Below are 57,671 nucleotides of genomic sequence, written 5' to 3'. Positions count from 1 at the left end.
CTGGCCGCAAAGTTTTTTTCGCGGATAATGCGCGGCAACTCGTGGACGAGGCAGATCGAATCGATGCCGTGATTCCGCAGATGGGGCAGGATCAGCCCGGCCGCAACGGTATTGACGATCGCGTGCGCGAAGCCGCGCATCTTGAAGCCTTCGACCTTGGCCGCAAGCGTCCCTCCGTCGGCCTTGGTCACTGGTGCCACGTCGCGGTAGGTTTCCTCCAGCGTGCCGCCATCCAGCAGCAGAAACTCGACCTGCACACCGCAGTCGCTCTGCAGCCGACGCGCGATATTGACGAGCAGATGTTGCGCGCCGTGGGGCCAGGCATCATGACCGACCAGCAGAAGCTTGTAGTCGCCCGACACGGCGCCGACGACAGCACGACCGGTGGCGTTCAGGTACGCCGAGCCATAATAAAGGTCCGGCTCCAAGTACGCCGCCTCGCACCACTCGTTCCAGGCATTGACGCAGACGAAGTGTTCGCCGAAGAACGGCTTCTCGCATGCCTTTTCGATGAGCTGGCCGAGCCAAGCCTGATACTTCGCGGGCGTCGAGCCCTGGAGAACAAGCCCGTCGCCTTGCCGGCGCGCGTCGTTGTCCCAACTCGGCACAGCCGTCTTTATCAGCGGGAACGAAGGCATTGGTTCGTCAACCGAACGGGCAACGACGTCGTCGTAATTAAATATTTGGCCTGTGAACTCGATGTCGATGAGTTCAAGCTGTTCGTACATCGGCGGGTCGTACATCGGCGGCAGGTCAGCTGCCAGCTTGTGTGGCGGGAACTCGACAGCGCCGTCAAAGCCGAACTCGTCCGGATTAGTCGCATAGAACTGCGCCATTATCAAAATGGGATCCTCATCGAACCTTTCCTTGAACAGGGCGCGCCAGCGTATCAGCGACTTCTTCGGCTCCGGGATGGTGTCCGCGCGATAGATCATCAGCAGCGGACGGCCGTTGATGCGGATGTAACGCTTGTCTTTGAAGTGGTGGACGAAGCCTTCGAGCACGTGCTCGTCGTCGTCGGGTTCGTAGTCTTGGGAAATCAGTACATCGCTCTCAGCGCCGTCCCAGCGGCGCGTCCAGTTCTCATTTGCCCACAGGAGGCAGAACGGCATGTCGATGGACGGATCGTCGAGGAACTGCTCCAGCGGCTTTTCCATCAGCCGCTTGCCGTTGAAGTAGTAATAGTAGTAAACAAAACCGTAAATGCCGGCGCCCTTGGCCATCGCCACCTGGCGCTTGAGCGTGTCAATGGAATCCAGCGAGTAGAAGCCGAGATCGCGCGGAATGCGCGGCTGGTAGTGCCCCTTGAAGCGCGACACGCCGCGCGCGATGTTGGTCCACTCGGTAAAGCCCCTGCCCCACCAACGATCGTTCTCGGGAAAGGTGTGGAACTGCGGCAGGTAGTAGGCCAGCACCTTGGCCTTGCGCGGCGCCGACGGTGGGATGGGTTTGAACTCCTCGAAGTCCGCCGAGGGCCGGGTGAACTGCTTTACCGCGCGCGGAATGGAGGCCTCGTCATCGGGAGGCGCGCCGTACACGCCGGGTTGATGCTTGTGATCGAGGTAGTGCAGGAACGGGTTTTTCTCGAGGTCACCGCCCAGGTAGCGCTTTGCGTAGTAGCGGATATTGAACGAAGGTGAAGGATTGCGTCCTTCGCGGTAGCCGGTGAACAGGAAGTGCTCGAACGCGTCTATGCCGGCGTCGCGCACGTCATTGTTGGCGGACCCGTAGTACTCAACATCGAATTCCGGCAGCGGGCTGAACCGGCAGGTTGTGCGATTCGCGAGATAGTGGGCGAGCGAGTTTTCGTTCTCGGGGATGGCGTAGGCACGGCGATACCAGGCCGCGTCGAAGATGCGACTTGGTTGCCGCCCTTCGAGATCGCCCATTATCACGAAGTGATACAGCGGCTGGACGCCCGCATCGCGGACGTCAGGGTAGACGCGCAAATACCAGGCGGGGTCGAAGTACAAGTTTGGCCGCCGACCTTCCCGGTAGCCTTCGAAGAAGAAGTGCCTCAGCGCCTCGTGTTCGGTCTGGAAGCTCGTCCCGCAGGCATTGTTGTAGTAGTGCCAGTCGAACAAGCCCGATTGCCGCACCTCGTCGAGTTCGGCCTGCGCGGCATTGTCACGCTTTTCCACCCCCTTCCCGTCTTGGCCGGGTATGTCGCGCTTGGGCGAAATGCCCAGTTCCCGGCCCTCGATCAGGAAGTGCAGCAAGGGGTTTTCGGCTTTGAGCCCGCGCATGGCGCATTGCTCCAGATAGTGCGCGGTGTCGAATTCCTCGTGCGGATCGCGCCCCTCCGCCGCGCCGTGTTCCAGGTAATGCAGGACGGGATCGACTCCGCGGTCGGCGACATCCTTGTACTTGCACAGATAAAAATCGGCGCTGAAGAACGATGACTCGGAAATCAACTCGTATTGGTCAACGAACGAGAGGGCAGCCGGGGGGGCTTTGTGTCCGATACGGGATTCCTGACCGTCCATCCCCGAAACCTATCGTGCGATCTCGGATTGAATCACTGTTTTGCGAACCCTTTCGGCAGGTCCTCGATCGCGACCTGAGCCTGTCGATATCCTAAGCATTGTAGATGTCCTTGATCGGTGCTAGCGCGCCCCGGTGCGCTGATTTCGGCAGCGCAGCAAGGACATTGGGTTGCGTGTGAAATCAGCACCTTTGTTCTTTGCCGGGAATACCTCGAGCGCCGCTTTCCGGAAGCCCAGCGCCCCGTGCCTGACAGCCAGCACCGCGGCCGATCATCCCACGGCAACGGCAATCGCGCAGCAGATCGGCCCACGACTCGCTGGATTTGCGACAGACGTCGCTGATCGCCACCAGTTCCTTGCGGCCACGAGCGCGCACGCCCAGCATCACTAGCAAGCAGAGTTTCGCCTTCTCTGGGCGGACCTTGAGATGGATGCCGTCGACCCACAGGCGCGGGAGCTCGGCCCAGACGTAAACACCGAACCGAGACTCTCGAATATCCTCGACCGAGGTGGTTTCGGGCAGTTGCACTAGACAGCCAGACCTGAGATGCAGAGCACTTCGTCGAGGCTGGCGGTGCGCAGCCCGGCGCGGGCGACCAGTCGGCCAGATTGGGCCGGCGGATCTGGGTTGTGCATACCGCCGGCCCGATCCAGGCGTGCGGTCTCAAACATCGCCGGGCCACTGGCCACCACATCGGTCAGCAGGTAGCGGCCGGTGTCGGGTGCCCGGCGCACAGCCTCCTCCGCTGCGCTGGCGCCGGTCAGCTTGACCGCATCTTCGAAGTTGATGCCCACTTGAAACACCTGCGGTTCGGCGTCGAGCACCGCGCTCAGGCGGGTGATGAAGTTCTCGGGGGCGAAAAACCGCCAGCCTTTGCCTAGGTGCAGCCAGAATCGTCCGTTGATTTGCGCGCGAAGCCGCGCCAGCCGGGCGGCGGGCTTGTCGCCGGATCGGCTACGGGCGAACTCGAGAAAACCGTAGCGTTTGCGCAGCTTCGTGCGGTCGCGCGCGGATAGGCCGGCATCGAGCACCAGGAAGCGCCCGACGCGTGCCACATCGAGGCAGCAGTTCAGGAAAGAGTTCAGGGTCTGTTCGGTGGTCTCGCGGTCGGGCCCGGCGATCAGGCTGACGGTGACTTCGGACTTACCGGGAACTGCGGCCAGTAAGTGCATCACTGCGTCGGGGTAGGGTGCGGCCGCCTCGAGCATGACCGGCACCGAAAAGTCGCGGTTGGCCGCAATCCTTTGCCGATCAGGCTCGGGCAGGTCGAGCCTGCCCAGCAGGCCCCGACACAGCGTGAACGCCTCGGCGTGCTCACCGGTCCGGGATGCGCACACCGCCCGCTCATCGGTTGCGCGCCAAGCGTAAACCTGGGTGATCTCTGCCGGGAGAAGGAGATCCTGCTCGGGAAATGGGATTTCGCCGGCGCGCTGGGCAAGCAGGTAACCGAGCCGGTAGCGCTCGAGTTGGCGATACGCTGTGGCGACGGCAAGTAGCGGCTCGGCGCGGGTCGGTCGAAAGTACCAGGCGCTCAGGTAGGCGTCTTCGCAGTCTGGCCACGGTTCGCCGCATTGCTGCATTGACTGCGCGAGCCGAAACATCGAGTAGTAGATCTCCTCGTCGCAGCCGCGCATCTCGGCCCGACGCGCATACCACTTGCGGGCGTCGACGAAATCGCCCAATTGGAAGTAGGTGTGGGCTAGGAACAAGACCGACCGCGCATCCTCGGGATTGTGTCTGACCTTGGCCAGCAACTGATCGCGTTCTTGGTCAGCCTTATGCCTGAGCAGGTTGCGGTTGCGGAGCTGATGGTCTGCGCTGTGGCCTTTGTATTTGAGGCGCACATCGATGCACGCTTCGTCTCGCGCAGCGGTCTGGTAGGTGACACCCTGGATGCCTTCCGTCAGAGCGCGCTGTACGACGGCGACCTGGTCGCGAGCGGAGAAAGTCTGGTAGCCCCGCTCGGCGAGCTCGCGCCGCGCGCGCTCGTCGCCGAGGAGTTCCACACAGCGCTCGACCAATCCGTCGTAGTCCGCGAAAGCCACACTGGACCCCAGGTCGCATTCCAATCTCGGATCGGCACCACGCTCGGAGACCACCGCCCGCCTATTGGCGAGAAGGTACGAAACCCGCGCAATCTCGAAGATTTTCGCGTCCCAGTAGTGGATATTAAGGACGATCTTCGAGCGTGCGATCCAGGCATCGCGGCTCGCACCGAGGGCACCCGATAGCCATTTGACACGAAAGCCTCGGTCGTGCAGGTCCCTGAGAACGGCGTAGCGGCGCTCGCTGAGCATGCCGTAGAAAAGGACGTCGATGTCCTCGGGGGCTGGGGCGATCCGTGTCAGCTCGGGCACGTATCCGATCGGAACGTAGGTGGGCCGGGGCAGTCCCAGGGAAGCGAGGTATTCGATGTTGGCTTGACTGTAATCCCAATTCGAGTAGCGCCGGAAAAGGTCGACGAAGTCAGGCATCGCCATCCACGGCGAGTCGTCACCCAATTGCTCAAGGTTGTAGAAGACGGGATTTTTGGGCGGCTCCAGGCCGTAGTGGAGGAGGTGGTTTCCGCCGAACACAATGGTGCGACGGTCGTCGAGGTCGAGGCGGTTGGTCAGCACCGAGTCATGGCCAAGCGCCAGAAGAGCATGGTGCACTGCCTCCGCAACCTCGCGAAAACCCCCGCCGACGGTCGGATTGCTGGGAGGTGCCACAACCGCGACCGCAAACAGCATGGGTGCAGCATAGTAAAGGAATGAGGAGCGCTGCGTTGTGCGGATTTGTCAGTCACCCGGTTGCCCGCTGGGCTCAGGGCAGCCTTTCAAGCTCGTGTGTGATCACGGGGCCGACGAGAAGCATCAAGATGCCTGCGAAACATCATGTCGAGATTTCACTCCGGTGCGACTGGTCCCGCCATGTGAGCGGATTGGGCTCGGTTACCGTGATTTCGGCGCTCCGGGCACGCCGGCGACGCCGTAAGTCGTGCGGCGGCGCCGCGTTTGACCTGAGCCGGCGTTGCCTGGGCGGCGCTGCTGCCTGACCGATCAAGTAAGTGCGACGAGAGGGCCCGCCCGATGAACGAAAATGACATCGCGACCGGAAAGTACCGCTTGTCCGGCGTCTCATACATCGAATTTCTCAGCGCGCTGCACACCCACTTGACGCCGCGCAGCTATCTTGAGGTCGGCACAGCGACAGGGGATTCGCTGAATGTTGCTAGCTGCGACACGATCGCGGTGGACCCGGAGTTCCAAGTTCAGGCCGGCGCCACCGGCTCCCGGAAACGCACGTTTTTGTTTCAGATGACCTCAGACGACTTTTTTGCCACAGAAGACGCCCCCGCGCTGCTGGGACGGCCAGTGGATATGGCCTTCCTGGACGGCCTGCACCGGTTCGAATACCTGCTGCGCGATTTCATCGGCGCCGAGGCCGCCTGTCATCCCCGCTCACTGATCCTGCTGCATGATTGCGTCCCGGCGAACACGCGGATGGCCTCGCGGCAGCCCCGGGCTGGCGATCCCTCCGAAGGAGACACCGCTCACTGGTGGACCGGTGATGTGTGGAAGTTGCTGCCGATTCTGCGTGAGTACCGCCCGGACCTGCGGCTACACGTGCTGGACTGTCCGCCTACCTGCCTGGTCGCGGTCACCCGGCTGGATCCTGAATCGAGCGTTCTTGCCGATTGTTATTACGAGATCGTCGATCAGTACGCCGGATTGGTTCTCGACGAGGACCGGTTGAGGGCATTGTGGGACAAACTCGAACTCACCGCTTCGCGACCGCTTTACGAGCAACCCGACCGCCTGACCGAGCTATTCACCTTCTACTGACCCAATGTCGAGCCACCGCGTCTACCTCAGAAACAGCTCTAAAATTAAACCTGCAGGCCTGATGCGGGTCTTAATAATTTCTCGGTCAGTTGAGCATTGGTCTCGCCTTCCTCGACGGCCTCTGATATGCCGACCTTGGAGCGGCAATCACCGCAGCCGACGACACCTCTCGTTTCAGGTCAGCCCAAGGTCACTCGCGGGAATATTCGATACCTTATGATCGCGGCTAGGGGCGTGTATGGCACAGACACCGACGCGATGGCCGCACTTGAGGGGCTGTCGCTGGCAGGGTTCTCCACCATCAGCCTCGGCGAATCACCACCCCTCGCGCCACCAAATTCGCCACCACAGTCCAGGTCGGGGTTGGCACCCATGAGGAAAGGCCCGGAATGCTACCAGCCGGTTTGTCCGCGGCAGAACTCCTGAAGCTGCCGGGAGAGGCCTCGCCCTCGTGGGCGATTTTCGACCCTTCTTGGTACCTGCACGCCTATTCGACCGTACGTGGCACACTTGGTAATGCCAGCCCAACGGCGCTTCTTAGCTTCTATCTTCAGGTTGGACAGCGGATAGGGCACTCCCCAAACCGATATTTCGACGAAACGTGGTATCGCATGGCGTACCCGAATGTCGTTCGGGATGTGCAAAACGCCCAATACCTCTCCGGCTTCGACCACTACTGTCGCCACGGTCACCGGACCCTTGCACCGCATTGGCTCTTCAGCGAAGGATATTATCGCGACCAGAATCCCGACCTAACCGACGAGGTGCTCGACGCGGCCAATCTCGTCAACGGTTACGATCACTTTCTCCGCCGGGGCGCGCAGGAATGCCGCAGAGCCCATTTATTCTTTGATCCGAAGATCTACCAGGCCGGGCTTGGCCCTAATGCTTCCTGGCTGAGCGGTCACGCAGGGCCTTTCCATCACTTCCTTGACCGGATCGAACGTGGCCGATATGAGCTGCGTGCGTCGCAGTACTTCGATCCGCCATGGTATTTGCTACGGTATCCCGAAGTTGCGTCCGCAATCGAGAGGGGTTCCTGGCGCTGCGCATTGCATCATTATCTCGCGAATGATTCGCCGACGATATTTGATCCATCACCAGAATTCTCTGAAGCAGCCTATTTGAGGCGCTATCCCGACGTTGCGGCAGCCGTTGATCGCGGGGGTTTCCGGAATGCCTATGCCCACTTTATCGAAAATGGTTTGGCCGAAGGTCGTTTGGCCGAAGCTGCCAGCGAACCGGCTGCCGGCGAATCCCAAACCAGCACTGGTAAGCGTGCGGTCGCGCCTGCAGCGTTTCGCTTGTCCGGCGTCTACTACATCGAATTTCTCACCGCGCTGCATACCCACTTGACGCCGCGCAGTTATCTGGAGGTCGGCACCGCGACAGGGGATTCGCTAAGTGTTGCTAGCTGCGACACGATCGCGGTGGACCCGCAGTTCCAACTTAAGGCCGGTGCCACCGGCAACCGGAAACGCACGTTGTTGTTTCAGATGACCTCAGACGACTTCTTCGAGACAGAAAATGTACCCGCATTGCTGGGACGACCAGTGGATTTGGCCTTCCTGGACGGCCTGCACCGGTTCGAAGTCCTGCTGCGCGATTTCATCGGCGCGGAGGCCGCCTGTCATCCCCGCTCACTGATTCTGTTGCATGATTGCGTGCCGTCGAACACGCGGATGGCGTTGCGGCAGTACCACCATGGCGATCCCTCCGAAGGAGACACCGCTTATTGGTGGACCGGTGATGTGTGGAAGCTGCTGCCGATTCTGCGCGAGTACCGCCCGGACCTGCGGCTACACGTGCTGGACTGTCCGCCTACCGGCTTGGTCGCGATCAGCCGGCTGGACCCCGAATCGAGCGTTCTTGCCGATCGTTATTACGAGATAGTCGATCAGTACGCCGGATCGGTTCTCGACGAGGACCGGCTGAGGTCGTTGTGGGACAGACTCGAACTTACCGCTTCGCGACCGCTGTGCGAGGAACCCGACCGCCTCACCGAGCTTTTCACCTTTTACACGCCACGTTCCGGGATGGCATCAGTGAGTAATGAAATCAACGAGACGCAAAATGAAGAATTGTTAGTTCGCGCGTCGTCGGAGCGGAAGCCGGATTTGTTGCCCCGAGGCAGATTTCTGCTCCGAGACTGGCCGCCATCGGATGGCACGCTGACAGTCATCGAAGCGCCAGTGATAGTAGATCGATTGAGGCCGCCTGAGTTCGTTTGCAACCTCTCCGGTAGGGAGATACCCGACTGGTTCAGTACGGGCGCCCATATCCATGGAAGCTACTTGGTTTCGCGACCCGACGTGCTTCTATTCGGCTCCAACCATGTGGTGAGTAAATCCGGGCTGTGGTCGTGCGAAACGCGGACAGGCGGGTTCGGCGGGGGTACCGGGGGGTTTAAGCGGCAATTCATGGAGTTGGCGGCGCATCCTGCGTTTTCCAATTCCTACCCCGGCGTAAAGCCTCATATCGAGTTTGAGGGCGATGAGATTGCTATCGATTGCAACACGCTAAGCCCGTACGATGTCGAATCGATCGCGGAACCGGTGTTCCTCGCGACTCCTCTCGAACCCGACAACTGGGCCAGATGGATCGCAACTGTCCTTCCCAAATGCGCTCAGTTCAAGACATTCGGGAACGGAAGGAAATTCTTTTGCCGGGCTGCGTATCCCTGGCAGCGGGACCTTTTGCAACTGCTGGGCATCGAGAGGGCTCAAGTGCTGGAGCACGATCCGGGCAAAACATATTTTTGCCGTGACGTCCTAACCGTGGAATATTCGCTGGCAAACCTGTCAGTGAGTGAAGCTGAAAAGCAGATCTTCGCCGCCTTGGCGAATGCCTGCCGGCAAGATACGGCAGACACTTTTGGCGAGCGAATCTTCGTGTCGCGCCTCTCCGTTTCGGCCAAACCTCCTTACCACCGGGTTTTGCAAAACGAATGCGATCTTATCGCCGCGCTGGGCGAGTTGGGTTTCCAGACGGTTGAACCGGAGCAGCTACCACTTAAAGAGCAGATTGGGATGTTTGCACGAGCTAAATGCGTTGTCGCCTTGGGCGGAGCAGGGCTTTTTAGCACTCGTTTCTGCCCGCCCGGCACAACTGTAGTGGACATCGAATCGAGTGATACTTTCATCTGCGACCACTCCAGGATGCTCAGTTCATTGGGACACCGCTATGGCATTATCTATGGACAGCAAGACCCCGCCGATCCGGCGCAGATCCACAAACGGTGGAACATTGATGTACAGGGCGCCTGCGCGGCAATTCGAGAGATTCTTTGAGTATTTTCTCGATATCAAGGCAGGTCAGGCCGGATTAGTTCGGATGCATGGCAGGACGGACGTGGTGGCCTGATCGAGCCGGTTTGGATCTCGATCTTGATTTGGTTTTGGGCGTGCTCGTGAATCCCGGTCAGCGTCGACGGCGGTCACGGCGCGCCATCGGTGACGGTGTCGTCGGGTAAGGCCGCGCCCTTCAGCACGGTGCTTGATTTCGTCGCTGGAGCCGGGGTCGAGATGGCCCTCGTGCCCGCATCGGAGGCTCTGTCGGCAAGCCTGTGGCCTCTGACAACGCACGCTTAATATCTAGGCGAGGCTCCAGTCCCTACCGTGTAGACTCCACGGGCTGTGGTCACGCGATGGGCGACAAGGTGTAATCGGCGCTCAATGCGTCGGCAATCATTTTCGACGGCGAGATCATCCGACCAGCTGCTAGAACCGCCAAAGCGGAAATGCAGCGTACCGTAATTGCACACTGCTTCAAGGATGGCGAAACAGAACCAAAATGAGCGACGATTGCAATCGAAGCAGGTTGATCCACCGCTATCTTAATCTTCTCGAGGCGTCCTTGACGGGCATGCTGTTCGAGGATAAGCCCATGAGTGGGCAGGGCGAGTTCGATCCCAACACCCGCCTACTGGGACGCGACTGGCCTTCGCTTTCCGTCTCTATGATTGGAAGCGTTCGTATGCGAAACTTACGCCATGCCTGCGAGACAGTGATACTGGATGGTGTTGAGGGCGATTTTATTGAAACCGGAGTGTGGCGGGGTGGCGCATGTATTTTGATGAAGGGTGTTCTGGCGGCATATTGCGACGACAATCGACGCGTATTTGTTGCCGACAGTTTTGCTGGACTTCCACCACCGGACCCTCGGAATTTCCCCATCGACGTGAACTCTGCTGCGGGCCAACTTCACGCCGTTGCCGAACTTCGAGTGTCGCGCAACGCTGTTGAGGACAACTTCCGCCGCTTTGGGCTACTGGATCAGAGGGTTGTTTTCCTTGAAGGCTGGTTCAAGGATACGCTGCCATGCGCGCCGATCGATAAATTAGCTGTATTGCGGCTCGACGGCGATATGTATGAATCGACGATCGAGGCGCTGAACGAACTCTATCACAAAGTGTCATACGGCGGCTTCGTAATAGTGGATGATTATGGTGTCATAGAAGTTTGCGCGAAGGCCGTACACGATTTTCGTGAACGTTACGGGATCTCATCGCCCATCCTGCCGATTGACGGGATCGGCGTGTACTGGCGTGTTGACCACCCGCCGATACGTTAAAATTTCTCGTCGGTTGCTTACTCTTTTCGCAGAAGCGGCACCGAGCTTATTTATCGGGTTGATCCTTTACCGGCTCTTTCGGAATGGAGTGCAGCTGAGGTTGGCACGCTCGATTTGATCGGGTTGTGCCGGTGAGCTGGGACGGGCCCCGGGCGGTAGAGGATGCAGGTGTCGAAGCCGCATTCCTGCTACGTGGCGAGCCCAGTGCCTGACCCTACGTCGTCTTCTGGGGCTGTTGTTGCCGACGCGATCGTGCGCACCGTCGGACTCGGTGTGACGATCACTGACGCCGCTGTCGACGGCGACCCCCAAGTGTGTTCTGCAACTTGCGCGGTGACGGTCAGCACCGCCGCCCTGGATGTGGTAGCGAGGGCACCTGCCGGGATACCGTGATCCGCAAGGTGATCGACATTCCGGTGGGGCTGTCACGAACCGCTAAGCCGGGCCACAGGCTGACATCGCGACTTTGCCGAGGCCGTGCTGAACTAAACCCGACCGTGTCCATTTATATGGGGTATAAACCCGACGGTGTCCAGTTTATAGACCCGAGTAGATCCAGTTTGAAAGCCTAGAAACACGATTTTGTCCAGTTTATAAACCCTACTGCGTCCAATTTTAAGGCTCGTAAACCCGACTGTTCCCAGTTTATCGAAAGCCGTATCGGTAACCGACCTGCGTGCATTACGGTCTTCATTTAGCTGCTCGGATCGCGTTTCTGACGATGCCCTTATGCAGCGCTGGCGATGAACTTAAGGAGCGATGTTATGAGCTCTCCTTTCTATATTGACCCCGCCGTCGTCCAGTGGGTGACTGCGAACCTCGACAGCATCGGTTCAAACTTGGCGAACGCCACGTCGGCGGCGGCCATTCCGACGACCGGGGTGGCGTCGGCGGCGTCCGATGAGGTGTCGACGGCGGTCGCTTCGCTGTTCGGTCAGTATGCGGACGAGTATCAGGCGCTCCTCGCGAAGGCGCAGGCCTTCCATGACCAGTTCACGCGCACCATGGCGGCCAGCGGGGCTTCGTATGTCACCGCCGAGGCGCAGAATGCCGCGCAAATGTTGCAAGCTGCGGCGAGCACCGATCCGATCGATGCGTGGTTCCTGCAGAACACGGGGCGTCCGCTGATCGGCAACGGTGCGAATGGGACCAGCGGGGCGCAGGGGACGGCCGGCGGTGCCGGCGGGTGGTTGTTCGGCGACGGCGGTCGCGGTGGCAATAGCACGGCTACGGGCGCGACCGGCGGTGCTGGTGGGTCGGCGGGTCTGATCGGTCGGGGCGGGGCCGGCGGCATGGGCGGTCCTGGTGGCGCCGGTGGTGCGGGCGGCCGCGGTGGTTGGTTGTACGGTGCCGGCGGAGCCGGCGGTCCCGGCGGATCAGCCATTTTGCCCGGTACGACAGGCGGTGCCGGTGGTGCCGGCGGCGCCGGAGGGTTCTTCTTCAGTCCTGGTGGTCATGGTGGCGCCGGCGGGGCGGGTGCTCCGGGTGCTACTGATGGCGCCGGTGGCGCCGGTGGTGCCGGTGGTGCCGGTGGTCGGGGCGGATTCTTCATGGGCGACGGCGGTGACGGCGGTAACGGCGGGCAAGGCGGCCCCGGCGGTAACGGCCCGCTCGGCGGCGGTCCCGGCGGTGGCGGCGGCGCAGGCGGTCCCGGCGGTCCCCCCGGGCTCTTGGGTCACCCGGGTGCTCAGGGCGCACAAGGTGGCCAGGGTCCACACGGTGCGACCGGATAGCTCGTCAGCTGGTGCGGCTTGGCTTCCGGCTGAGGGCACCTGCTGAGCTTGTCCCCTGAGTTGTCGTCATTGTTTGTGAATCTCGTCGTGCTGTTCGGCCATCCGTATTCGTCCGGTACTAGCTTGCCGCTTGGTCCGGCGCCAGGTGGATTTGATCGCGGACGGGCAGCGCCGCCTCGGCGAATTCACCCTCGCTGAAGTCGCGACCAGCGGATCCCCTCGAAGAAGTCAGTCAAGTGCACGACCCTGCAAAAGGAATTGCCTTCCCGCTCGGAATGGTGGGTCTCGAATCGTCCCTTATCCCATTGCACGACAGGCGCATTCGTTAGCCGAGTCTAACGGGCGTTTCTCGGGGCCGAAGTGCAGCCGGTAGGCGGTGCTGTCATTACGGCGACACGCCCGACGACGATCGCCGATGGCCCCAAAACGTGCGGTGTTCGCCGAACAACACCAATCACCCATAGCCGCAGCTACTTTGCGTACAACCCGATCCACGATAGGCGATTGCTCTGTAGACTCTTAGCGGTGTCCAAACGAGTAACCGCAGGCCCCGCGATCTGCCTGAACATGATCGTGAAAGACGAGGCCGATGTCGTCGCGGAGACGCTTGATTCGGTCGCGCCCTATATCAGCTCGTGGGTGATCGTCGACACCGGTTCCACCGACGGGACCCAGGACGTGATCGGTAAACACATGGCCCGTCTGGGGATCCCAGGTGAGCTTCACGAACGACCATGGCGCAATTTCGGCCACAACCGCACCGAGGCACTGAACCTCGCCCAAGGCGATGGCGACTATATCTGGGTAATTGACGCCGACGACATCGTCACGGGCACACTCGATTTCACCCAATTGAGCGCCGACATCTATCGCATGCGCCTGGGAGACGCCTCCTTCATTTACTGGCGTCCGCAGTTGTTCCGCGACGGGGTGCGGGTGCGCTATGAAGGCGTCGTCCACGAGACGGCCGTTTGGGAGTCCGACTGCGTCGTTGGGCGCCTCGAGGGTGACTACTACGTCGAATCTCGTCGCCTCGGTGCTCGTAATCAGGATCCGCGGAAGTACGCGCGTGACCGCGATCTGTTGCTGGCCGAGGTCGAACGCAACCCAGAGGATGGGCGGTCGGTGTTTTATCTGGCCCAAAGCTACTTTGATCTGGGGGATTTCGCCAACGCGCGCAAGTGGTATGAACAGCGGATAGAGATGGGTGGCTCGGACGAGGAGGTCTATTACTCGATCGTGCGGTTCGCGGAGTCAATGGCGAAACTCAATTTGCCGTCGTTGGTTGTTCAGGACGCCTACCTCAGGGCTTGGGAGTTTCGACCCGCCCGCGCTGAGCCGCTGTATGCCATCGCTCGGGGATACCGCGAAGAGGAGCGCTACCTGTCCGGTCACTTGTTCGCCCAGCGCGCCGCCCAAATTCCTTATCCCGAGAACGACCTGTTATTTATCGGCGCGGACGTCTACGCCTGGCGCGCGATCGACGAGCAGGCGGTGTGCGCCTCCCAGCTGGGCATGCATGCCGAGGCGTTCACGCTGTGTCGGCGCCTGCTGGCGCTTGCCGACATTCCCGACGGTGATCGGCAGCGGATCGCGCTCAACCGCGACTTCAGCGTGCCGGCCATGCTCGAGGCGGCGGCATCGTATCCCCCCGACGCGCTGGTGCAGCGTCTGGTCGCCCGTCTGGGCCAGGGCAACGTAGTCGTTAGCCTGGTCGCCGGGGCCGACCGCGACACCACCGAGCACGCCATTAACTCGTTTCTGAACTGCTGCCTCGATGCGCCACTTTGGATCGGGCGCTTCCTGGTGGTCGGTGCCGGCCTCGCGGCCTACGATCGTGCGCTGCTACGCGAGCGCTACAGGTTCATCGAATTTGTCGATTGCAGCGCCGGAGACGGGCCCGCCACACAGCTCGCGAAGCTCCGCGCTCAGATCCGTGGACGGTTCTGGCTGCACCTGAGCCAGGGTTGGCGGTTCTTTGCGCCCGAGAATTTTATCACCCGCCTGATTGCGGTGCTCGAAGCCGAACCACAGGTACTCCAGGTGGGAATAAACTTCGCCGATGCCTTCACGCTGACCGGCGTCTGTGCGGCCGAGGCGGCGGCGCGCCGGGCACCCTATGCCGAGCGCTACGTCCTCACGGATGAAATAGCCAGCGGCCCGGCGATGTTCGACACCGCTCGCCTCGATCGGGCTGGCGGCCTAGGGGCCAATGACCCAGATCCTATCGCCGAACTCGGTTGGCGCGCAGCCGCTATCGGACTACGCACCGCCAGCCTCGACGAGGTCCTTTGCATCGCCACAGCCCCCCAATCGCAGGAAGCGAAACCGCCGGCGCGGGCTGTGAAGAAGGCGACGGGCCGCCCTGCGCGGGAGGCGAAAGCGTCAGCGCGGGCTGTGAAGAAGGCGACGGCCCGCCCTGCGCGGGAGGCGAAAACGTCAGCGCGGGTTCCGAAGAAGGCGACGGCCCGCCCTGCGCGGGAGGCGAAAACGTCAGCGCCGGTTCCGAAGAAGGCGACGACCCGCCCTGCGCGGGAGGCGAAAACGTCAGCGCCGGTTCCGAAGAGGGCGGCGGCCCGATCTGCGCAGCAGCCGAAAGCTTCAGGGGTTGTGAAGAAGGCGGCGGCACGGCCGGCGCGGCAGCCGAAAGCGTCGGCCCCGGTTGCGAAGAAGGCGGCGGCCCGAGCCGCGCAGCAACCGAAAGCTTCAGCAAGGGTTGCGAAGAAGGCGGCGGGCCGCCCTGCGCAGCAACCGAAGGCTTCGGCAGGGGCTACGAAGAAAGGAAGTCGGTCGAAGTCACTTCCTCGGTGACCGAGGAGAGTCGCGGTCCCGTGAGCTCAGTACAGGACCTCGGGCCCACCATCCCTTAGGCCGCCTTTTGCGTACGAGGCAACGGTGGGTCCGCCGGCAATTCATTAAGTCAAGCGTATTGTCTGGACCCGAGCAATTGAGCGCAGCGGCGACCGGCGGTCATGCCTCGAAGCGATAGCCCATTCCCGACTCGGTCAGCAGGTGCTTGGGATGCGACGGGTCATCCTCCAACTTGCGCCGCAGCTGCGCCAAATACACTCGCAGATAATGGGTTTCGGTGGCGTACGCGGGGCCCCACACCTCCTTGAGCAGCTCCTCGCGGCCCACCAGCTTGCCGCGGTTGCGCACCAGCACTTCGAGCATGCCCCATTCCGTCGGGGTTAGGTGCACCTCGGCGCCGTCCTTGGTGACCTTCTTGGCGGCCAGATCCACGGTGAACGCATCGGTTTCGACGACGGGTTCGTCCGTCTCGGACGCCGCGGCGTTGCGGCGCACCGCCGCCCGTAGCCGGGCCAGGAACTCGTCCATACCAAAGGGTTTCGTGACGTAGTCGTCGGCGCCGGCGTCCAGGGCCTCCACCTTGTCCGAGGAATCGGTGCGCGCCGACAATACGATCACCGGCGCGGTGAGCCACCCGCGCAGCCCCGCCAGCACCTCAATGCCTGAGATGTCGGGCAGGCCCAGGTCGAGGATCACAACGTCGGGCTTGTGCTCCGCCGCGGCGCGCAGCGCGCCAGCGCCGGTCGACGCGGTGGTCACGTCGTAGCCCCGCACGGACAGGTTGATGCGCAGCGCGCGCAGGATGTGCGGTTCGTCATCGATCACCAGCACGCGTGTCACGAGTCCTCCTGCGGCGCAGCAAGATCCACGACCACGGTCAGGCCGCCGCCCGGGGTGTCGCCGGCCGCGATCGTGCCGCCCATCGCCTCGACGAAGCCGCGCGCCACCGACATGCCCAGCCCGACCCCGGTGGTGTTGTCGTGATCGCCCAGCCGCTGGAATGCGCCGAACACCTGGTCCTCGGTCCCGGCTGGGATGCCCGGGCCCTCGTCGATGACGTTGATAAGCACCCGGTCACCCACCCGCCCCGCATTCACGCGGACGACGCAATTGGGGGCATACCGCAGGGCGTTGTCGATCAGGTTCGCCAGCACCCGCTCCAGCAGGCCCGCATCGGCGAGCACCACGGCGTCGCCGACGTCGACCTTCACCCGGTCGATGGCGGACCGGTAGAAGCCGGTGGCGCCCTTGCCGATACTCACCAGCGCCCGTTGCACCGCTTCCTCGAGATACACCCGGCGCAACTCCGGCTGCACCACGCCCGCCGCCAGGCGGGACGAATCGAGCAAGTTGCCCACCAGCGCGGTCAGCTGGTCGATCGACTCCTCGATGGTCGCCAACAACTCCGCGGTGTCCTGCGCCGAGAACGCGACGTCCTCCGCGCGCAGGCTCGACACCGCCACCTTCGCCGCCGCCAGCGGCGTCCGCAGGTCGTGGCTCACCGCGGACAGCAGGGAGCGACGCAGCTCGTCGGCCTGGACGATCGCCTGCGACCGGCCGGCCTCCTCCGCCAGTTCGCGCTGACGGATGAGACCGGCGGCCTGCCTGGCCACCGCGCCCAGCACCCGCCGGTCGCGGGCCGACAGCTTCCGGCCGGCCAGCAGCATCCAGAATTCGTCGTCACCCACCTCGATCGCGGTGTCGGCGGAATCCACGGTGACACAGGGATCATCGCCCACGCAGGCCACGATGTGGCCCTTGCTCCCGGCGGCGCGGTCCTCCTCGCTCGGTTCGCGCAGCATGCTGACCGCGCGCTGCGAATACGTCTCGCGTACCCGTTCCAGAAGCGTGTCGAGGTCGGCCCCCCGCAGCACCGACCCCGCGAACAGCGTCAGCAATTCGGCCTCCTGTGAGGCGAGCCGCGCCTCGCGGGTGCGGTTGGCCGCGCCGTCGACCAGCACCGCGATCGCCACCGCGATGATCAGCAGCACCAGTTCGGTGACCGCGGCGTTGGGTTCGGCGATGGTGAAGCTGTGCCGGGGCGGCGTCAGGTAGTAGTTCAGCAACAGGCCCGACAACACCGCCGAGAGCACCGCGGGGCCGACCCCCCCGAGCAGACCGACCAGCAACACCCCGACGAAAAACAACGCGCTCTCGCCGGCGATCTGCAGATACGGATCCAGCACGGTCACCGTCACCGCGCAGATGAGCGACGGGATGATGACGGCCGCCAGCCACGAGATGACCCGCCGCCCGCGCGGCGACGGCGCCGCGGCCCGGAAGCCGCGCTTGGATTCCTCGTGGGTGACGAGGTGGACGTCGATCTTGCCCGACCGCTCGACGATCGTCGGGCCGATGCCCTCGTCGAAGATCCGCGACCACCGGGACCGTCGCGACGTGCCGATGACCAGCTGCGTGGCGTTCATCTCCCGCGCGAAATCGAGCAGGGCCGTGGGCACGTCGTCACCGACCACGGTGTGCAGCGAGGCGTCCAGGCTGGTCGCGAGCTCCCGGATCTTGGCCATCCGGGCCTCCGACAGGCCGGCCAGCCCGTCGCCCCGGATCACGTGCACCACCATCAGCTCGGCGCTCGACTTCGACGCGATCCGCGACGCCCTGCGCATCAGCGTCTCCGATTCGGGGCCGCCGGTAACCGCCACCACCACACGTTCGCGGGCCTCCCACGTGGCGGTGATCTTGTGGTCAGACCGGTACTTGGCCAGCGCGGTGTCCACCTGGTCGGCCAGCCATAACAACGCCAATTCCCTTAGCGCGGTGAGATTTCCGCGCCGGAAGTAATTCGACAGCGCGGCGTCGATCCGTTCGGCGGCGTAGACGTTCCCGTGAGACAGCCTGCGCCGCAACGCCTCCGGTGTGATGTCGATCAGCTCCACCTGTGCGGCCTGCCGCACGATCGAGTCCGGGATCGTCTCCTTCTGTTCGATGCCGGTGATCTGCGCGACGACGTCGTTGAGGCTCTCGAGATGCTGGACGTTGACCGTGGAGATCACCGTGATGCCGGCGTCGAGCAGTTCCTCGACGTCCTGCCATCGCTTGGCGTTCTTGCTGCCGGGAGTGTTGGTGTGCGCCAGCTCGTCGACGAGGACGACTTGCGGATGCCGCGCGAGCACGGCCGGCACGTCGAGCTCGGCGAAACGCTTGCCGCGGTACTCGATGTAGCGCGGGGGCACGATCTCGATGTCCTCAAGCAGCTCCGCGGTTTTCGCGCGCCCGTGGGTCTCGATGACGCCCGCCACCAGGTCGGTGCCCCGCTCCAGTCGCCGGTGAGCCTCGCCGAGCATCGCGTACGTCTTGCCGACGCCCGGGGCGGCACCCAGGTAGATGCGCAGTTCACCGCGTTTGGGATGGCGGTCTCTGCGGGCGGCGTCGTCCACGTCAACCATCATCCCCCTCCCGTCAGCTTGCGACGGGGAACCTGTGGTCGAGCTGCGCATTGAGCTGCAGCACATTGACCGTCGGCTCCCCGAGAAATCCCAGGGCGCGTCCCGATTCGGCTCCGGCCAACGCCGCCCGTATCTGCTCCGGGCTGACGTGCCTGGCCTGAGCCACCCGCGCGACCTGAAGCTCCGCGTACGCCACCGAGATGTGGGGGTCCAGGCCGCTGCCGCTGGCGGTGACCGCGTCGGCGGGCACCACCGGGTTGGCGGGTGCGGCCCCGCGGACGGGGACGATCTGGCCGATCGCGTAATCCTCGCCGTACTTGGCGCATTCGACCCGCACGCCGTCGTAGTTCGCCACGAATGGCGCCGGCGTCGACTGGCAGGGCTCGTTGACGCTCACCACGCGGGTGGGCCGGGTGACGTTACCGCGGGCGTCGCGGGGGCCGATCACCGAGAGCACCGCGCCCACACCGCCGCCCGTGCAGAACGGCCTCGACCCGTCGACGGATTCGAGCCGCCCGACGGCCACACTTCGCGTGCACACCTGCGTCAGCAGGCTTGGCTTGAAGCCCGCGTCCGACGCCGACTTGCCGGCCGCCAGTTGAGACGGGTCGGCGGGCGTGTCGACAATGCTTTCGGGTCCGAGGTTGCTCGCGCCCGACGACAACGGGTCGTATCCAGCGCCGGCCGCCGACGGGCGGCTCTGAAAGTACTGCGGCAGCGGATTGCCGCCGGAGTCGGTGAACAGCTGGCCGATCAGCCGGCTGCCGACCGGCTTGCCGTCGGCGGTCAGGATCGACCCCTCCGCCTTGTCTCGCAACCCCGGCATCTGCGCGACCAACCAGATCAGCGCCGGGTAGGCGAGGCCGGTGACGATGGTGAGCACCAGCAGGGCGCGGAAGGCGGCCCAGTGCATGCGGACGAAGCTCGAGTACTTCATGTCAGGACATCCCCGGGACGAATTGCACGATCAGGTCGATGAGTTTGATCCCGACGAACGGGGCCACGATCCCGCCGAGCCCGTAGATGTACAGGTTGCGGCTCAACAGCTTTGACGCGCTGCTCGGGGTGTAGCGCACGCCGCGCAGCGACAGCGGGATGAGCATCACGATGATGATCGCGTTGAAGATCACCGCCGACAGGATCGCCGACTCCGGGCTGTGCAGGCGCATGATGTTGATCGCGTCGAGGCCGGGGAACAGCGCGACGAACATCGCCGGGATGATCGCGAAATACTTGGCGATGTCGTTGGCGATCGAGAACGTGGTCAGGGCGCCGCGGGTGATGAGCAGCTGCTTGCCGATCTCGACGATCTCGATCAACTTGGTCGGGTCGGAGTCGAGGTCGACCATGTTGCCCGCCTCTTTGGCGGCCGACGTGCCGGTGTTCATCGCCACGCCGACGTCGGCCTGGGCCAGCGCAGGGGCGTCGTTGGTCCCGTCGCCGGTCATCGCGACCAGCTTGCCGCCCTCCTGCTCGCGCTTGATCAGGGCGAGCTTGTCCTCGGGCGTGGCCTCGGCGAGGAAGTCGTCGACCCCCGCCTCGTCGGCGATCGCCTTGGCCGTCAACGGGTTGTCCCCGGTGATCATCACGGTCCGGATGCCCATCTTGCGCATCTCGTCGAACCGCTCCCGCATGCCTTGCTTCACAACGTCTTTGAGGTGGATGACGCCGAGCACCGCCGCCCGCCCGTCGCGGATCTCGCCGACGACCAGCGGGGTGCCGCCGCCGGCGGAGACGCCGTCGACGATCTCGCCGAGCTGCATGGGCACGTCGCCGCCCTGCGCGCGCACCCATTCCGCGACCGAGCTGGCCGCCCCCTTGCGGAGCTGATGGCCGTCGAGGTCCACGCCGGACATCCGCGTCGACGCGGAAAACGTCACCCATTGGGCGTGCGCCAGCTCGCCCGGCGTGCGGGCGCGTAATCCGAAGTGCTGCTTGGCGAAGACGACGACCGAGCGCCCCTCGGGCGTCTCGTCGGCGAGGCTCGACAGCTGCGCGGCGTCGGCGAGCTGCTCCGGGGAGACCCCATCCAGGGGGACGAACGCGGCGGCCTGCCGATTGCCGAGCGTGATCGTGCCGGTCTTGTCCAGCAGCAGCGTGTTCACGTCGCCCGCCGCCTCCACCGCGCGCCCGGACATCGCGAGCACGTTGCGCTGCACCAGCCGGTCCATGCCGGCGATCCCGATCGCCGACAGCAGCGCGCCGATCGTGGTGGGGATGAGGCACACCAGCAGCGACACCATCACGATTCCGCTGACGCCATTGGCGTTGAGCGCCTGGCTATCCGGGACGCCGGGGTTGTTCATCTTCGAATAGACCGCCAGCGGCTGCAGGGTCGCGACGGCGAAGATGAAGATAATCGTCAGGGCGGCCAGCAGGATGTTCAGGGCGATCTCGTTCGGCGTCTTCTGCCGATTGGCGCCCTCGACGAGCGCGATCATCCGGTCGATGAAACTTTCCCCCGGCTTCTGGGTGATGCGCACGACGATCCGGTCGCTGAGCACGGTGGTGCCGCCGGTGACGGCCGAGCGGTCGCCGCCGGACTCGCGGATCACCGGCGCCGACTCGCCGGTGATCGCCGACTCGTCCACGGACGCAATGCCTTCCACCACGTCACCGTCGCCCGGGATCACCTGCCCGGCCTCGACCACCACGACGTCACCTTGCTGCAGCAGCGGCGCGGCGACCTGTTCCTCGACCTCCGGCGCGCCGGGCCGCCAGTCCTTGAGCCGCCGGGCCAGCGTCTGGGTTTTGGCGCGGCGGAGCGTCTCCGCCTGGGCCTTGCCCCGGCCCTCGGCCACGGCTTCGGCGAGGTTGGCGAAGAGCACGGTCAGCCACAGCCAGACCACGATCAGCCAGGCGAACCAGGTCTCGTTGATGACCGCCAGTACCGTGCTCCACGCGGCACCGATTTCGACGATGAACATGACCGGGTTGCGCCAGAGGGTGCGTGGGTTGAGCTTGCGCAGCGCATCGGGCATGGCCTTCCACAGCATCTTCGGGTCCAGCAGGCCGCCCTGCACCCGCTTGTTGCTCTCGTGGGTCGTGGGCTGCGCTTGCTCAGCCGACTGTGCAGCTGTGGCGGTCATCAGTGGATTCCTTCGGCAAGCGGCCCGAGCGCGAGCGCGGGCAGGAACGTGAGGGCAACCAGGATCAGGGTGACGCCGGCGACCATTCCGACGAACTGTGGCCGGTGGGTGGGCAGGGTTCCCGCCGATTCCGGTGTCTGGCCCTGCTTGGCCAGTGAGCCGGCCAGGGCCAGCACCAGCACCATGGGCAGGAATCGGCCGAACACCATGGCCAGCCCGAGCGCCGTGTTGTACCAGTTGGTGTTGACGCTGAGGCCGGCGAACGCCGAGCCGTTGTTGTTGGCCGCGGAGGTGAACGCGTACAGGACCTCCGACAACCCATGGGGGCCGGTGTTGAGCATGCCGGCGCGCTCACCGGGCAGCGCCATCGCGATCGCGGTGCCGACCAGCACGATCAGCGGTGTGACGAGGAAATAGCTTGCCGCGAGCTTGATTTCGCGGGGGTTGATCTTCTTGCCGAGGTATTCCGGTGTGCGCCCGACCATCAGGCCCGCGATGAACACCGTGATGACCGCCAGGATCAGCATGCCGTAGAGCCCGGAGCCCGTCCCGCCCGGGGCGACCTCGCCGAGCTGCATGTTGAACAGCGTCATCATCCCCCCGAGGCTGGTGTACGAGTCGTGGAACGAGTCGACCGCACCGGTGGACGTCAGCGTCGTCGAGTCCGCGAACACCGCCGAGTTGGCGACACCGAACCGCTGCTCGACCCCCTCCATCGCGGCGCCGGCCGACGCCGGCACCGTGCCGTGATGCTGCACCTGGAACCAGAACATGACCGACACGCTGAACGCGTACAGCGTCGCCATGACCGACGCGATCGCATAGCCCTGCTTGGTGCTGCCCACCAGGCGCCCGAACGTGCGCGGCAGCGAAAAGCTGATGGCCAGCAGCAGAAAGACTTCCAGCCAGTTGGTCCACGCGGTCGGATTCTCAAACGGGTGAGCGGAGTTCGCGTTGTAGAACCCGCCGCCGTTCGTGCCGAGCTCCTTGATCGCCTCCTGGCTGGCCACCGGCCCGCCGGTGATCGTCTGCGGGGCACCGCCGAGGGTCGTGACCACCTGGTCGTTCAGGTGGAAGTTCTGGATCACGCCCCCCGCGACGAGCACGACCGCTCCCAGCACCGAAATGGGCAGCAGGATGCGTAGCACCGTGCGGACCAGGTCCACCCAGAAGTTGCCGAGCTCGCCCGTGCGCTGGCGGGCGAACCCACGCACCAGCGCGATGGCGACGGCCATGCCGACGGCGGCCGAGACGAAGTTCTGCACCGCCAGGCCGGCCATCTGCACCAGGTGCCCCTGAGTGGACTCGCCGGAATAGGCCTGCCAGTTCGTGTTCGTGACGAAGCTGACGGCGGTGTTCCACGCGAGTCCGGGCGTCATCTTCGTGGCCGGGTCGTGCAGATGCAGCGGCAGCTTGTCCTGGACGAGCTGGAACGCGAACAGGAACAGGATGCTGACCGACGAGAAGGCCAAGACGCTTCGGGCGTAGGCGCCCCACGTCTGTTCGGCGCGCGAGTCCACGCCGATCAAGCGGTAGACGAGCCGCTCGGCGTACAGATCTTTCTCCGAGGTGTACACGCGAAACATGTAGTCGCCGAGCGGCACGTGGACGATCACGAGTGCGGCGACCAGGACGATGAGGAAGACGACCCCCGCCGTCGTCGCGCTCACTAGAACCGCTCCGGAAACAGAAGTGCGGCAGCGAGATACACGGCCAGGAGCACGGAAAGCGCCAGGCCGATGACGTTTTCGTAGCTCACAGCCGCTCGACCAGCTTCTGCGTCACCCCGAGAACGGCGAACACCGCGATCGTCAGGAGGACGTAGATGAGAACGCCCATTGTGTCTCCGTTCCGCGCGAGACGCGCATACGAAAGCGCCTCATCGAGCAGGCGGCAGCGCCGTACTCGAAAGGCATCGTCAGCTTGACGCTAGCCAGCGCTTGGTCGGTAGGGCCTTTGGTTGACAGTTTCCTAACGGCGGCGCGGGGCGCCTTGACGGTTTCTTAACGGCCCGGTGGGCGCGACGAACTCAGGTGTTTTGAGGCGTCCCCCGTCGGGGATGTGGGTCGGCGAAAAGGATCCGTAAAGGTTGGCGTACAACGCGTATGGAAGCCGTTCTATCACGCGCCCGACGTCGTCGGTTTGGCGTACACCGAATGCCATGGAAAAAACGTCCCACCATACCCACCCGGGTGACCTGCAACCCGCCCCCACGGTGCCGCCTCCAGTCTCGTGGTGGTCGCGGCTTCTGGACGGCGCCCACCCCTGGGGGTCGTTTGACGCCACGGTGGGCCGATACGGGGTCCGGCAGTACCAGTTGATCGTGTATCCGCCGGGAATCAGTTCAACTGATCGACGGCTGGCGCGGATCTGGCGGGGATGGCCGGCCACCGGCGCGGCGCTGGGACTGATGGCGATCCTGCTCCTCGGTGACAAAGTGGCCCCGCCCGGCACAATTGCGGAATACGCCGTTGTCGCCTACGTGTGTATCGGCGCGCTGCTCTGCCTGCGGGCCGGGCCCGGACGCGTGCGTATCAGGTCGTTGTCGGCGATCCTCCTCCCCGGCAACGCCGAACCGGGGGAGAGGCGCAAACATGCCGAGTGGGCGGTGGTGGCCGGCATGCTGACCCGCGCCGACGGTGCCGTGTCCGCCGGTGCGATGTCGCTGGTCGAACGCGAAGCCATCTGGTGGGAGGCGTACGACCGTCTCGGAAGGCTCGAGCACGTCTGACGCCCCTCAACTCAGCTGGCGCCCGCCCGGTCGATCACCGGCAGCCGCACCCGGAAAACGGTTCGCCCGCCCCCGGATTCGGCCGTGACCGAGCCATGATGCGCCTTGACGATCGAGCTCACGATGGCCAGTCCGAGCCCGATGCCCGAGCCGTTGGACCGCGACGCGTCCGCGCGCACGAATCGCTCGAACAGGCGGGGGAGTAGGTCGGCATCGATCCCGGGCCCGTCGTCCGCGACGGTCAACTCCGCGTACGGCGCGTCGGTGCCGTTGCGACGGCAGGCGACCCCCGTCGTGACGGTCACCCCGGGCGGCGTGTGCAGCCGGGCGTTGCTCAGCAGATTGGTGACCAGCTGATGCAGCCGGGCGTTGTCGCCGCGCACCCAGACGGGGCCGTCCGGAAGGTCCTTGACCCAGTGATGCGTCGGCGCAGCGACGGCCGCGTCGTTGACAGCGTCGATGACGACGTCGGTCAGGTCGACGTCCTCGGTCTGCAGGTCCTGGCCCTCGCCGAGCCGCGACAACAGGAGCAGTTCGTCGACCAGCAACGCCATTCGACGGGCCTCGGATTCGATTCTGGCGAGGGCATATTCGGTGGTCGGCGGTAACGACTCGCTGTCCTGGCGGGTGAGCTCGGCGTAGCCCTGGATCGAGGCGAGCGGGGTGCGGAGTTCGTGGCTGGCGTCGGTGATGAACTGCCGCATCCGCAGGTCGGATTCGGCGCGATGCGCCAGGGCGCTGTCGACGTTGTCCAGCAACCGGTTCAGGGTGTGCCCGACGATCCCCACCTCGTTGTCCGGGTCGGTGTCCTGCGGCCGCACCCGGACACTGATCCGGTGGTCGCCGTCGGTGAGCGGCATCGCGGCGACCTCGGCCGCGACCGTCGCCAGCCGGCGCAGCGGGCGAAGGGTGTAGCCCACCACCCAGCCGGTCAGCCCGGCCGTGATCACCAGCGCCGCCGCCGTGAGAACCGTCGTGGTGATCTGCTTGCGGACGATGATCCGGTCGGCGAGGCTGAGCGACACCCCGACGACCAGCAGGTCGCCGCCTTCGACGCGGCTGTCGACGCGGTAGGAACCGAGACTGCCGAGCCGCTCGGTCCGCGGCGGCCCGTCGGTCCAGGTCTGGGCCTGGATGGCGCGGACGACGTCGGGCGGTGCGGGTTTGGGCTGGTCTTCGGAGAACACCGCCGAACCGATGACCACGCCGTCGTGCAGGATGGCGATCATGTTGCCGGGCGTCTGCCCGGTGAACTCCAGCATCGCCTGGGCGATCGGTGGCGTGCCGGGGTGTGCCGAGGTGTGCTGGCCGTTGCGGTAGCGGCTGTACGAATTGCTCAGTGCGTCAAGGGAGTCCGCGACATCGGTGTCGCTCATCGCCGTGACGTAGCCACGCAGGCTGAGCACGGAGACGAACCCGACGGTCACCAGCACCACGCTCACGACCGCCAGCACGCCCAACAGCACCTGGCGGCGCAGCGAATGCGGCAACCACCTTGGACGGTCCCGGGAGGGCGCGGGTGCCTCTGAGGTCATTCCGGCGTCATTCCGGCGGGCGCAGCATGTACCCGACACCGCGCACGGTGTGGATCATCGGCTCACGCCCGGAGTCAATCTTCTTTCGCAGGTAGGAGATGTACAGGTCCACGATGCTCGTCCGCCCGGCGAAGTCGTAGTTCCAGACCCGATCGAGGATCTCGGCCCGGCTCAGGGCGCGGCGGGGATTGCGCATGAGGAAGCGAAGCAGCTCGAACTCGGTCGACGACAACGATATCGGCGTGCCCCCGCGGGTCACGTCGCGGCTGGCGGTGTCGAGTCGCAGGTCGCCAACCTTGAGCGTCTCGGCGGACGGGGGGCTCTGCTGGCCGGAACGGCGGAGCAGCCCGCGGAGCCGGGCGACCAGTTCCTCGAGGCTGAACGGCTTCGTCATGTAGTCGTCGGCGCCCGCGGTCAGCCCGGTCACCCGGTCCATCACCGAGTCGCGCGCCGTCAGGAACATCGTGGGGGTGTATGACTCCGCTGCCCTCACCCGCTCGAGGATCCGCAGCCCGTCGACGTCGGGCAGCATGATGTCGAGGACGAGCACGTCGGGGGCGCCCTTGTCGAACTTGGCGAGCGCCTCGCGCCCGTTGTGGGCGATGTCGACGACCCAGCCCTCGTAGTGCAGCGCCATCTTCACGAGGTTGGTCAGCGCAGGCTCGTCGTCCACCAGCAGCACGCGGATCGGTGATCCGTCGGCGCGATAAATGCGCGGCAGCTGCCCGAGAATCGCTTGCCGTGGCCGCTGGCTACCCGCATATCCCGACATGACAGTCATGTTCCTGAATTCTCCCGAACCGCATAGGCGATTGTCACGAGGCTCATAGAGGTCTCAAATGTTGGGCCGCCGGTTCGTCTGGCCAGCGCGAAGGTGCGCAGATGTACGCCGGGTACGGCGCGTCGCCGTGCAAACACGCACGCTCGCGGGAAGGCGCGTGTGATAGACCACGCAAAAGACCGGGGCCGCACACCGATCGGTGTGCGGCCCCGGCTTTGGCGAAGCGGGTGTCAGGCCCAGCTGGACCCGACGGCGCTGTCGGTGCTCGACATGTTGCTGCCGGCCGTCTGCACCTTCTGGCCGTGAGCGTTGGCCTGCTCGTAGATCACCTGGAAGTTGCGACCCAGCTGGGTGATGAACTCCTGGCAAGCCACCGAACCGGCGCCACCCCAGAAGTCACCGGCAGCCAGCACATCGCGAACGATGGCCTGGTGCTCGGCCTCCAACGAGGCGGCCTGGGCGCGAATCGTCGCGCCGTGGGCGTCGACGTCGCCGAACTGGTAGTTAATCGTCATGGTTTACGTCCTCTCAAAGTTTGAATGTCTGGGAAAGTTGGCCGGCGACTAGCTGCCGAGGATCTGCTGCGAAGCCTGCTCTTGCTGCTCGTAGTTGTTGGCGTCGCGGATCAGGCCGTCGCGCACCCCGTGCAGCATGTTGACGATGTTGCGGAAGGCCTGGTTGACCTGCCCCATCGTGTCGTAGGAGGTCGCCTGGGCCTGGCCGCTCCAGCCGGCACCGGCGATGTTCATCGACGACGCCCACATCTTGCGGGCCTCGTCCTCAACGGTCTGGGCGTGGACCTCGAAGCGGCCCGCCATCGCCCGCATCGAGTGCGGGTCGGTCATAAAACGTGTAGCCATGTTGCCTTTCTCCTTTGTTTTGGAAGTCTGTAGTTGTTCTCGATGCGGCCGGTGGCCGCATGACGGATAGATTACGGCTTACCGGTTAATTGCTCGCCCCAAATGGGTGACATATCCTCCCTTGTTTTTCCCGTTTCAGACGACGACCTGCTTGGGCATGACGGTGGGCTTGAAGCCGTACCGCGGTCCGGCCGCGTAGGCGCCGGCGCCCTTGGCGGCGCCCGCCATGCCCGGCATGCCCGGCATGGCCGTGACCGGCTCGGCCTCGGCGGCGGTGGTCCAGCCCGAACCCTCCAGCGGAGCGGTCGACGAAGCCAGCGTCGCGGGGGCGGCCGACGACCAGCCGGCCGGGACCGAGAGGCTGCCGACCATGGACGCTTCGCCCATCGCACCCGCGGCCCCTGCCCCGCCCACGGAGTTCACCAGGGCGCCTTCGCCGATGACCGCACCGCCCGCCAGCGGCGTGACCGAGTCCGCCGTCGCGACCGACGCCGGGGTGGCGGCGGCCAGCGTGTGACCCAGCGAGACGGCCGTCGGGATCGTGTTCATGACGAACCACGCCGAAGTGTTGACCGCCCCGTTCAGCGCGTTGAAGATCGCCGGGGTGCCGAGCGCCCCGTCGAGGGCGTTCTCGATCGGCGTCAGGCCGAGCGCGTCGATCACGGCCTGGACGCCCTGGCCGATGTAGCCGCCGTTGAGCAGCGACGTGAAGTTGTCGATGATGCCCTGCAGGCCCGACGCCGCCGGCGCGGCCGCCGCGTTGGCGTACGCCGCCGAGACCGCGGCGCCCTGGGTGCCGGCCGCGGCCGGGCTGGCGGTCGGCGCGGCCGGCGTCAACGGCTGCAGCACCCCGGAGGCCGCCGAGGCGGCCGCGTAGGTGTACATCGTGATGGCGTCCTGGACCCACATCTCGACGTACTGTGCCTCGGTGGCCATGATCGCCGGGGTGTTGATGCCCAGGAAGTTCGTCGCGACGAGCGCGGCCAGCAGGGACCTGTTGGCCGCGATGACCGGCGGGGGCACCGTTCCGGTGAACGCCGCCTCGTAGGCGGCCGCCGAGGCCGCCGCCTGGGCGCCGGCCTGCTCGGCCGCCGCGGAGGTGGTGGTCAGCCATTCGACGTAGGGCTGGGCCGCGGCCGCGGCAGCGGCCGAACCCGCGCCCGTCCACTGCTCGCCGGTCAGGGTGCCGATGATCGACTCCCACGACGTCGCCGTGGTGCTCAGCTCGGCGGCCAGGTTGTTCCAGGCCGTCGCCGCCGCCATCAGCGGTCCCGCACCGGCGCCGGCGTACATGAGTGCCGAGTTGATCTCGGGTGGTAGAGCCGCAAAATCCAAAACCATTGCTGTTGAGTCCTTTTCGTCCGATTCCGCTTCTTGCTTTACCTACGTGGCCCCGGCTGCCTAGACGGCCTTCGGCTTCGGCATGACGATCGGCTTGACGCCGTAGCGCGGCGCACCGAATCCGGCGCTGTTGCGTGCGCCGGCACCCATTCCGGGCATGCCGGGCACGATCGTTCCCGTGCCGGCCTGCGGCGCGGCGGCGGTCCAGCCGACCGTCTGGGCCGCGGTGGCGGGGCTGACGCTCGAGGTGAGCGTCCCGGCCCAGCTCGGCGGCGTCGACAGCCTGCCGACCATCGTCGCCTGGCCCATGCCCGCCATCGGTGCGGCGGCCATGCCGCCCATGCCGGTCCCGGCGGGGGTCGTCACGCTCACGGCGGCCGCCGCGCCGGCGGCCCCGGCCGCGTCACCCGCGGCATCTGCGGCGTCACCGGAGGCGGCGGGGAGCAGACCGCCGCCTGCCATGCCGAGGAGGTCCGAGCAGGCGGATGCGTAGTTGCCGACGCCGATGTTGAGGAAGTTGGCGCTGTTGCTCGAGAGGCTTGTCGGCAGGCCGTTGGTGCTGCCCAGCGGGCCACCGAACAGCGTGCTGAACTGGTTGACGAGGTCCGTCGGGGTGGCGGCGGCCACGTTGGCCGCCTCCGTCTGCGCGTAGGTGCCGGAGCTGAGCCCCAGGGTGCTGACGAACTGCTGCTGGATGGCCTGCGCCTCCGCGGCGATCTGCTGGTACATCGTCCCGTAGGTCGAGAAGATGGCCGCCTGCAACGCGGACACCTGATCCGACGCCGCCGGGGCGACGGCCGTCGTGGGTGCGGCGATGCCCGCGTTCTGCGCCGTCAGCGAGTTGCCGATTCCCTCCAGCTGCTGCGCCGCGGCGAGCAACTCTTCAGGTATTGCTGTCAGAAATGACATCTACTGCTCCTAGTGATCGGGAAATGTCCGTCCACCTGCGGTGAACAGACTCTGTCTGTTGACTTAACGGCCCCTGTGCGTTGGCGCTAAGGCTAACCAGCCACGACTCCACAGTCCCGACGGAAAAGGCCAGCGTGACGGCCGTTTACGGCTTCTTAACGAAGGTGCTAGCAGTTTTAACGATGTCCTGCCGGGTGACATAGTTCTGTCATCTGAGATCGGCCCGCCAAGCGCCGAATCGGGTGCGGAGCGCGCATCGTAGGCCAGCCGAGGCCGAGGCGCATCAGGAGAATTTGGCCCTCCGCGGGCGGTGTCCGCCGCCCCCAAACGGTGTCCGGCGCGCTACATTCGCCGCCGGGCCCCCATAGCCCAATTGGCAGAGGCAGCGGACTTAAAATCCGCCAAGTGTCGGTTCGAGTCCGACTGGGGGCACGCCTCTGGGTTGCAGGCGGTCAGCGTCGACTCGCGGGCGTCTTCGGGCACCAATGCTCAAGCGCGGCAGGGGCATCGGCCGCCGAGCCGGCCCACGCCACATAGCCGTCGGGCCTGACCAGCACCGCCTCGGGAAGCGCCGCGTCGGCGTGCACCGCCACCGGGACGTCGTCACGGCCCGTCCGGAGCTGCCGATCGGACGTCGCCAGCACGAACGCGCCGGAGCGCATGAGCTCGTAGAGCCGGGTGCCCGAACAGTCGACGTCGGGCATCCGCCGGCCCGTCAGGCGGTGGGCGCCGTGCGGGCGCGGGTAGCTGATGCCGACCCCGCTGACGCGGCCCAGAAGAACCCGCCTCGATGCGCCGACCGTCAGCAACGCGGTGATGGCCACCCGGCGCACCGCCCGCCGGAACAGGCTGCGGCCGAGCACCAGCTGGTTGAAGGCGTCGGTCAGCATGAGCACGTCCGCGCCGACCCGATGCCGCTCGGTCTCGTAGCTGTCCAGCAGCCAGTCCGGGGCGCAGCCGTTGACCGCCGCGGCGAGCTTCCATCCGAGATTCATCGCATCCTGGATGCCGGTGTTCATGCCCTGGCCGCCGAGCGGTGAGTGAACGTGCGCCGCGTCCCCGGCGATGAAGACGCGTCCGACGCGGTAGCGCGCGGCCTGCCGCCGCTCCGAGAGGAACCGCGAGCTCCAGCGCATTTCGGTCATCCCGAAGTCGGTCCTGGCGATCCGCAGGAACGCGCCCTTGATCTCGTCCAGCGTGACGGGCTCCGACAGCGGCGCCTGCTCGCGCGTCCGGTCCCACGCGATCGCCCGGAACCAGCCGTCGCCGAACGGCACCATGAGCACCACGCCGTCGGCGCTGTTGTGGGCCGAAAGGCCGCCGGCCGGTGGATTCGTCAGCCGCACGTCGGCCAGCAGGATGTGCGTGGCGTACTGCTTCCCGGTGAAGTCGATGCCCACCGACGCGCGCACGGCGCTGTGGGCGCCGTCGCAGCCGACGAGGTAGGCGGCGCGCCGCTCGGAACCGTCGGCCAATTGGACCGTTACCCCGCCGGCGTCCTGGCTGACCCCGACGACCTTTGCGCCGTAGACAATGTGGACGCCGAGGCTCGCCGCCCTGGCGCTCAGCACTCGTTCGGTCAGGCTCTGCGGCGCCATCAGGACCATCGGGTATCGGCTGTGGAGCTCGCGGAGGTCGAGTGTGGCGCCCGGGGCCGGCGCCACCCGGTCCACCGGGAGTCCGCTGGCAAGCAGCTCGTCGGCCAGTCCGCGGGCGTCGAGCAGCTCGAGCGTGCGGGCGTGGACGGCGAACGCGCGCGTGATGTTCGGTATGCCGCTGCGCTCGTCGAGCAGCGCAACGTCGACCCCCCGCATGGCGAGCTCGGTTGCCAGCATCAGTCCGGTCGGTCCGGCGCCGACCACGATCACGTCCGTTGTGTCCATCGGGCTCGCCTCCCCATAAATCATCATCTGCTGAATTTTCTGGAGCGTAGCAGAAACTCATCAAATGGTGAATAACTTTTTTCGGGCCGCCGCAGAGGCCTCGACGCCAGTAAGTTGGGGCGATCGTTCCCGCCATGCCGCCGGTAAGGAGCCCGCGCCAAGTGACCGACGACCCACGAGGTGACGGCGTCTCGCGCCAATACGACCGCTGGCAATATCCCCCGCCGGTCACCGACCTCGAGGCGTGGACCAAGAACCATTGGGACTGGTTCGACCCGCACTGGGCGCATCGCGTTCTCTGGCCGGACCGGCCGTACCGGCCGGACCTCGACATCCTCATCGCGGGCTGCGGCACCTACCAGGCCGCGGTCTATGCCTTCATGAACCGCGCCGCGAAGGTGGTGGCGATCGACGTCAGCCGGGCGGCGCTGGACCACGAACGGTATCTGAAGGACCGCCACGGGCTGGACAACCTCGAACTGCACCTGCTGCCGATCGAGGAGGTGGCGGCGCTCGGCCGCGACTTCGACCTCATCGTCTCCAGCGGCGTCCTGCACCACATGGCCGATCCGCTGGCGGGGCTCACTGCGCTCGGTAAATGTCTGCGCAGGGACGGCGCCCTGGGCGTCATGCTCTACGCGAGGTACGGGCGGATCGGCGTCGAGATGCTCGAGTCGGTGTTCCGCGACCTGGGCCTCGGGCAGGACGAGGCGTCGGTCGCACTGGTCAAGGACACCGTCGAGGCCCTACCGCCCGAGCATCCCGTCCACGCCTACGTGAAGGTCGCGCGCGACCTGCTCGACGACGGCGCCGTGGTCGACACCTTCCTGCACAGCCGGCAGCGCAGCTACACCGTCGACGAATGCCTCGACCTCGTCGGCGCGGCCGGCCTCACTTTCCAGGATTGGTTCCTCAAGGCGCCTTACTACCCGCAGGAGTCGGTCGCGGGGGCTCCCCGCCTGCACGCGGCGCTGAACCAATTGCCCGACGCCAAGCTCTGGTCGGTGATGGAACGCCTGCAAACCGCCAACGCCACGCACTTCTTCATCGCCTGCCGCCCGGACCGCCCGAAGGAGCGGTACACCATCGATTTCGCGACACCCGGGTTTCTCGACTACGTGCCGCTGACGCGGACGGCCTGCCTGCTGTCCGGCGACGAGATTCTCCTGCCCGGCGGACGGCTCAAGCTCCACCCGGCGCAGCTGCCGTTCGTGCAGCGCGTCGACGGCCGCCGCACGATCGGGGAGATCGTCGCGGCCGTGGCGGCGCAGGCCGACGTGACGCAGGAAAACCGGCCCCGCATCGAGGAGTTCGCGCGAACGCTGTTTAGGTCGCTGTGGCGGCTGGACTTCCTGGCGATGGCGCTGCACCCACCCACGGCCGGATAGCCCGCCCGCCGTCGGCCGAAGTCGTCGGCCATACACTGACCCCCCGTGGGCATGTTGTTCGGCCTCGCGCCGTGGATCGTGTACTGGGTGCTGGTGGGGAACGTCCCCTTCAAGGCCGCCGTGCTGGCGGCCCTGGCCATCGCCGTCATCGCCCTGGCCGTCGGACGCCGCCTGGGGAAGCCGGGGCGCACGCTCGAGATCGGCGCCGTTGCAACGTTTCTCGTCCTGACCGTGCTGACATTCACTCTGAGCGAGGGGTTCATGCAGCGGTGGATGCAGCCGCTCAGCAACGCCGGCATCTTCCTGGTGGCCCTGATCGGTGTGCTGGTCGACAAGCCGTTCGTGCGCGAGTTCGCCGCGGCCGAACAGCCCGAGGACGTGGTCAAGACCGACGTGTTCCGGCGGATCACGGCGATCCTGACGTGGATCTGGGTGGCGGCGTTCGCCGGGATGACGATCTCGTCGGCGATCCCGCCGATCGTGCAGGGCAACGCCACCATCCTCGACACGAAGACCCCGCTGTCGTTCGTGTGCTACTGGGTCATCCCGTTCACGCTCCTGGGACTGGCCGCGCTCGCGTCGCGCTACCTGCCCGACCGCATGCTGGAGGGCATCGACGACGTCGAGCGCCACACGTCCTTCGTCGCCTACGACGAGGCCACGATCGACGAGTTGTACTACCTGGCCCAGGAACACGCCAACCGCGAAGTCGGCCCCGGCAAGGAGGCCTACAACGTCAAGGTCGGCGGCATGGGGACCCCGCTCACCGGCGACGAGTCGCGCAAGTCCTGGCCGTCCACCTACAAGATCCGCGAGAAGCGGCGCTGACCCCGCTCCGGTGACTCGGGGGTGCGACGTCCCGAGTGTGAACCTCACGGCGGATCAGCGGCGTGTCGCGTCGCCGATTTCACACCCGGCGTCTGACCCGCGAACGTGGCAAAACTTGTCGCGCAACGTAATTCACTCGGCGCGTCCGCGCCGCGGCATCTGGATTGGGCCCGAACGGGCGGCCGACCGCGCGAGTTCCGGCTACGTTGATGCATGGCGGCCGCGCCGGAAGCGCGCGGCCCGCACGATCGGGCCACACCAAGGAGCAGCGCCATGAACGCAGTCAGCCCGGACGCCATTCGAGCCGAGACGATCACGATCACCGGCCACGGCGGGGACGAGATCGAGGCCTACCGCGCGACGCCGCTCGCGGACTCCTCGCGCGGCGGGATCGTCTGGATCCACCACATGCCCGGCTACGACCGCGAGACCAAGGAGTTCGTCCGGCGGCTGGCCGTCGACGGCTATCACGTCGTCGCCCCGAACCTGTATTCCCGGGAGGCGCCGGGCGCCGCGCCCGACGACGCGGCCGCTGCGGCCCGGGCGGCCGTCGGCGTGCCCGACGAGCGGCTGGTCGGCGACGTCGCGGGCGCCGTCGAACACCTGCGGGAATTGCCCGGCGCCAACGGCAAATTCGGCGTCATCGGGCACTGTTCCGGCGGGCGCCACGCGTTCCTGGCGGCCTGCTCGCTGAAGCTCGACGCGGCGGTGGACTGCTACGGCGCCTTCATCGTCGAGGACCCGCCCGAGGGCATGCCCAAGGCCATGAAGCCCATCCTGAACCTGGCTCCCAACCTCAGTTGTCCGATGCTGGGGTTGTTCGGCCTCGACGACAGGTTTCCCACACCCGACGCGGTGGCCACGCTCGACGCCGAGCTGACCAAGCTCGGCAAGCCGCACGAGTTCCACTCCTACGAGGGCGCCGGGCACTCCTTCTTCTCCGTCGACCGGCCGGCGTACCGGCCGGAGGCCGCGGTCGACGGCTGGCGCCGCATCGGCGCGTTCTTCGCCGGCCGGTTGGGCGGCTGAGCGCATGTGCACCTACCTGACCGAGCACGTCCGGATCGACGGCAGCGGCAAGGGCGCGACGGGCTGGTTTCGCGCCGACCGCGCCACCGTCTACGTCGACCATCCCGTCCACGCCCCCTACGGCCACACCGTCAACATCGACGTGATCAACCCGGAACTGGGCCCGTCGGCGCGGGTGGCCCTGGAACTCACCGAGGAAAGCGCCCTGGCGCTGGCCGACGCCATCCGGGCGGCGATCGCTCACGCGCCGGCCGGGCTAGCGTCCAAGGATCAGTAGGCGACTCGTGACCGGCGACCACGACTACCCGCAGATGGCCGCGGCGCGCGGCCGCATCGAGCCCGCGCCCCGGCGCGTCCGTGGTTACCTGGGCCACGAACTCGTCTTCGACACCACCGCGGCACGATACGTGTGGGAGGTGCCGTACTACCCGCAGTACTACATTCCGCTGGCCGATGTCGGCGCCGGGTTCCTCGTCGACGAGGACCACCCGCAGAAGGTGCAGTTCGGACCGTCGCGGCTGCACTCGCTGGTGGGGGCGGGCCAGACCCACCCGTCGGCGGCGCGCGTGTTCGACGGGGACGGCCCGCTGGCAGGCACCGTGCGGTTCGAGTGGGACCCGCTGCGGTGGTTCGAGGAGGACGAGCCGATCTACGGCCACCCCCGCAACCCGTATTCGCGGGTCGACGCGCTGCGCTCGCACCGGCATGTCCGCGTGCAGCTTGGCGATGTGACGCTGGCCGACACGACGACGCCCGTGTTGTTGTTCGAAACGGGCCTGCCGACAAGGTATTACATCGATCCGACCGACATCGCGTTCGAGCACCTCGAGCCCAGCTCGACGCGCACCCTGTGCCCGTACAAGGGAGTGACGTCGGGTTACTGGTCGCTGCGGGCGGGTGACGCGCTGCACCCCGACCTGGCGTGGACGTACCATTACCCGCTGCCCGCGGTGGGCCAGATCGCGGGCTTGATCGCGTTTTACAACGAAAAGCTGGACATCATTGTCGATGGCGCCGCCCTGCCCCGGCCACAGACGCAGTTCAGTTGAAACACAACGTGATATGCGTCTCTTCGAGACGCTCACCCTGAGAATTCCGTGGCAGTTCCTGATTTCGGGAACATCCCGCCGGTCGTTAGCCAAGACGATCAAAACGACTGCAAGAGCGCAAATCATGCTTCGCTGTCGGGGGACCGGACGCTTCATCCCTGAGGAAAGGTTAAGGCTCGCTTGGCGGTGCGGGTCGCGGTGAATTTAATCATTCTTTTACGAATGAAATCCGTGGATACACTCGCAACACAGCGGCGCTTACGGGCGCGAAATTCGTTGTGGTGCGGGCGTTAATCCTCACGCGAAACCGCGATCTCGCTTCGCCACCCAATCACGAGCACTGGAAAAAGGCGGTCTCAGGATGAAGGCAATCACCGGCCGGGCGGCGGTCAACGGCTGCGTCGTGGAATTCGACGGCGCGTCGGCTGTCCGCGTCGCCGTCGGCAACGGCCCGATCAGCGACATCGTGGCGAGCCCCGACGGAGGCCGGCTGTTCGTCACCAACTACGCCGACGACAGCGTCTCGGTCATCGACACGGCCACCTGGCAGGTCACCGACACGGTCCCCGGGCTCACGGAGCCCTACGCGATCGCCACGGGCCGCCGCGGCGACGCCCGGGCCTACGTCAGCACGGTGTCGCCCGGCTACGACGCCGTCACCGTCATCGACGGCCGCTCCGGCGACGTCATCGCCACCCACGCGCTGGCGTTCAGCGTCAGCGACATCGCGGTCAGCCCCGACGGCGCCCGCGTCTACGTGGGCAGGAACGGCGCCGACGGATGCGACGTGGCGGTCCTGGACCCCGACAGCGGACTGATCGAGTCGGTCAAGCTTCCCGGCGGCCCGCACACCACCCTCGAATGCGTGAGCCTCAGCGCCGACGGGACGCGCCTGTATGCGGCCACGAACGGCCCGTCGGGCGGGCGGGTGGTCGTGGTGCGAACGCCCGGCACGCGGCGCGTTGTGGACACCGTCGAAATCGGCCTGCCCGTCCGCGACGTGGCGCTGAGCCCCGACGGCGCGACCGTCCACGTCGCCAGTTGTGCCCCCGAGCTGGGTGCCGTCGTCGACACCGTCGACACCCGCACCCACAAGATCACCGGGACGCACAAGCTCGGCGACCTCGGCATCGTGACGGGGCTGACCCTGAGCGGCGACGGCGAGCGCGCCTACCTGGTCAGCGACACCGGCATCACGGTGCTCTGCGCGCTCACCCACGACATCCTCGGCACCGTCGCCACGGGCGAGGGGCCGTCGCGGGTGATCGAGGCCGCGCACCGCCTCTGCGTCGCGGACTACGCGGGGTGGGTCACCGTCGTGCCGGTCGGCCCGGACCGCCAGGGGCCGGTCGCGGCGCCCGCCTGGTCGCGGCGCGAGCCGGCGCTCGTGTAGCCGACCGCCGCGCGGGGCGATTGAGAACGGCGCATCCGCGGGAACCGGTTTCCTGCGGCGGCGTGCGGCGATAGCATTCGCCCGATTGGACATCAGGCGTGCTGCGCCGGGACCCATGAAGGCGGTAGATCGATGGACAGCACGATGCAGGACTTCCCGCTGACGATCACCGCGATCATGCGGCACGGCTGCGGTGTCCACGGGGAGCGGACGGTGACCACCGCGACCGGAGACGGCTACCGGACCAGCACCTACCGCGACCTCGGCGAGCAGGCCGCGAGGCTGGCAAACGCGTTGCGCGGCATCGGGATCACCGGGGACGAGCGGGTCGGGACGTTCATGTGGAACAACACCGAGCACCTGGCCGCCTATCTCGCGGTGCCGTCCATGGGCGCCGTTCTGCACACCCTCAACATCCGCCTGTTCCCCGAACAGATCGCCTACGTGGCTAACGAGGCCGAGGACCGGGTGGTGCTGGTCGACTCGTCACTGGTGCGACTGCTCGCGCCGATACTGGGCGAGCTGAAGACCGTGCACACCGTGATCCTGGTGGGGGACGGGGACACCGCCCCGCTCGAAGAGTCGGGCAAGACCGTCCTGCGCTACGACGACGCGATCGGTGACGAGTCGAGCGCGTTCGACTGGCCGCGCATCGACGAGACGTCCGCGGCGGCGATGTGCTACACCAGCGGCACCACCGGCAACCCCAAAGGGGTTGTCTACAGCCATCGTTCGAGCTTCCTGCACACCATGGGAGCCTGTAGCGCCAACGGCATCGGCGTGGGTACCAGCGACAGCGTGCTGCCGGTCGTGCCGATGTTCCACGCCAACGCGTGGGGGCTGCCATACGCGGCGCTGATGGCGGGCGCGGACCTGGTGTTGCCGGACTGCCACCTCGACGCCCGCTCGCTGATCGGCATGATCGAGGCGCGGCGGCCCACCGTGGCGGGGGCCGTCCCGACCATCTGGAACGACGTCCTGCACCGCCTCGACGACGACCCCGGCCACAACGTGTCGTCGCTGCGCATGGTCGTGTGCGGCGGCTCGGCCGTCCCCGTCTCGCTGATGCGCGCCTTCCAGGAGAACCACGGCGTCCAGATCCGCCAGCTGTGGGGCATGACCGAGACGTCGCCGATGGCCACCATGGCCTGGCCGCCGCCCGACACCCCGCCCGACCGGCACTGGGCGTATCGCGCCACCCAGGGCCAGCCGGTGTGCGGGGTGGAGATGCGGATCGTCGACGACGACGGCGGCGTCCTGCCCAACGACGGCAAGGCCGTCGGCGAGGTGGAGGTCCGCGGGCCGTGGATCACCGGCGCGTACTACCTGGGACACGACGACTCCAAGTTCGACTCCGGCTGGCTGCGCACCGGCGACGTCGGCCGCATCGACGAGCGTGGCTTCGTCACGCTCACCGACCGGGCCAAGGACGTCATCAAGTCGGGCGGGGAGTGGATCTCCTCGGTCGAGCTGGAGAATTGCCTGGTCGGACACCCCGAGGTCGTCGAGGCCGCGGTGGTGGGGGTGCCCGACGAGCGGTGGCAGGAACGGCCGCTCGCGGTGGTCGTCGCCAAGCACTCGGTGAGCGCGGAGGACCTGCGAAAGTTCCTCGCGGACAAGGTCGCTCGTTGGTGGCTGCCGGAGCGGTGGACGTTCGTGGACGAGATCCCGCGCACCAGCGTCGGCAAGTACGACAAGAAGGCCATCCGCGCGCGCTACGCCGAGCACGGGTACTGGGTGGTCGAGGCCACCGATTGAGCGGGTGTGCGCCGCCGTGCTGCAGGCGTGGAAGGCATTGGGACAGTGGGACGATCGCTCATGGCCGTTGGTTCCGGGGTCGTGCGCCACAGGCGATGGATCGGGGAGCGGAAGTCTGCGCTGCGAGCCCACTGAAATGCGGTATTTCCAGGCCGGTCTGTGCAAATCCTTGCGGGTGATTGTGAGCTAACCCATAATCGTCCTACCGCCGGGACGAACCGCGAATCTTCCTCGTTTGGCTGACGATCCGGAATCCTCGACATATGTTGATCGGAGGGGCTTGAATGAAGGTGGAAGCGAACGTGGGTGTCGTCTCTAGTCGCTACCAGTACCCCGAACCCGTGCAGGATCTTGAAGCATGGATTGATGACAACTGGGAGTGGTTCGACCCCGTTCACGCCCACTCGTTGTTGTGGCCCGATCGGGCTTACAAACCCGACCTCGATATCTTGATCGCGGGTGACGACACCAACCAGGCCGCGGTGTTCGCCTTCACGAACCGTCGCGCGAAGGTGGTGGCCGTCGGCCTCGGCGAACAATCGCTGGAGCATCTGCAGTATTTGCAGGAAAAGTATGCGCTGAGCAACCTCGAGCTGCACCCACGCCCGATAGACGAATCGTCGTCGCTGGGGCTGGATTTCGACCTGATTGTGGCCACCGGCGCCTTGCAGCTGCTGGCAGATCCCGAGGCGGGGATGCGAGCGCTCGGCGGTTGCCTGCGCAGGGATGGCGCCATGGGGGTGATGCTTCCCGCGAAATACGGCCGAATGGGAATCGAGATGCTGCAGGCCGCGTTTCGGGACCTGGACATCGGTCAGGACGAAGCGTCGGTCCAGATGGTCAGAGACGTGATCTCCGCGCTACCGATGGAGCACCCGGTCCACAACTACTTCAAGATCGCGCCGGTCTCGGCGCAGTCCGATGCCGCGCTGGCGGCCACCTTTTTGCAAGGGCCGGAGCGCAGCTACAGCGTCGATGAGTGCCTCGACCTCGTCGCGTCGGCCGGGTTGGTGTTCCAGGGATGGTTCCTGAAGGCGCCGTACTACCCGCACGACTGGTTCATGGCGGGCAGCCCTCTCGATCAGGCCGCGAGGGCATTGCCCGAAAGCAAGCTCTGGTCCGTCGTCGAGGATCTTCACGTCATGAACGCGTGTCATTTCTTCATGGCGTGTCGCGCCGACCGGCCGAAGAAGAATTATGCGATCGACTTTTCGACAGACGAGTGCATGGAATACATACCGAAGATGCGGATGCGCAGCGGGATCGAAGACCTGGAAATCTACCGGCCGAATTGGCGCACGACCGTGACACCGCCCCAATTGCTTTTCCTGCAGTTCGTCAACGGCCGACGCACCATTCGGCAAATCGCCGACCGGGTGGCGAAGAGCGGAGAGTCGTTGCGAGTGGGCGATCTCGAAGAATTCGGCCGCCGGTTGTTCGAATCGCTGTGGCGACTCGACTTCGCAGCAATGACGTTGAAGTAGAACCCGGGCCGGTCCCTCCGCCGAATCGACTCCGGCGTCGGCGGATGAAACACACGTGGTCGCTCAGGCGTCAATTCTGACGAAGCGAGGCAGTATCGGTTGAGTGGTTACTGTCTCTCGCCGTCGGCCCCGGGCGGGAACGCCTTTCCACTGCGGCGCCCGTAACCCGTCAGCGCCGCGCCGGCGACGTCGAAGCTGATCAGCACGGCGTTCGCCGGGGGCTCGACCGTCCCGACTTCCGCGGTTGCCAGAGGCGGTCCCGTCACCGGCGGCGGATTCCACTGCGGCGCAATCGTTGTTGGCCTTTGTTCGTGGTCACCGTCGCCGGCTGGCGCGGCCGGGTCGTCGACGGAGTGCGACGCGTCCGGCTCGGAACACGCCGGGCACAGTCCCCAGAAGAAGACCTCGGCCTCGTCGAGTTCGTAGTCGGTGGCGTGCGAGGCCGTCAAGCAGGGCGTCACACCGACCGCGCTGTCGACGTCTTCGATCGCGTCACAAACCCTGCACACCATGTGATGGTGGTTGTCGCCCACCCGAGATTCGTAGCGCGCGACCATGCCCGAGGGCTGCACCCGCCGAAGAAGGCCCGCAGAGGTCAGCGCATTCAAACTGTCGTAGACGGCCTGTCGGGACACGTCCGGCAGGGTGCCATGGACGGCCCGGATGATCATTTCCGTGTCGGAGTGCGGAGCCGTGTGCACGGCGTGCAGCACGGCGACTCGGGGGCGGGTCACGCGCAGGTAGGCCGTGCGCAATCGCTCGGCGTATTCCCCTGCCAGCGATCCCGGCAGGAAGTGCAGGTCTCTCGTGGGCTTGATCAATCCCGCCCCCTTCTGCCAGGGCCATAACCGACCGTACCGACGTCAAGTGCGCGAAACGTACGGGAAGTATCGTCCAGGCGCGCCGCTTAGGCTAGGTCGCCGGGCGTCGGGAGGGCGCATTTTCGCGCAATTCGAGTAGTCCTTCGAGCCAGATGGGGTAGTGCGCGGGACGCCGGCGAACCCGCGACGGCTCATCCGCCGACCTGGGGACGGCCGCGCGCCGGCTGACCTGGGTACCGTCGAGACCATGTGCCGACTCTTTGGCCTGCACGCGGGGACCGACGTCTGCACCGCGACCTTCTGGCTGCTGGACGCCCCCGACAGCCTGGCCACCCAGAGCAGGCGGAACCCCGACGGCACGGGCCTGGGGGTGTTCGACGAGCGACACCGCCCGCAGGTGCACAAGGAGCCGATGGCGGCCTGGGAGGACGCCGCCTTCGCCACCGAGGCGCACGAGTTGAGCGGCACGACGTTCGTCGCCCACGTGCGCTACGCGACGACGGGGTCCCACGACGTCCGCAACACCCACCCCTTCCTGCAGGACGGCCGGATCTTCGCGCACAACGGCGTGGTCGAGGGGCTCGACGCGATCGACGCACGGCTGCAGGAGGTGGGGGCCGACGGGCTGGTGCTCGGCGAGACCGACTCGGAACGGGTGTTCGCGTTGATCACCGCGTCCATCCGCGCCCATGACGGCGATGTGCCGGCCGGCCTGGTCGACGCCATGAGGTGGCTGGCGGCGAGCGTGCCGATCTATGCGATCAACGTGCTACTCAGCACGGCCACCGACATGTGGGCGCTGCGCTACCCGGAGACGCACGAGCTCTACATCCTGGACCGCCGAGACGATCACCCGTCGCGCGATTTCCACATGCGCAGCAGCCGGATTCGCGCCCGTTCGGAGCACCTGTGCGCCCGGTCGTCGGTGGTGTTCGCCAGCGAGCCGATGGACGACGACCCGCGCTGGCGGCTGCTCGACGCGGGCGAACTCGTGCACGTGGACGCGGGGCTGCGCGTCACCCGCGGTGTCCTGCTGCCCGACCCGCCGGCACACCTTTTGCGACGGGCGGAACTGAGCCCGCGCGTCGAGCAGGCGCAGCACGCCGTGGCGTGACACCGCTTCTGGCATAGTCGGTGGACGTGGTCAGACGCGCGCTGGTGCTCGGTGGCGGGGGCATAGCCGGAATCGCCTGGGAGACAGGGATTTTGATGGGCATCGCCGACGAGTCGGCCGCGGCGGCCCGGCTGCTGCTGGAGTCCGACGTGTTGGTGGGGACCTCGGCGGGCTCGGCGGTCGCCGCGCAGATCAGCAGCGGCGCCTCGCTCTCGGCGCTCTACGACCGGCAGGTGGCCGAGGCCTCGGCCGAGATCGATCCCGGCGTCGACGTCGAGGCCATCACCGGCCTGTTCCTGGCGGCGCTGCGCGAACCCCGAGAACCCCAGGCGGACTCGCTCGACGGCACCCGCGAGCGGATGCGGCGGATCGGCGCCGTCGCGGTCGCGACCCCGACCGTCCCGGAGGACGTCCGGCGCGACGTCATCGCGCAGCGCCTGCCGGCGCACGACTGGCCCGAGCGGGCGCTGCGGATCACCGCGATCGATGTCGGCGCCGGTGAACTCGTGGTGTTCGACCGGGATGCGGGCGTCGGCCTGGTCGACGCGGTGGCGGCCAGCTGCGCGGTCCCAGGGGCGTGGCCGCCGGTGACCATCGGCGGGCGGCGCTACATGGACGGCGGGGTCGCCAGCTCGGTCAACGTCGGGGTGGCCGCGGACTGCGACGCGGCCGTGGTGCTGGTGCCGTCCGGTCCGGACACCCCCTCACCCTTCGGCGACGGGCCGGCCGCGGAGGTCGCCGCCTTCCCCGGTGCGACGCTCGCGGTGTTCGCCGACGAAGGGTCGCTGGCGGCCTTCGGTCCCAACCCTCTCGATCCGCGTTGCCGCACGGCGTCGGCCCTGGCCGGGCGCGAGCAGGGGCGCCGCGAGGCCGAGGCCGTGGCGCGCTTCCTCGGCGTCCGGTGAAGGGTCAGCCCTCGATGGCGGCGGGGGCGCCGTCGTCGGATCCCTCCTCGAAGGCGTCCAGCGCCCGGTGGGCCAGGTCCCGCCCGACGTCGATCACCTCGACCGCCCGGTAGAACTCCAGGCTCCGGCACGTCGAGCGGGGCACCTCGATCAGCAGGTCCGGGGGATAAACCGCGAGCGTGTGGCGGGCCAGCGCCGACTGGGCGAGGTCGATCGTGCGGTTCATCACCTCGAAGCTGCCCAGCTTCGGAACCTCCGCGGCGGCCTCGTCCTCGTCGCCACCGTCGTCCTCTTCCCCGGGGATCTCGGCGCCGAACCTGCTCAGCACCGCGCGTGCGGTCGGCCGGTCGAGCAGCGACCGGGCGGCGGCCGTGTCGAGCAGGGCGGTGGTGCTGCGCACCATGCGGCCCAACCACTCGGCGGTCACCCCGGGTTCGGCCGCGCGGTGGCCGAGCGACTCGCTGCCGCTGAGGCTCACCGCGATCGTCAGGTCGGCGTTGACCGCCGAGATGGGCGCCATCGGCAGCGGATCCAGGATGCCGCCGTCGGCGAGCAGGCGGCCGTCCGCCTCGTGCGGCGCGATCACCCCGGGTATCGCGATCGACGCGCGGATCGCCTCGTCGAGCGGACCGCGCTGGAACCACACCGACTTTCCCGTCAGCAGATCGGTCGCGACCGCGGTGTAGGGGATGGGCAGGTCCTCGATCGCGACCGGGCCGAGGATGTCGCGCACGGCGTCGATGATCTTCTCGGCCCGCATCACCCCCGCCGCGGTGATGGACGGGTCCAGCAGCCGCAGGATGGTCCGCTGCGTCAGCGACTTCGCCCAGTCGGCGTACGCGTCCAGGCGTCCGGCCGCGTGCAGGCCCCCGACCAATGCGCCCATCGACGAGCCCGAGACGCCCACGATGTCGTAGCCGCGTTCCCGCAGCACCTCGATCACCCCGATGTGGGCATAGCCGCGGGCGCCGCCGCTGCCGAGCGCCAGCGCGACCCTGGTCGGCGACGACCGGCGCGCCGCGACCGATCCCGATGTCATGCCCTCATTCTGCGGAAGTGAGCGGGTTTCCACCGCCCGGGCCGCCACTTTGGGTACCTGTGATTTGAATTGCGCGTGGGACGGGCGGTGGCTAGCCGCATCCGTCGTCGGCGGCCGCACGCGCCGCGGTGATCACGGCCGCCTGCCGCGCCAGGGTGAGGTCGGCCCAGCGGGAGTTCCAGCTGCCCGGGGTTCCCGACGGGGACGCCTGCACCATCGCCAGATAGGGCTCGACGGGCGACTGACCGGTCTTGGGCTGGGCGTCCATCCACACCTTCGCCGCGTGGCAGGCCTGGTAATACTCCTCCTCGGTCGAATCCGCGGGGATGTCGACGCGGGTGGTGACGCCGGCAGGGGAGAGGCCGATCGAGCCCGGCGGCGCCGAGTTCGGTCCCGCGGGAATGCCGGACGGCCGCGGCGACGCGGGCGTCGGCTTGGCGTTGGGGGCGTGCTGTGAGCATCCCGTCACAGCCAGGAAACCTGCCGCGAGGACCACCGCGCCCCACCGTGGGAGCCGACTACTGCACCAGCGCACCCTGCCAATCTATGCAACACTGGCGGCCGTGATGGAGCGGTTCGGATTCTGCGAGTGTTGTCGGCCCTGACGCGCCGCCGCTTGCCCATCCGTTCTTTCTGGAGTTCTCCCACATGTCCTTGCTTCTCGATCGTCTCGCCGTGCTGCCCCCGGCGCTCCCGTCACCGGCGCCCGGGCCGACGCCCCTGCGGGTGCCCGACCTCTTGCGCGCCACCGATCAGGCCGCCGACGCCGTGCTCGGCGGGCGCTGCGACCACCTGCTCCCCGCGGGCGGGCTACCGGAGTCCGAACGGTGGTTCACCCGCATTCACGGCGACGACGAACTCGACATCTGGCTCATCAGCTGGGCTCCCGGTCACCCCACCGAATTGCACGACCATGGCGGGTCGCTGGGCGCGCTGACCGTCCTCTCCGGGTCGCTCGCCGAGTTCCGCTGGGACGGAAGGGCCTTGCGTCACCGCCGCCTCGATGCCGGTGACCAGGCGGGCTTCCCGCTCGGCTGGGTGCACGACGTGGTGTGGGCGCCCCGGCCGGCGAGTTCGCCGGTGACCGTGGGCGCGTCGCCGCGCACGCTCAGCGTGCATGCCTACTCACCGCCGCTGACCGCGATGTCGTACTACGAGGTGACCGAGCGAAACAGGTTGCGCCGCAACCGGACCGAGCTGACCGACCAACCGGAGGGGAAGTGACCAGCCGCATCGACCTTGTCCTGAGATCCGCCCGCCGCCGCTTCCGCCGGCTGCCCGCCGCGGAGGTCCCCGACGCGCTGCGGCGCGGCGCGGTGCTCGTCGACATCCGGCCGCAGGCCCAGCGCGCCCGCGAGGGGGAGGTGCCGGGCGCACTGGTGATCGAGCGCAACGTCCTGGAATGGCGGTGCGACCCCACCAGCGACGCCCGCCTGCCCCAGGCCACCGGCGACGACGTCGAATGGGTGATTCTGTGCTCGGAGGGCTATACCTCCAGCCTGGCGGCGGCCGCGCTGCTCGACATCGGGCTGCACCGGGCCACCGATGTCGTCGGCGGTTACCGCGCCCTGGCGGCCGGCGGGGTGCTGGACCGGCTGAGCGATGGCGCGGCGGGCTTCGCCGACGCCGGCGCCCCGGGCCGTCGCTGGCTCTAGTCGGCGTCGCCTCGTTCGCCTCGCTCGCGAGCGACCGCATACGCACGCGAAATACGGCGTGTCGTCGTACACACACGGTCGCCCGCGCCCAGAAAGTCAGCTCTCGCTGGCGTGCAGCAGCGGCCGCAGCCGCTCCGTCTTCTCCGGCGTCCAGCCGGGCGGCGGCAACACCGCGGCCCAGGCGTTGGCCACATCGGCGACATAGCTGTGGCCGTGCCCCGGGGGCACATCCAGCGCCACCGCCATGTCCGCGCTGACCTGAAGGAACGTCACCACCGGGATCCACTCCGTCTCCGGCAGCACGTCATAGCCCCGCTTCTCACGCAGCCAGTCCGGCCGGGCGAACAACAGGTCGGGGGTCCACCACGCTATCGGGTCGGACGCGTGCTGTAGGTAGACCACCCGCGGATGGTCCCAGGGGCCGTTCGGCCGCGCCAAATCGCTTGGGCGGGCGACGAATCGGACGTTCTTGCCGGCGTTGTAGATCGGCAGCCACTCCGGGGAGCCGGCGTCGCGCGTGGCCGTCAGGTCGGTCCAGATCGTGTTGTTGAACGTGGGACCGCTGAACAGGGCGCCGTCGGTGCGGGCCAGGACGTTGTTCAGGCTCATGAACGGCGCCTCGCCCCCGAAGGATCCGAGGCTCTCGCCGAACACCACCAGCTTGGGCCGCTGGCCCTCGGGCAGTTGGCGGATCAGCCTGTCGACGGCCTCGAACAGCGCCTGACCCGCGTGGCGGGCGTTCTCCTTGTCGACCAGGAACGACAGCCAGCTCGGCAGGAACGAGTACTGCATCGACACGATCGCGGTGTTGCCGTTGTACATGTACTCCAGCGCCGACGGCTCGGCCTCGTTGATCCACCCGGTTCCCGTCGTCGTCCCCACCGCGACGACCGCGCGCTGCAGCCCCCCGGTGCGCTGCAGTTCCTGCGCCGCCAATTCAGCGGTGTCCGTGATGCCCTGGGCCGAGTTGAGGCCGGCATACGCCCGGATCGGCTCGACGGCCGGGGTTCCGTTGAACGCGGTGAGCTGGTCGACGGTCGGGCCACCCCCGACGAAGATGCGGCCCTCACGGCCCAGCGATTCCCAGGACACCAGCGACTGCGGGCCCCCGGACCTCAGCGGGGTCTTGGGGGCCGCGGTGTCGGGATTCATCTCGGCGTTGGCGGCGGCGAAGGTGCTGTTCATGGTCCGCATCGCCGACTTGAGCACCACGCCGTTGAGCAGCGTGATCGTGAGTACCACGAGCAGAACAACGACGATGGTGGCCGAGAGCCGGAATGGCGCGAACCGGTCCACCTGTGCCACAAGGAATCTGACCAGCCAGCGGATGAACTGCCCGAGCTCCACCAGCGTGAACAGCACCACCAGCGACAACCCGGCGGCCACCGGGTAGTCGTACCACTTGAGGTGTTCGACGCCCATCAGATCGCGGACGTCGTCCTGCCAGTTGTGAAAGCCGATGGCCATGACCACCATGCCCACCGCCCCGACGGGGATCAGCACCATCCACGCCCAGCGCGGCGCCGGCGGGCTGGACGGCTTGGCCCACAGATACCGGTACAGCCAGACGGCGAACACGCCCAGCCCGTAGCCGATGGCCCCGGAAAACCCGCTGACCAAACCCTGGAACAGCGCGCCGCGGGGCAGCAGCGACGGCGTCATGGAGAACCATATGAAGATGAGGCCGACGGTGGTTCCCATGAAGGTGTAATGCCTTACCCACCAAGGGCTCTTGGCCCGGGCCGCCTCGGACGGCGGGGCGGCGTGGGTGGCGGCCGCCGGGGGCTCCGACTGCCCGGCCGCGGGTACGGCGGATTCGTCTGCGGCGGCGGTGGTCGCGGAGCCCGGCTCACTCATCGCAACCGCCTACCGGTGGGTGAAGTTCGGGGGCCGCTTGTCGATGAACGCCGCCATGCCCTCGGACTGGTCGTCGGTCGCGAAGGTCGAGTGGAACAGCCGGCGTTCGTACAGAAGGCCTTCGGCGAGCGTGGATTCGAAGGCGCGGTTGACGGCCTCCTTGGCCATTCGGGAGGCCGACCGTGACATCTGCGAGATGGTGGTCGCCACGGCCTTGGCCTCTTTTAACAGGTCGTCGGCGGGAACGACGCGCGAAACCAGGCCGCTCCGTTCGGCTTCCGCGGCGTCGATGGTGCGCCCGGTCAGGATGAGGTCCATGGCCTTGGCCTTGCCGATGGCGCGGGTCAGCCGCTGCGAGCCGCCCATGCCCGGCAGCACGCCGAGCTTGATCTCCGGCTGACCGAACTTCGCGGTGTCGGCCGCGATGATGAGGTCGCACATCATCGCGAGCTCGCAGCCGCCGCCGAGCGCGTGCCCGGCCACCGCGGCTATCGTCGGCGTCCGAACGGAAGCGAGCCTGCCCCAGGGCGCGAAGAAGTCGGCGCCGAACGCGTCGGCGAACGACAGGGTGGCCATCTCCTTGATGTCGGCGCCGGCGGCGAACGCCTTGGCCGAACCGGTGATGACGATCGCCCCGATACCGGGATCGTCATCGAGCTCCGTTGCGGCGGTGGTGACTTCGCGCATCACCTGGCTGTTGAGCGCGTTGAGTGCCTGCGGCCGATTGAGAGTGATGATTCCGACGCGCTCCTCGCGCTCGACGAGGATGGTTTCGTAGCTCTGATCGGTCACTGGGCCACCTTTCTAGAACGTCAGGTCATCTTCGAGGGGGGCGAAATACGCCTCGACGTCTGCCGCGGTGATGTCGGTGAGCGACGCCGGGGACCACTTGGGGTTGCGGTCCTTGTCGATGATCTGCGCGCGGATGCCCTCCACGAAATCGTGCGAACGCGACGCGGCGGAGGCCATTCGATAGTCCTGTGTCAGAACGTCTTCCAGCGTCTCCATCTTCGCGGCGCGCCGCATCGCCTCGAACGTCACGCACACCGAGATGGGGGAGCGGCCGGCGATCAGGTCGGCGGCATCGCTGGCCGGGCCCGCGTCATGTTTCCTCAGCGCCGCGACGACGTCGGTCACCGTGTCGCGGTTGTAGCACTCGTCGATCCAGTCCCGTTGTGCCGCAAGCTCACTCGAGGGCGCTTCGATCGCGTGTCGGGCCACCGCGGTGTCGACGCCGTCGGCGACGATCGTCCGGGTGAACGCGTCGAGTTCGCTGTGCGGCACGTAATGATCGGCCAGACCCAGCGCGATCGCGTCGGCGCCGGTGAACGGCGCCCCGGTCAGCGCGGCGTGCATGCCCAGCGCCCCGGGCGCCCGCGAGAGCAGGTACATCTGGCCCACCTCGGGAATGAAGCCGATGCCGACCTCGGGCATGGCCACTTTCGAGGTTTCGGTCACCACCCGGACGCTGCCGTGCGCACTGACGCCGACACCGCCGCCCATCACGATGCCGTCCATCAGGGCCACATACGGCTTGGCGAACCGGCCGATCTGGCCGTTGAGCAGATACTCGTCCCGCCAGAACCGCCGCGCCTCGACACCGTCGTTGCGCATGCTGTGGTAGAGCGGCACCAGGTCGCCCCCCGCGCACAGGCCGCGTTCCCCGGCCCCCGCGAGCACCACCGCGCGCACGTCGCCGTCGCCTGCCCACCGGTTCAGCGCCGCGCGAAGCAGGTCCACCATGTTCTGGTTGAGCGAGTTGATCGCCTTGGGGCGGTTGAGCGTGATCAGGCCGATGTTTCCGTCGACGCGGGTCAGAACCTCGTCCGATGCCTCCGAACCCGTCACGCCCTGGCCCTCCCATCGCCGACCGGTCTCGACCAGCAATCTAGATCGTCACGGGTGAGGCGATGCTTGCGGGTAAGGGTTATGTTTGTCCCGACGCGAGCAGCCAAGTCCGTTGCAAGCCGGGAACCCGGGCGGTCCGCTGATCGTTGAGCAGTTGTTCGCACAGTTCGAACCACAGCCATAAGAGAGGATCCGACGGTGCGCGAGACAAGCAACCCGGTATTTCGTTCGCTGCCCAAGCAGCGGGGCGGATACGCGCAGTTCGGCACTGGCGCGGCCCCCATGCAGGGCTACGACCCGTACGCCCCCTACCAGGAGACCCGGGCGTCGCGTCCGCTGACGATCGACGACGTCGTCACCAAGACGGGCATGACGCTGGCCGTCCTGACGGCGAGCGCGGTGGTCTCCTACTTCCTGGTGGCGTCGAACGTGGCGCTGGCGATGCCGCTGACCCTCGTCGGCGCGCTCGGCGGCCTCGGCCTCGTGCTGGTCGCGACCCTCGGCCGCAAGCAGGACAACCCGGCGCTGGTGCTGAGCTACGCCGTCCTCGAAGGCCTGTTCCTGGGCGCCGTGTCGTTCGTCTTCGCCAACTTCGCGGTGTCGGGTACCAACGCCGGCGCGCTGATCGGCGAGGCCGTCCTGGGCACCTTCGGGGTGTTCTTCGGCATGCTCGTCGTCTACAAGACCGGGGCCATCCGCGTCACGCCCAAGTTCACCCGGATGGTCGTCGCGTCGTTGTTCGGCGTGCTGGCCCTGATGCTCGGCAACCTGGTGCTGGCGATGTTCGGCGTGGGCCATGGCACCGGCCTGGGTCTGCGCAGCGGCGGAACGATCGCCATCATCTTCTCGCTGGTGTGCATCGCGATCGCCGCCTTCAGCTTCCTGATCGACTTCGACGCCGCCGACCAGATGATCCGCGCCGGCGCGCCGGAGAAGGCGGCGTGGGGCATCGCGCTCGGCCTGACCGTGACGTTGGTCTGGCTGTACCTCGAGATCCTGCGTCTGCTGAGCTACCTGCAAAACGACTAGCCCGGCTTGACACGAAAACCGGCACGTCGATAGGCGCGCCGGTTTTTTGTTGACCCTGCGCGTATGGCGGGCGCTACTCGCACTTTGTCGCCCCAGTCGCAGAGTCAAGGACGATGTCGGTGGGGGCTATGACGATGCCGGGCATGTTGCCGCCCAGTCGCCCGTTCCTTGGCACCGAGGCGTTGGCCTCCGGGGCTCTCAGCCGGCATGAGCTGCGCACCCATTACCGGGCGCTGATGCCGAATGTGTACATCGACAAGCGGTCACAGCCCGCGCTGCGGCAACGAACTATCGCGGCGTGGCTATGGTCGCGGAGGCAGGCCGTGATCGCCGGAGCGGCGGCCTCGGCGCTGCATGGCGCTATGTGGGTCGATGACAATGCGCCAGTCGAACTGATCTGGCACAACGCCAGAGCGCCGCGCGGGGTGATCACGCGCGACGAGCTCTTGTCGAGCGGCGAGGTTCAGCACGTCGACGGCCTTCCTGTGACGACGCCGGAGCGTACGGCCTTTGATATCGGCAGGCGCGGACCTACAGGGCCCGCCGTCGCCCGTCTCGACGCCCTGGCCGCTGCTACTGACTTCAAGGTGCGCGACGTTGCGGAACTCGCGGCACAGCACCGCCGCACGCGGGGGCTGCGTCAGCTGGAGCGAGCGCTTGAGCTCGTCGACGCCGGAGCCCAGTCGCCGAGGGAGACCTGGCTGCGGCTGATGTTGGTCGGCGCGGGATTTCCAAAGCCCCGCACCCAGATCCCGGTGCTGGGCGCCGACGGATTCCCCCGCTATTTCCTCGATATGGGTTGGGAAGACATCAAGCTGGCGGTGGAGTACGACGGGGACCACCACAGGACGGATCGGCGGCAGTTCGCCATCGACGTAGACCGGCTGGAGTACGTCGACAGGGTCGGCTGGACCGTTATCCGAGTGGTGGCGGCGCACCGGGGACCCGACGTGATACGCCGAGTGCGACGCGCCTGGACCGAGCTAACGGATCGCTGAAGGGTCGCCAAAAGGTCGTTGACTCTGCGCTGAAGGTGGCCCCTACTCGAACTTTCCCGCCAGGAACGCAGAGTCAACGCTCGCGGTGCTAGCTGAGCCGCTCGATCACCATCGCCATGCCCTGGCCGCCGCCGACGCACATGGTCTCCAGGCCCAGCGTCTTGTCGTGGGTCTGCAGGTTGTTCAGCAGCGTCGTGGCGATGCGGGCTCCCGTCATGCCGAAGGGGTGACCCAGGGCGATCGCCCCGCCGGACACGTTCAACTTGTCCAGGTCCATGCCCAGCTCGCGGGCCGAGCCCAGCACCTGCACGGCGAACGCCTCGTTGATCTCATACAGGTCGATGTCGTTGATCGACATGCCGGCGCGGGCCAGCGCCTTCTGGCACGCCTCGATCGGTCCCAGCCCCATGATCTCGGGCGACAACCCGCTGACCCCGGTGGACACGATGCGCGCCAGCGGGGTGAGGCCCAGCTCTTTCGCCTTGGTGTCGCTGGTGATCACCAGCGCCGCGGCGCCGTCGTTCAGCGGGCAGGCGTTGCCCGCGGTCACGGTGCCATTGGGCCGGAACACCGGCTTGAGCTCGGACACCTTCTCGTAGGTGGTGCCCGCGCGCGGCCCGTCGTCCTTATTGACGGTGGTGCCGTCGGGCAGGGTCACCGGGGTGATCTCGCGCTCGAAGAACCCGCTGTTGATCGCCTCTTCGGCGCGGTTCTGGCTGCGCACCCCCCAGTGGTCCTGGTCCTCGCGGCTGATGCCGGTCATGAGCGCCACGTTCTCCGCGGTCTGGCCCATCGCGATGTAGACGTCCGGCAGGTTGCCGTCGGCGCGGGGGTCGTGCCACTCGTCGGCGCCGGCGGCCGCGGCCGACGAACGCTCCTGGGCCTCGTCGAACAGCGGATTCTTGGTGTCCGGCCACGAGTCCGAATTGCCCTTGCCGAAGCGGGACACGGTCTCGACACCCGCGGAGATGAACGCGTCGCCCTCGCCCGCCTTGATCGCGTGGAACGCCATCCGGGTGGTCTGCAGCGACGACGAGCAGTAGCGGTTGACCGTGGTGCCCGGCAGGAAGTCATAACCCAGCTCGACCGCGACCACGCGCGCCATGTTGAAGCCGGACTCACCGCCCGGCAGCCCGCAGCCCAGGATCAGGTCGTCGATCTGATGCGGGTTCAGCGCGGGAACCTTGTCGAGCGCGGCGCGCACCATCTGCGCGGCCAGGTCGTCCGGTCGCATGCTGACCAGCGACCCCTTCATGGCGCGCCCGATCGGCGAACGGGCGGCGGAGACGATGACGGCTTCGGGCATGACGGTTCCCTCCAATGGGATACGGGCTCGCTGAACAAGCGGGTGGTCCGGCCACCCGACGGGCTACGACAAATCTAGTCGCCCGCGACGGGGCGGCACGAGGACGGGCCGCTCACCCCGGAGATCGGCCGCCGCCACACCTTGGACATCATGCTGAGCCGCGTCTGGCGCCGATCCGGCAACGGCGCGGGCGACGGCGCGGGCAGCGTGATCAGCGGGTGCTCCACCGTCTCGCCCAGGGTGTCGCAGAGCGCGGCCAGCAGCGCGTCGGCAGCCAGCGCATACGCGGTCGCCGAGGGGTGGTAGCCGTCGGCGGAGAACATCAGCTCGGGCGTCGCCCGGAACTTGGGCGCCAGCAGCTGCGCCAGGGGCACCGGCACGCCGCCGGCCGCGCGGACAACGGCGGTCTGGGCGCGCGCGAGCTGCCCGCAGCGCTCGTGGGCCAACGAGCGCAGCGGCTGCGGGATCGCGCTGATGACACCGAGATCGGGGCACGTGCCGACCACCACGACCGCGCCCCGCGCCCGCAATTTCCGGACGGTCAGGCCCAGCCGCTGGGCCGACTGGCTGATGCCGTTGAGGGCCGTCACGTCGTTGGCCCCCAGCATCATCACGGCCACGTCCGGCGGGGGCCCGGCCACGAACATCGCGTCGACCTGGCCGCACACGCCCTTCGACGTCGCGCCGACGATGGCCTTGGTGCTGAGCCGCACACGCTTGCCGGTCTGCTCGGCGAGGCCGCGGGCGATCAGCACGCCCGGCACCTCTTCGGCGCTCATGCAGCCGTACCCGGTGGCCGTGGAGTCGCCGAAGATCATCAGGTGCACGTCCACGGACATGCCGCGCTGCCACCGCTGAACCGGCTCGCCGCCGCGGACGTAGACGCCGTCTGCGCGCGGGGGGATGTCCCAGGCTTTGGGGATGACGGTGCGCGTGTGCGCCGCCTGGCCGGCTAGCAGGTTTCGCGCGCCGATGACGGCCGTGCCCGTCGAGGCGAGAGCGCCCGCGGTGGCCAGGGCGATCGTCGAACGACGCGGCACCCGGATGGTCACGCGGTCAAGTTTAGTTCGGCTTCAGGGTTTGCGCGGGCGCCTAATCAACAAAGTGGTCACGGTGCGACGGAAATGTGGTATCGAAACAGATTCTTCAAATGCCCTGCTCACAATCGGCTGCCAAGCTAAGTTCTAGCCATTGGCTGCAACGCCGCTGAACGGCTGGAGAACTCGGGATAAACCAGACGCTTGGCTGCCTCGTTACATGCTGTATCGCACTACAAAGACGTAGGAGTGTGGAGCATGACCGCACCGAGCAAGGTGTCCGGGTCGCCGCGGTATTCCGTTCGGCCACATGAAGTCCTCCGGGCACGTAAAGTTGAAGCACGACGATTCGCCATCAGCGACGGTGCACCGGTCGAGGTCCTCGAGTCCGGGCCGAGTGTCGCGGCGCGGGTAGCTACGCTCGCCTCGCGCGTGACGATCAGGCCGGTTCTGGCCGTCGGCAGCTACGTTCCCAACCTGCCCTGGCCGTGGGGTCTCATCGACCTCGCGGCCCGCGTGCTGCTGCCGGTTTCGGCCACGGTCCGGGAGACGGTCAACCTTCGCAACGCGTCGGCACAGCTGGTGCGCGCACCCGGGGTGCTGCCGGCCGACGGCACCCGCCGGGTGGTTGTCTACCTGCACGGCGGCGCCTTTTTGACCTGCGGAGCAAACTCGCACGGTCGGCTGGTCGAGGCCCTGTCGAAGTTTGCTGACGCGCCGGTGCTGGTGGTCAATTACCGGCTGCTTCCCAAGCACTCGATCGGGATGGCCCTCGACGATTGCTACGACGCGTACCAATGGCTGCGCCTGCGGGGGTTCAAGCCCGACCAGATCGTGCTCGCCGGGGACTCCGCGGGCGGCTACCTCGCACTGGCCTTGGCGCAGCGCCTCCTGGCCGAAGCACAGGGCGAAGGTGATGTGCCGGCGGCGCTGGTGGCGATCTCGCCACTGCTGCAACTAGCAAAGGAATTCAAGCAGGCGCACCCGAACATCAAGACCGACGCGATGTTCCCACCGAAGGCCTTCGACGCCCTGATCGATCTGGTTGCTGGCGCGGCGCGCAAGAACACCGTCGGCGGCAAACCGGAGCCCATCTACGAGCCCCTGGAGCACATCAAGCCCGGCCTGCCCCGCACGCTCATCCACGTCTCCGGATCCGAGGTGCTGCTGCACGACGCGCAGTTGGCGGCGAGCCGGCTCGCGGCCGCCGGAGTGCCGGCCGAGGTGCGGGTGTGGCCCGGCCAGGTCCACGACTTCCAGCTCGCCGCGCCGATCTTGCCCGAGGCGATCCGTTCGCTGCGCCAGATCGGCGACTACATCCGCGAGGCCACCGGCTAGCGACGACGGCGAGCGCCGGTACGGCGCGAGTGAGGAGTCGCGCCATCGGGCCTAGCGCGACGACGGCGAGCGCCGGTACGGCGCGAGTGAGGAGTCGCGCAATCCGACCTAGCGCGACGACGGCGAGCGCCGGCGCGGCGCGAGTGAGGAGTCGCGCAATCCGACCTAGCGCCTGTGCGCCGGTCCTGCATGCCTGACACGATGAAGGCATGCGGATCGCGCAGCACATCAGTGACCTCATCGGCGGCACGCCGCTCGTTCGCCTGAACTCCGTCGTCCCCGAGGGTGCGGGCACGGTGGCGGCCAAGATCGAATACCTCAATCCCGGCGGCAGCTCGAAGGACCGCATCGCGGTGAAGATGATCGACGCCGCGGAGGCCAGCGGGCTACTGAAGCCGGGCGGCACCATCGTCGAACCCACGTCTGGCAACACCGGCGTCGGCCTGGCGCTGGTTGCGCAGCGGCGCGGCTACAAGTGCGTGTTCGTCTGCCCGGACAAGGTCAGCGAGGACAAGCGCAACGTGTTGATCGCCTACGGCGCGGAGGTCGTCGTGTGCCCGACGGCGGTGCCGCCCGACCATCCGGACAGCTACTACAGCGTCTCCGACCGGCTCGTCGAGGAGATCGACGGCGCGTGGAAGCCCGACCAGTACGCCAATCCCGAGGGCCCGGCCAGCCACTACGCCACCACCGGTCCCGAGATCTGGGCCGACACCGACGGCAAGGTCACGCACTTCGTCGCCGGCATCGGCACCGGCGGGACGATCTCGGGCGCCGGCCGGTACCTCAAGGAGGTGTCCGGCGGGGCGGTGCGGGTGGTCGGCGCCGACCCTGAGGGGTCGGTGTACTCGGGCGGCACCGGGCGGCCGTATCTGGTCGAGGGGGTCGGTGAGGATTTCTGGCCGGACGCGTACGACCGCTCCGTGCCCGACCAGATCATCGCGGTGTCCGACTCCGACTCCTTCGACATGACCCGGCGGCTGGCCCGCGAGGAGGCGATGCTGGTCGGCGGCTCGTGCGGGATGGCGGTCGTCGCCGCGATCAAGGTCGCCGAGGAGGCCGGACCGGATTCGCTGGTCGTCGTCCTGCTGCCCGACGGCGGGCGCGGCTACATGTCCAAGATCTTCAACGACGCCTGGATGTCGTCTTACGGGTTCTTGCGGAGCCGGCTCGACGGGTCGACCGCGCAGTCCACCGTCGGCGACGTGCTGCGCGACAAGTCCGGGGCGCTGCCCGACCTGGTGCACACCCACCCGTCGGAGACGGTGCGCGACGCCATCGGCATCCTGCGCGAATACGGGGTGTCGCAGATGCCCGTCGTCGGCGCCGAGCCGCCTGTGATGGCCGGCGAGGTCGCCGGGAGCGTCTCGGAGCGCGAACTCCTGTCCGCCGTCTTCGAGGGTCGCGCCAAGCTGGCCGACGCCGTCGCGCAGCACATGAGCCCGCCGCTGCCCATGATCGGCGCGGGTGAACTGGTCAGCGCGGCCGGCAAGGCGCTGCGCGACTGGGACGCCCTGATGGTGGTCGAGGAGGGCAAGCCGGTGGGCGTCATCACCCGCTATGACCTGCTCGGTTTCCTCTCCGAGGGGGCGCGCGGGCTGGCCGGCCGCCGCTAGCGTGTCGCTCCCGGGGGTGTGACGCAGCTCTCGCCCGGCCGCTTGGGCCTCAGGTACTGTAATGCCGCCCAGTTCGCCTGATCCGCAGTGGGAAGGGTTGCCATGACCGACCAGCCGCCGCCCGGCGCCGCCTATCCGCCGCCCCCAGAGTCGCCCGGGTCGCCGGGCGGCGGCTGGTCGGTCATGGCAACCCTTCCCACTGCGGATCAGGCGAAC

45 protein-coding genes, 1 tRNA gene and 1 pseudogene (1 of these 47 running past the window's edge) are annotated in these 57,671 nt (G+C 66.9%); 23 read left to right on the top strand and 24 right to left on the bottom strand.

Features of this window, described 5'->3' with window-relative positions; translation table 11 throughout:
* The 3 genes from GPY60_RS14165 to GPY60_RS14155 all read right to left on the bottom strand — a co-directional run.
* A protein-coding gene (locus tag GPY60_RS14165) for a glycoside hydrolase family 99-like domain-containing protein (protein ID WP_156688300.1) crosses the window boundary here: on the bottom strand, nt 1–2,486 show its 5' portion. 1,651 nt of this gene lie to the left of the window's left edge; only the first 2,486 of its 4,137 coding nucleotides appear in the window; its start codon is at nt 2,484–2,486; its stop codon lies beyond the left edge, outside the window.
* A 181-nt stretch (nt 2,487–2,667) separates the two neighbouring features.
* Nucleotides 2,668–3,015 carry a transposase gene (locus tag GPY60_RS14160; RefSeq protein ID WP_255457241.1) on the bottom strand — a complete coding sequence of 116 codons (348 nt, stop codon included), beginning with the start codon at nt 3,013–3,015 and terminating at the stop codon, nt 2,668–2,670.
* Nucleotides 3,015–5,219, bottom strand: a complete 2,205-nt coding sequence (locus GPY60_RS14155) for a hypothetical protein (RefSeq protein ID WP_156688299.1) — start codon at nt 5,217–5,219, stop codon at nt 3,015–3,017. The genes GPY60_RS14160 and GPY60_RS14155 overlap by 1 nt, the downstream gene beginning before the upstream one ends.
* A gap of 339 nt (nt 5,220–5,558) precedes the next feature.
* Between GPY60_RS14155 and GPY60_RS14150 the strand changes: the two genes are divergently transcribed.
* The 5 genes from GPY60_RS14150 (at nt 5,559) to GPY60_RS14130 (ending at nt 15,430) form a co-directional block, all read left to right on the top strand.
* Complete coding sequence (locus GPY60_RS14150) at nt 5,559–6,314, top strand: class I SAM-dependent methyltransferase (protein WP_156688298.1); 756 nt, start codon at nt 5,559–5,561, stop codon at nt 6,312–6,314.
* Between the two features lie 611 nt (nt 6,315–6,925).
* On the top strand, nt 6,926–9,604 hold the full coding sequence (locus GPY60_RS14145) for a glycosyltransferase 61 family protein (RefSeq protein WP_197283671.1): 2,679 nt from the start codon (nt 6,926–6,928) through the stop codon (nt 9,602–9,604).
* A gap of 595 nt (nt 9,605–10,199) precedes the next feature.
* A complete protein-coding gene (locus GPY60_RS14140) occupies nt 10,200–10,886 on the top strand; it encodes a TylF/MycF/NovP-related O-methyltransferase (protein WP_197283670.1) in 687 nt (228 codons plus the stop codon).
* Nucleotides 10,887–11,629: 743 nt separating this feature from the next.
* Nucleotides 11,630–12,619: a PE family protein gene (locus GPY60_RS27540; protein ID WP_156688295.1), complete on the top strand. Its 990-nt coding sequence runs from the start codon at nt 11,630–11,632 to the stop codon at nt 12,617–12,619.
* A 525-nt stretch (nt 12,620–13,144) separates the two neighbouring features.
* Nucleotides 13,145–15,430: a glycosyltransferase gene (locus GPY60_RS14130; RefSeq protein ID WP_231639648.1), complete on the top strand. Its 2,286-nt coding sequence runs from the start codon at nt 13,145–13,147 to the stop codon at nt 15,428–15,430.
* Between the two features lie 159 nt (nt 15,431–15,589).
* Here GPY60_RS14130 and GPY60_RS14125 read toward each other — a convergent pair whose 3' ends face one another.
* Genes GPY60_RS14125 through kdpF form a run of 6 tightly spaced genes read right to left on the bottom strand, consistent with a single transcriptional unit; the run spans nt 15,590 to nt 23,682 of the window.
* On the bottom strand, nt 15,590–16,270 hold the full coding sequence (locus GPY60_RS14125) for a response regulator (protein WP_156688294.1): 681 nt from the start codon (nt 16,268–16,270) through the stop codon (nt 15,590–15,592).
* Complete coding sequence (locus tag GPY60_RS14120; RefSeq protein WP_156688293.1) at nt 16,267–18,837, bottom strand: sensor histidine kinase; 2,571 nt, start codon at nt 18,835–18,837, stop codon at nt 16,267–16,269. The genes GPY60_RS14125 and GPY60_RS14120 overlap by 4 nt, the downstream gene beginning before the upstream one ends.
* 10 nt (nt 18,838–18,847) lie before the next feature.
* Nucleotides 18,848–19,771: a potassium-transporting ATPase subunit C gene (locus tag GPY60_RS14115; RefSeq protein WP_156688292.1), complete on the bottom strand. Its 924-nt coding sequence runs from the start codon at nt 19,769–19,771 to the stop codon at nt 18,848–18,850.
* A 1-nt stretch (nt 19,772) separates the two neighbouring features.
* Entirely contained in the window at nt 19,773–21,923 is a 2,151-nt protein-coding gene (gene kdpB, locus GPY60_RS14110; RefSeq protein ID WP_156688291.1) for a potassium-transporting ATPase subunit KdpB, read from the bottom strand.
* Complete coding sequence (kdpA, locus tag GPY60_RS14105; protein ID WP_156688290.1) at nt 21,923–23,593, bottom strand: potassium-transporting ATPase subunit KdpA; 1,671 nt, start codon at nt 23,591–23,593, stop codon at nt 21,923–21,925. The genes kdpB and kdpA overlap by 1 nt, the downstream gene beginning before the upstream one ends.
* Nucleotides 23,593–23,682: a K(+)-transporting ATPase subunit F gene (gene kdpF, locus GPY60_RS14100; protein ID WP_139830713.1), complete on the bottom strand. Its 90-nt coding sequence runs from the start codon at nt 23,680–23,682 to the stop codon at nt 23,593–23,595. The genes kdpA and kdpF overlap by 1 nt, the downstream gene beginning before the upstream one ends.
* A 402-nt stretch (nt 23,683–24,084) precedes the next feature.
* Here kdpF and GPY60_RS14095 point away from each other — a divergent pair, with 402 nt between their 5' ends.
* A complete protein-coding gene (locus GPY60_RS14095) occupies nt 24,085–24,654 on the top strand; it encodes a DUF6611 family protein (protein WP_156688289.1) in 570 nt (189 codons plus the stop codon).
* An 11-nt stretch (nt 24,655–24,665) separates the two neighbouring features.
* Here GPY60_RS14095 and GPY60_RS14090 read toward each other — a convergent pair whose 3' ends face one another.
* The 6 genes from GPY60_RS14090 to GPY60_RS14065 all read right to left on the bottom strand — a co-directional run bounded on the left by GPY60_RS14090 (nt 24,666) and on the right by GPY60_RS14065 (nt 30,080).
* Complete coding sequence (locus GPY60_RS14090; RefSeq protein WP_156688288.1) at nt 24,666–26,189, bottom strand: sensor histidine kinase; 1,524 nt, start codon at nt 26,187–26,189, stop codon at nt 24,666–24,668.
* Between the two features lie 7 nt (nt 26,190–26,196).
* Nucleotides 26,197–26,970, bottom strand: coding sequence for a response regulator transcription factor (locus GPY60_RS14085; RefSeq protein WP_156688287.1), 774 nt, complete (start codon nt 26,968–26,970; stop codon nt 26,197–26,199).
* 230 nt (nt 26,971–27,200) lie between these two features.
* Nucleotides 27,201–27,485, bottom strand: a complete 285-nt coding sequence (locus tag GPY60_RS14080) for a WXG100 family type VII secretion target (RefSeq protein ID WP_067004763.1) — start codon at nt 27,483–27,485, stop codon at nt 27,201–27,203.
* A gap of 48 nt (nt 27,486–27,533) precedes the next feature.
* Complete coding sequence (locus tag GPY60_RS14075) at nt 27,534–27,830, bottom strand: WXG100 family type VII secretion target (RefSeq protein ID WP_156688091.1); 297 nt, start codon at nt 27,828–27,830, stop codon at nt 27,534–27,536.
* A 135-nt stretch (nt 27,831–27,965) separates the two neighbouring features.
* On the bottom strand, nt 27,966–29,171 hold the full coding sequence (locus GPY60_RS14070; protein WP_304610704.1) for a PPE family protein: 1,206 nt from the start codon (nt 29,169–29,171) through the stop codon (nt 27,966–27,968).
* Nucleotides 29,172–29,231: 60 nt separating this feature from the next.
* Nucleotides 29,232–30,080, bottom strand: coding sequence for a PPE family protein, SVP subgroup (locus GPY60_RS14065; RefSeq protein ID WP_156688286.1), 849 nt, complete (start codon nt 30,078–30,080; stop codon nt 29,232–29,234).
* Between the two features lie 358 nt (nt 30,081–30,438).
* On the opposite strand from GPY60_RS14065, the gene GPY60_RS14060 reads away from it, so the two are divergent.
* A tRNA-Leu gene (locus GPY60_RS14060) sits at nt 30,439–30,512 on the top strand.
* 20 nt (nt 30,513–30,532) lie between these two features.
* Here GPY60_RS14060 and GPY60_RS14055 read toward each other — a convergent pair.
* On the bottom strand, nt 30,533–31,990 hold the full coding sequence (locus tag GPY60_RS14055; RefSeq protein ID WP_231639647.1) for an FAD-dependent monooxygenase: 1,458 nt from the start codon (nt 31,988–31,990) through the stop codon (nt 30,533–30,535).
* A gap of 134 nt (nt 31,991–32,124) precedes the next feature.
* Here GPY60_RS14055 and GPY60_RS14050 point away from each other — a divergent pair, with 134 nt between their 5' ends.
* From GPY60_RS14050 to GPY60_RS14015, 8 genes are all read left to right on the top strand, one after another.
* Complete coding sequence (locus GPY60_RS14050; protein WP_156688284.1) at nt 32,125–33,351, top strand: class I SAM-dependent methyltransferase; 1,227 nt, start codon at nt 32,125–32,127, stop codon at nt 33,349–33,351.
* A 45-nt stretch (nt 33,352–33,396) separates the two neighbouring features.
* Nucleotides 33,397–34,179: a hypothetical protein gene (locus tag GPY60_RS14045; RefSeq protein ID WP_156688283.1), complete on the top strand. Its 783-nt coding sequence runs from the start codon at nt 33,397–33,399 to the stop codon at nt 34,177–34,179.
* Between the two features lie 273 nt (nt 34,180–34,452).
* Nucleotides 34,453–35,208, top strand: a complete 756-nt coding sequence (locus GPY60_RS14040; protein ID WP_156688282.1) for a dienelactone hydrolase family protein — start codon at nt 34,453–34,455, stop codon at nt 35,206–35,208.
* Between the two features lie 4 nt (nt 35,209–35,212).
* Nucleotides 35,213–35,485: a DUF6295 family protein gene (locus GPY60_RS14035; protein WP_156688281.1), complete on the top strand. Its 273-nt coding sequence runs from the start codon at nt 35,213–35,215 to the stop codon at nt 35,483–35,485.
* A gap of 34 nt (nt 35,486–35,519) precedes the next feature.
* A complete protein-coding gene (locus tag GPY60_RS14030; RefSeq protein ID WP_156688315.1) occupies nt 35,520–36,257 on the top strand; it encodes a DUF427 domain-containing protein in 738 nt (245 codons plus the stop codon).
* Between the two features lie 361 nt (nt 36,258–36,618).
* A complete protein-coding gene (locus tag GPY60_RS14025) occupies nt 36,619–37,650 on the top strand; it encodes a YncE family protein (RefSeq protein WP_156688280.1) in 1,032 nt (343 codons plus the stop codon).
* Nucleotides 37,651–37,782: 132 nt separating this feature from the next.
* Entirely contained in the window at nt 37,783–39,408 is a 1,626-nt protein-coding gene (locus tag GPY60_RS14020) for a long-chain fatty acid--CoA ligase (protein ID WP_156688279.1), read from the top strand.
* 284 nt (nt 39,409–39,692) lie between these two features.
* Nucleotides 39,693–40,892 (top strand): class I SAM-dependent methyltransferase, encoded by a 1,200-nt coding sequence (locus GPY60_RS14015; protein WP_156688278.1) that lies wholly within the window; start codon nt 39,693–39,695, stop codon nt 40,890–40,892.
* A 350-nt stretch (nt 40,893–41,242) separates the two neighbouring features.
* Here GPY60_RS14015 and GPY60_RS27100 read toward each other — a convergent pair.
* Nucleotides 41,243–41,692 (bottom strand): annotated as a pseudogene (locus GPY60_RS27100) (Fur family transcriptional regulator); the annotation flags it as partial.
* A gap of 268 nt (nt 41,693–41,960) precedes the next feature.
* On the opposite strand from GPY60_RS27100, the gene GPY60_RS14005 reads away from it, so the two are divergent.
* Both GPY60_RS14005 and GPY60_RS14000 read left to right on the top strand, forming a co-directional pair.
* Complete coding sequence (locus tag GPY60_RS14005) at nt 41,961–42,827, top strand: class II glutamine amidotransferase (RefSeq protein WP_156688277.1); 867 nt, start codon at nt 41,961–41,963, stop codon at nt 42,825–42,827.
* A 26-nt stretch (nt 42,828–42,853) separates the two neighbouring features.
* Nucleotides 42,854–43,732, top strand: a complete 879-nt coding sequence (locus GPY60_RS14000; protein WP_156688313.1) for a patatin-like phospholipase family protein — start codon at nt 42,854–42,856, stop codon at nt 43,730–43,732.
* 4 nt (nt 43,733–43,736) lie between these two features.
* Here GPY60_RS14000 and GPY60_RS13995 read toward each other — a convergent pair whose 3' ends face one another.
* Nucleotides 43,737–44,771 carry a patatin-like phospholipase family protein gene (locus tag GPY60_RS13995; protein WP_156688276.1) on the bottom strand — a complete coding sequence of 345 codons (1,035 nt, stop codon included), beginning with the start codon at nt 44,769–44,771 and terminating at the stop codon, nt 43,737–43,739.
* A 91-nt stretch (nt 44,772–44,862) separates the two neighbouring features.
* Nucleotides 44,863–45,267, bottom strand: coding sequence for a lipoprotein LpqV (locus GPY60_RS13990; protein ID WP_156688275.1), 405 nt, complete (start codon nt 45,265–45,267; stop codon nt 44,863–44,865).
* 152 nt (nt 45,268–45,419) lie between these two features.
* Here GPY60_RS13990 and GPY60_RS13985 point away from each other — a divergent pair, with 152 nt between their 5' ends.
* Nucleotides 45,420–45,995 (top strand): cysteine dioxygenase, encoded by a 576-nt coding sequence (locus GPY60_RS13985; protein WP_156688274.1) that lies wholly within the window; start codon nt 45,420–45,422, stop codon nt 45,993–45,995.
* On the top strand, nt 45,992–46,426 hold the full coding sequence (locus GPY60_RS13980) for a rhodanese-like domain-containing protein (protein WP_156688273.1): 435 nt from the start codon (nt 45,992–45,994) through the stop codon (nt 46,424–46,426). Before GPY60_RS13985 ends, GPY60_RS13980 begins: the two co-directional genes overlap by 4 nt.
* Before the next feature lie 96 nt (nt 46,427–46,522).
* Here the strand turns inward: GPY60_RS13980 and GPY60_RS13975 are convergent, their stop codons facing one another.
* The 3 genes from GPY60_RS13975 to GPY60_RS13965 are packed head-to-tail and all read right to left on the bottom strand — an operon-like array spanning nt 46,523 to nt 50,131.
* On the bottom strand, nt 46,523–48,283 hold the full coding sequence (locus GPY60_RS13975; RefSeq protein ID WP_156688272.1) for an alpha/beta hydrolase: 1,761 nt from the start codon (nt 48,281–48,283) through the stop codon (nt 46,523–46,525).
* Between the two features lie 9 nt (nt 48,284–48,292).
* Entirely contained in the window at nt 48,293–49,075 is a 783-nt protein-coding gene (locus tag GPY60_RS13970) for an enoyl-CoA hydratase (RefSeq protein WP_156688271.1), read from the bottom strand.
* A gap of 12 nt (nt 49,076–49,087) precedes the next feature.
* Complete coding sequence (locus tag GPY60_RS13965) at nt 49,088–50,131, bottom strand: enoyl-CoA hydratase/isomerase family protein (protein WP_156688270.1); 1,044 nt, start codon at nt 50,129–50,131, stop codon at nt 49,088–49,090.
* Between the two features lie 198 nt (nt 50,132–50,329).
* On the opposite strand from GPY60_RS13965, the gene GPY60_RS13960 reads away from it, so the two are divergent.
* Together GPY60_RS13960 and GPY60_RS13955 are read left to right on the top strand one after the other, a co-directional pair.
* Complete coding sequence (locus tag GPY60_RS13960) at nt 50,330–51,160, top strand: Bax inhibitor-1/YccA family protein (protein WP_156688269.1); 831 nt, start codon at nt 50,330–50,332, stop codon at nt 51,158–51,160.
* A 128-nt stretch (nt 51,161–51,288) separates the two neighbouring features.
* Complete coding sequence (locus tag GPY60_RS13955) at nt 51,289–52,158, top strand: DUF559 domain-containing protein (protein WP_231639646.1); 870 nt, start codon at nt 51,289–51,291, stop codon at nt 52,156–52,158.
* An 88-nt stretch (nt 52,159–52,246) separates the two neighbouring features.
* Here the strand turns inward: GPY60_RS13955 and GPY60_RS13950 are convergent, their stop codons facing one another.
* A complete protein-coding gene (locus tag GPY60_RS13950; protein ID WP_156688268.1) occupies nt 52,247–53,464 on the bottom strand; it encodes an acetyl-CoA C-acetyltransferase in 1,218 nt (405 codons plus the stop codon).
* Between the two features lie 74 nt (nt 53,465–53,538).
* Entirely contained in the window at nt 53,539–54,504 is a 966-nt protein-coding gene (locus GPY60_RS13945; RefSeq protein ID WP_156688311.1) for an SGNH/GDSL hydrolase family protein, read from the bottom strand.
* Nucleotides 54,505–54,759: 255 nt separating this feature from the next.
* On the opposite strand from GPY60_RS13945, the gene GPY60_RS13940 reads away from it, so the two are divergent.
* Both GPY60_RS13940 and GPY60_RS13935 read left to right on the top strand, forming a co-directional pair.
* Entirely contained in the window at nt 54,760–55,839 is a 1,080-nt protein-coding gene (locus GPY60_RS13940; RefSeq protein ID WP_156688267.1) for an alpha/beta hydrolase fold domain-containing protein, read from the top strand.
* A gap of 209 nt (nt 55,840–56,048) precedes the next feature.
* The gene (locus GPY60_RS13935; RefSeq protein ID WP_156688266.1) at nt 56,049–57,455 is read left to right on the top strand and encodes a cystathionine beta-synthase; all 1,407 of its coding nucleotides are present in this window, start codon (nt 56,049–56,051) and stop codon (nt 57,453–57,455) included.
* Nucleotides 57,456–57,671: the final 216 nt, after the last annotated feature.

The organism is Mycobacterium sp. Marseille-P9652, from assembly GCF_902652685.1.
Lineage (GTDB): Bacteria > Actinomycetota > Actinomycetes > Mycobacteriales > Mycobacteriaceae > Mycobacterium.
Note: the sequence above shows the minus strand (reverse complement) of the source record. Positions and strands in the feature narration are given on the sequence as shown.

What these genes read in the sequence shown, in the direction of transcription:
- GPY60_RS14155 (WP_156688299.1), bottom strand. Translation starts at nt 5,219, where the DNA reads ATGCTGTTTGCGGTCGCGGTTGTGGCACCTCCCAGCAATCCGACCGTC.
- GPY60_RS14150 (WP_156688298.1), top strand. Translation starts at nt 5,559, where the DNA reads ATGAACGAAAATGACATCGCGACCGGAAAGTACCGCTTGTCCGGCGTC.
- GPY60_RS14145 (WP_197283671.1), top strand. Translation starts at nt 6,926, where the DNA reads ATGGCGTACCCGAATGTCGTTCGGGATGTGCAAAACGCCCAATACCTC.
- GPY60_RS14140 (WP_197283670.1), top strand. Translation starts at nt 10,200, where the DNA reads ATGAGTGGGCAGGGCGAGTTCGATCCCAACACCCGCCTACTGGGACGC.
- GPY60_RS27540 (WP_156688295.1), top strand. Translation starts at nt 11,630, where the DNA reads ATGAACTTAAGGAGCGATGTTATGAGCTCTCCTTTCTATATTGACCCC.
- GPY60_RS14120 (WP_156688293.1), bottom strand. Translation starts at nt 18,837, where the DNA reads ATGATGGTTGACGTGGACGACGCCGCCCGCAGAGACCGCCATCCCAAA.
- GPY60_RS14115 (WP_156688292.1), bottom strand. Translation starts at nt 19,771, where the DNA reads ATGAAGTACTCGAGCTTCGTCCGCATGCACTGGGCCGCCTTCCGCGCC.
- kdpB (WP_156688291.1), bottom strand. Translation starts at nt 21,923, where the DNA reads ATGACCGCCACAGCTGCACAGTCGGCTGAGCAAGCGCAGCCCACGACC.
- GPY60_RS14095 (WP_156688289.1), top strand. Translation starts at nt 24,085, where the DNA reads ATGGAAAAAACGTCCCACCATACCCACCCGGGTGACCTGCAACCCGCC.
- GPY60_RS14090 (WP_156688288.1), bottom strand. Translation starts at nt 26,189, where the DNA reads ATGACCTCAGAGGCACCCGCGCCCTCCCGGGACCGTCCAAGGTGGTTG.
- GPY60_RS14085 (WP_156688287.1), bottom strand. Translation starts at nt 26,970, where the DNA reads ATGACTGTCATGTCGGGATATGCGGGTAGCCAGCGGCCACGGCAAGCG.
- GPY60_RS14080 (WP_067004763.1), bottom strand. Translation starts at nt 27,485, where the DNA reads ATGACGATTAACTACCAGTTCGGCGACGTCGACGCCCACGGCGCGACG.
- GPY60_RS14075 (WP_156688091.1), bottom strand. Translation starts at nt 27,830, where the DNA reads ATGGCTACACGTTTTATGACCGACCCGCACTCGATGCGGGCGATGGCG.
- GPY60_RS14070 (WP_304610704.1), bottom strand. Translation starts at nt 29,171, where the DNA reads ATGGTTTTGGATTTTGCGGCTCTACCACCCGAGATCAACTCGGCACTC.
- GPY60_RS14065 (WP_156688286.1), bottom strand. Translation starts at nt 30,080, where the DNA reads ATGTCATTTCTGACAGCAATACCTGAAGAGTTGCTCGCCGCGGCGCAG.
- GPY60_RS14055 (WP_231639647.1), bottom strand. Translation starts at nt 31,990, where the DNA reads ATGATGATTTATGGGGAGGCGAGCCCGATGGACACAACGGACGTGATC.
- GPY60_RS14040 (WP_156688282.1), top strand. Translation starts at nt 34,453, where the DNA reads ATGAACGCAGTCAGCCCGGACGCCATTCGAGCCGAGACGATCACGATC.
- GPY60_RS14035 (WP_156688281.1), top strand. Translation starts at nt 35,213, where the DNA reads ATGTGCACCTACCTGACCGAGCACGTCCGGATCGACGGCAGCGGCAAG.
- GPY60_RS14030 (WP_156688315.1), top strand. Translation starts at nt 35,520, where the DNA reads ATGGCCGCGGCGCGCGGCCGCATCGAGCCCGCGCCCCGGCGCGTCCGT.
- GPY60_RS14025 (WP_156688280.1), top strand. Translation starts at nt 36,619, where the DNA reads ATGAAGGCAATCACCGGCCGGGCGGCGGTCAACGGCTGCGTCGTGGAA.
- GPY60_RS14020 (WP_156688279.1), top strand. Translation starts at nt 37,783, where the DNA reads ATGGACAGCACGATGCAGGACTTCCCGCTGACGATCACCGCGATCATG.
- GPY60_RS14015 (WP_156688278.1), top strand. Translation starts at nt 39,693, where the DNA reads ATGAAGGTGGAAGCGAACGTGGGTGTCGTCTCTAGTCGCTACCAGTAC.
- GPY60_RS14005 (WP_156688277.1), top strand. Translation starts at nt 41,961, where the DNA reads ATGTGCCGACTCTTTGGCCTGCACGCGGGGACCGACGTCTGCACCGCG.
- GPY60_RS13995 (WP_156688276.1), bottom strand. Translation starts at nt 44,771, where the DNA reads ATGACATCGGGATCGGTCGCGGCGCGCCGGTCGTCGCCGACCAGGGTC.
- GPY60_RS13985 (WP_156688274.1), top strand. Translation starts at nt 45,420, where the DNA reads ATGTCCTTGCTTCTCGATCGTCTCGCCGTGCTGCCCCCGGCGCTCCCG.
- GPY60_RS13975 (WP_156688272.1), bottom strand. Translation starts at nt 48,283, where the DNA reads ATGAGTGAGCCGGGCTCCGCGACCACCGCCGCCGCAGACGAATCCGCC.
- GPY60_RS13955 (WP_231639646.1), top strand. Translation starts at nt 51,289, where the DNA reads ATGACGATGCCGGGCATGTTGCCGCCCAGTCGCCCGTTCCTTGGCACC.
- GPY60_RS13950 (WP_156688268.1), bottom strand. Translation starts at nt 53,464, where the DNA reads ATGCCCGAAGCCGTCATCGTCTCCGCCGCCCGTTCGCCGATCGGGCGC.
- GPY60_RS13940 (WP_156688267.1), top strand. Translation starts at nt 54,760, where the DNA reads ATGACCGCACCGAGCAAGGTGTCCGGGTCGCCGCGGTATTCCGTTCGG.
- GPY60_RS13935 (WP_156688266.1), top strand. Translation starts at nt 56,049, where the DNA reads ATGCGGATCGCGCAGCACATCAGTGACCTCATCGGCGGCACGCCGCTC.